Genomic DNA, 56,879 nt, shown 5'->3' with positions numbered 1-56,879 from the left:
ACACCGCCGCCCCGACGATGCTCGGCGCCGGATACAAGGTGAACGTCATCCCCGGCCAGGCCACCGCCCATGTCGACGGCCGGTTCCTGCCCGGCCACGAGGAGGAGTTCCTGGCCGACCTCGACCGGATCCTCGGCCCGCGCGTCAAGCGCGAGACGCTGCACTCGGACAAGGCCCTGGAGACGGACTTCGACGGGGCGCTGGTCGACGCGATGCAGGCGGCGCTCGTCGCCGAGGACCCGATCGCCCGCGCGGTGCCGTACATGCTCTCCGGCGGCACCGACGCGAAGTCCTTCGACGACCTGGGCATCCGCTGCTTCGGCTTCGCGCCGCTGAAGCTCCCGCCGGAGCTGGACTTCGCCGGGATGTTCCACGGTGTCGACGAGCGGGTGCCGGTGGACGGGCTGCGCTTCGGCGTGCGCGTTCTCGACCGCTTCATCGAGCACTCCTGAGCGGGAACGGCTGAGCGAGAAACGCGGGGCGGTCGGCCGTGCGTTCCCGTACGAGTGATCCCACTCACCGGGACGAGTGAAGGGCCCGGTGCGTTCGTAGCTCTATTCCTCCGGCGTCGTTACGACGGGTGTGGTCCGCGGCTGGGACCGCACTTGTCAATCAGGAGGAAGAAAATGATCAAGAAGGTCGTAGCCGCTGCGGCTGTCACCGGCGGACTCGTGCTCGCGGGTGCGGGCATCGCTGTCGCCGACGCGGGCGCCCAGGGCGCCGCGGTGCAGTCGCCGGGCGTGCTGTCGGGCAATCTGGTCCAGATCCCGGTGCACGTGCCGGTGAACGTGTGCGGCAACACGGTCTCCGTGATCGGTCTGCTCAACCCGGCGTTCGGCAACGCCTGCGTCAACCAGTAATCCCGGACCGGCCGTTCGCGGCCGGTAACGGGTCGGCCCCGGGCGCATCCCGCGCTCCGGGGCCGCTCGCCATTTCCGGGGTTGGGCACCTCCGTACAGGGGAGTGCGACGCGGCTCCGGTCGAATCGAAGGATGGGAGCGGAATGCGACAGGTCGCGAAGAAGAGCCTGCTCACTGCGGTGGCCACCGGCGGGGTGATTGCCGCGAGCGGCGGTCTGGCCTTCGCCGACGCGGGCGCCGCGGGGACGGCGGCCGGCTCGCCGGGCGTGCTGTCCGGCAACTCCGTGCAGGTGCCGGTGCACGTGCCGGTGAACCTCTGCGGAAACACCGTCGACGTCATCGGCGCGCTCAACCCCGCGTTCGGCAACACCTGCACGAACGCGTCGGGCCACGGCCACGGCCACGGCGGCGTCTCCGGCGCCTCGGCGCACGGCCATGCCTCGCACTCGCCGGGCGTCGGCTCCGGAAACCAGGTCCAGGCCCCCGTGCACGTGCCCGTGAACGCCTGCGGCAACAGCGTCGACGTCGTCGGCCTGCTCAACCCCGCGTTCGGCAACCAGTGCGCCAACGCGGAGGTCCCCCCGGGCACCCAGGGCAACCCGGGCACGCCGGGGAATCCGGGCACGCCGGGGAATCCGGGCACGCCGGGGAATCCGGGCACGCCGGGGAATCCGGGCACGCCGGGGAACCCCGGGACTCCCGGAAACCCGGGTACGCCTGGGAACCCCGGAACCCCCGGCAACCCGGGTACTCCGGGCAACCCCGGAACCCCGGGCAACCCCGGAACCCCGGGCAACCCCGGCACTCCTGGGAACCCGGGTACGCCGGGCACCCCGGGCACCCCCGGGACTCCGGGCACCCCCGGGACTCCGGGCACCCCGAGCACTCCGGGGACTCCGGGCACCCCCGGAACCCCCGGAACGGGAACCAGCACGCCGTCCGAGAACGGCGGCCGTGGGGCGACGCTGGCGCACACCGGCGCGGACGGCGTCGAGCTGGCGGCCCCGCTGGCCACCCTGATGCTGCTCGGCGGGACGGTGCTCTACCGTCGCGGCCGGTCCTCCGGCCGGAGCTGAGCGGCTGCTGAGCGGGACGCCGCGCCCCCGTGTCGTGGGCGTCTCGCGCGGTACCGGGCGGCCGACAGCCGCCCGGTCACCACCGGGGTCTGTCCGGCGGGCTCACCACGTGGCCCGTACCTGTCGGATGATCCGGCGGCGCAACCGCACCCTGCGGCTGCCGTCGGGGTAGAGACGGACGCGGTCGAGTTCCCAGTGACCGTACTCCGCCTGCTCGGTCAGCAGTCGGGTCGCTTCCTTGCGGGAGACCCCGCGTGCGACATACATCTCTCTGAATTCGTATTCCGGCATCGCATCTATTGTGCGGGCAACGCCCTGGTGCGGATAGCGTCTGCCTCATGTCTGATGACGTGCAGCCCACCGTTGCCGAGGTCCGTGCCGCCGTCGAGGCGGTCAAGGCCGCGCTCGACCGTCACCTCGACGCGATCGAGAACCGTACGGGCGAGGACGACCCCGCTGTCTATCGTGCGTTCGAGGCGCTGGCCTCGGCCGCCGAGACCTATGACGAGTTGCTGTACGACACCTACGACGAGGTGACTCCCTTCGAGGTGCCCGCGGGCGACTCGCTGCCGGAGTACGCCGGTCCCGAGAACCCGGAGGCGATCAGCGTGCTGATCCGGCGGGACTACACCATCGTCGAGCCCGAGCGGCTGTTCGCGCAGGCCAGGAGGGCGGGGGAGGGCGACGACGCGGCGTCGTCGACGGTCAACGCGGCGATCGGCGTGATCTTCGGGGAGTACGAGCCGGACGAGATCGCCCAGCGGCACAAGGAGTTCGGCCTGGAGGAGGGCGACTCCACGGTGTGGGTCTCCGCGGTGGTGGACGCCGCCGAGCCGGGGGAGTGGCTCGACGCCCCCTTCGACCAGGCCGATCCGCAGCTGGTGGTCTGCCGCTTCGACGTGAGCGCCGTCTTCGACGACGAGCTGAGCATGCTCGACCCGGACTAGGGCCTGTCCGGCGGATCACGAACGGCCCCTTCGGCGCCTGGCACGCCCGCCCGCTGCGTTGCCGAAATGCCCAAATAGCTCCGCTATGAGGACACTCCGGCGTCTTGCGCTCGCACGCACCAGGCGCCGCCTGGACCGCCCATGATCCGCCGGACAGGCCCTAGGCCCGTCCGGCGGGGCCGGGGCGGCGGTTCGCCCTCTCCCGGCCCCACCCGGTCACTGCTCGGCGGCCAGCTCCCGCAGTACCGAACGCAGCCGCGTCGTACGCTCCTTGGCCGGTGGGCCGGCCACCGCCTGGGACAGCGCCTGGTCGGCGCCCTGCACCACCGACAGATGGCGCTCGCCGCGGGCGAAGGCCGTGTAGACCCAGGAGCGGTCGAGCAGCGGTCCCGCGTCCCCGGGGACGACCACCACCACCGCGGGCCAGCGCCTCCCGGCCGCCTGGTGCCCGGTGATCGCCCAGCCGTGCCGGACCGTGGCAGCGACGTCGTCACGCGGCACCAGCACGGGGCCGTCCTCGCACTCCAGCCGCAGCCCGTCCGGCTCCGCGCCGACGACCGTGCCGGGCAGCGTGCGGCCGGGGACCGGCACATGGACGACGCGGTCGCCCGGGTCGAATCCGCCGAAGCGGCCGGGGCCCGGATTCAGCCGTTCTTTGAGCGCCGCGTTGAGCACCCGGGTGCCGACCGCGCCGCCGTGCCCCGGGGTGATCACCTGGGTCCGGTCGGACGGCACCCCGATCGCCCGCGGCACCGAGTCGGCGACGAGCTGGACCGTACGGTGCACGGCTTCGCGCGGGTCGCGCACCGGCACCACCACGACTTCCTTGTCCGGCGCCTCGACGGCGGCGAGCTCGCCGATGCCGATACCGGAGACGAGCTCGCCGATCGGGCCGGGGTCCGGCGTCCGCGAGGACACCCGCGGGCAGGTCTTCGCCGCCAGCAGGTCGGCGAAGGCCCGGCCGGGGCCGACGGACCACAGCGTGTGCTCGTCACCGCTCAGCACCAGCCGGGCGCCGTCCGGGACCGCCTCGACGAGCGTCGCCGCGTCCTCCACGCCCAACTGCGGCGCGTCCAGGACGGCGAGCAGGTCGAGGGCGAGGCTGCCGTCCGGGGCGTGGCCGGGCCCCTCGGCGCCGGACAGCAGTGCCTCGACCGTCACCGCCGCCTCCTCGCCCAGCTCGGCGGCCAGCCGCCGCCTGCCGTCCGCGGTGGCGGCGGCCGCGTACGCCCGCAGCCCGGCCGCGCGCGCCGCGGCCACCAGCGCGGCGGGTTCCGCGCGGGCCGCCTCGCCGCCGGTGTGCGCCACCAGGCCGCTGCGCGCGGCGGCACGGATCAGCTCCGCGGCGGACGGGGACGGCGCCGCGGCCGCCGCCTCCTCCCAGTCCGCGTCCTGGTCCTCGAAGGACTTCAGCAGCCGGATCAGCCCGTCGGCCAGGGACTCCTCGGCGAGGGCGTAGCGGTCCAGCCCGAGCAGCAGCGGTACGTCGGAGGCCGTCTCGTCGTCCTCGTCGGCGTCCCCGTCCGTGTCGTCGCCGTCGCGGAAGACGAGGACCTGGCCGTCGGTGACGGCCGTGGTCACGGCGGCGCCGGGGTCCGGCACGGCGTGCCGGGCCAGTGCCGCCTGCAGCGTCGCGGACGGCAGCGCGGTGTGCCCCTGCTCGGCGGCACGCTCCAGCAGCCACCCGATCAGCGCGGCGGCCCGCCGCGGGTCACCGGGCCCGCACTCCGGACCGAGCAGCGCCCGCGCGAACGCGTCCGCCGACTCCACCCGCGCCCCACTCAGCCCCAGCACCAGCCACGGATCCCCCCGCAACACCTCGGCGGCCCGCTCCCCGAGCAACCGCACCGCCGCCTCCCCCAACCCCCCGGGCGCCCCACCCTCCTCCAAAACCCCCCGCACAGCCGCGAGAGCCCCCGCATCCACCGGCTCCACCCTCTGCCGCCCCCGGCCTCCCCCCGCCTCCCCAGCGGCCGCGCGCCGCGCGGGCACGTGTCCGCCAGCGGCGCGCCCCGCAGCGGCGGTTCCCGGCCCGCCCGCGGCCGCCTCCTGCGAGGACTCGTCCCCGCCCGTGTGCCCCGCGTCCGCCGTCTCCCGGCCCGCGCCGGACACCCCGCGCCCCCCGGGGGCGTCGCTGCCCGCGGCGGCCTCCCCGGTCCCACCGTCTGCCGGCTCGTCCCCGGCCACCGGGTCGGTCGCCGTGGTCTGATCGGCCTCGTCCCCGGTCGTATCGCCCGCCGCGCGCCCCGCAGGGGCGTCGTCGATGGGTGCGGCTTCCCCCGCCGTCTCCGCAGGCGCGTCCCCGGCGTCCGCGCCCGTCTGGGGCGCTTCGCCCGCCGCCTCCGCGGCCTCCGCGGACTGGAGGGCCGCCGCCTCGGCCGCCATCGCCTCGCGGCGCTTGCGGCGCGCCTCGGCGGCGTCTCCCCGGGGCGCGGGCGCAGCCGGATTCTCGCCGCGCTCGATCGCGCGCATCGCGGCGGCCAGGGAGGCCACGTCCGGGGCCGGAGTGCCCCGCCGGGGCGGGGGAGTGGCGCTCGTGGGTTCCCCGGACCGCGTCCCGGGGTCGCCTTCGCCGGGTTCGCCGCCGGAGGCGGTGGCGGACGGGGAGCCCGGGGTCGGGTGGGGGTTGGTCACTGGGGCCTCCGGGGGGGCGGGGGACAGGGGGCCGGAGGCGCGCCTCAGAGCGTGCTCCAGTCGTGGTCCGGGTAGCGGTGCAGCGGCGCCGACACGTCGTCGAGCGCCTGGCAGATCTCCTCCGGAAGACTAAGGGCCTCCACTGACAACGCCGCCGTGAGCTGCTGGGCGTTGCGCGCGCCGAGCAGCGGCGCGGTGACGCCGGGCCGGTCGCGTACCCACGCGAGGGCCACGTGCAGAGGGGAGACCGCGAGCCCGTCGGCCGCTATGGCCAGCGCGTCCACGATGAGGCGCGCCGTCTCGTCGAGGTAGGGGGCGACGAAGGCCGCCATGTCCTCGGAGCCGCCGCGCGAGTCCGGCGGCGTGCCGTGCCGGTACTTGCCGGTGAGGACGCCGCGGCCGAGCGGCGAGGAGGGCAGCAGCCCCAGCCCGAGGTCGAGTGCGGCGGGCAGCACCTCCCGCTCCACCCCGCGCTGCAGCAGCGAGTACTCCATCTGCGTACTGGCCAGCGGCGTCCGCCCGGGCCCGGCGAGCTGCCAGGCCGCGGCCTTCGCGAGCTGCCAGCCGCAGAAGTTGGACACGCCGACATAGCGGGCCCGGCCGGAACTGACGGCGATGTCGAGCGCCTGGAGCGTCTCCTCCAGCGGCGTACCCGGATCGTAGGCGTGCACCTGCCACAGGTCGACGTAGTCGGTGCCGAGCCGCTGCAGCGACGCGTCGAGCGCGGACAGCAGATGGCCGCGCGAGGTGTCGAACCGCCGGTAGGGGTCGGGCACGCTGCCCGCCTTGGTGGCGATCACCAGATCGGCCCGCGGCACCAGGTCCTCGATCAGCCGCCCGAGCAGGTACTCGGCGCCGCCGTCGGAATAGACGTCCGCGGTGTCGACGAGCGTGCCCCCGGCGTCCCAGAACGCCTTGAGCTGGTCGGCGGCGTCGCGTTCGCCGGTGTTGCGCCCCCAGGTGAGCGTGCCGAGCCCGAGTCGGGACACGCGCAACCCGGTACGGCCGAGGTGCCTATGCTCCATGGGCGCTGAGATTACTGCCCGCACCGGTCGAATGGGCGGCAGTGACGTACCTGACAGACGCCCGCGCCGCGTCCGGGCGCTAAAGTCCGGAGGGACAACGACGTTACTCATCAGTATTAAGGGGAGCGGTATGCGGCTCGGGATCAACCTCGGCTACTGGGGTGCCGGGATGGACGCGGACAACCTCGCCGTCGCCCAGGAAGCGGACCGGCTGGGCTACTCGGTGTGCTGGGCGGCCGAGGCGTACGGCTCCGACGCACCCACCGTGCTCTCGTGGGTGGCCGCGCAGACCGAGCGGATCGACGTCGGCTCGGCGATCTTCCAGATCCCCGCGCGCACCCCGGCGATGACCGCGATGACCGCCGCGACGCTCGACTCGCTCTCCGGCGGCCGCTTCCGGCTCGGCCTCGGCGTGTCGGGGCCGCAGGTCTCCGAGGGCTGGTACGGGGTGAAGTTCGACAAGCCGCTGTCCAGGACGCGCGAGTACGTGGAGATCGTCCGCAAGGCGATGTCCCGCGAGCGGCTCAGCTACGAGGGCGAGCACTGGACGCTGCCGCTCCCCGGCGGCCCCGGCAAGCCGATCAAGCTGACCGTGCACCCGGAGCGCGAGTACATCCCGCTCTACATCGCCGCGATCGGCCCCAAGAACCTGGAGCAGACCGGCGAGATCGCCGACGGCGCGCTGCTGATCTTCCCGTCCGCCGCGCACCTGGAGGACACCGCGCTGCGGCACATCCGCGCGGGCCGTGAGAAGGCGGGCCTGACGCTGGACGGCTTCGACGTCAGCCCGACCCTGCCGCTCGCCCTCGGCGACGACGTCTCGGCGCTCGCCGACATCTTCCGCCCGTACACCGCGCTGTACGTCGGCGGCATGGGCAGCCGCAAGCAGAACTTCTACAACCAGCTCGCGCAGCGCATGGGGTACGAGAAGGAGGCCGCCGAGATCCAGGACAAGTACCTGGCGGGCGACAAGAACGGCGCCGCGGCCGCCGTGCCGCAGGCCCTGATCGACTCCACCTGCCTGCTCGGCTCCACGGCCCGGATCGCCGACCGGATGCGCGAGTACGCCGAGGCGGGCGTGAACACCCTCAACGTCACCCCCGCGGGCTTCACCCTGGACGAGCGGATCGCCGGGCTGCGGGCCGGAGTCGAGGCCCTGGAGCAGGCCGGCCTCGCCTGACGCCCCTCGCCCCTCCGGGACGTCCGCGAAGTCCCCGGACACGACGGATGTCCCCGGACATGCCGGATGTCCCCGCCGGGCGGTGTGCCGCCGCCCGGCGGGGACAGGGGAGAGGACCGGCCCGCGCGGACCGGTCCCGTGGTCCGGTTCAGCGCCCGCGGGCCGCCGCCAGTCCGGTGAGCTGCTCGACCACCGCGTGCGGCGCGGGCATGGCCGCCATCTCGTCGGCGACCTCCTCGCTCACCAGCCGGTACGACGGCGACTCCAGCACCTCCCGCAGCGCCTTGCCCACCTGCTCGGCGGTGATCCCCGCCTGGCTCACCGCGACACCGCCGCCGCGCCGGCTCAGCACCATGGCGTTGATCGGCGAGTCCGCGGTGGCGGACGGCAGCGCGACCTGCGGGATACGGGCGTTGAACGCGCTGAACATCGAGTTCATACCGGCGTGGTGGACCAGCGCGTCACAGCGCGGCAGCAGGCTGCTCAGCGGCACGAAGTCCACCACCTTCACCCGCTCGGGCAGCGGCCCGGTGATCGCGGTCAGGTCGACGCCGCCCGCGGCCAGCACCACCTCGGCGTCGACGTCGGCGGTGCCCTCCAGCACCGCCCTGAGCACCCCGGGCCAGCCCTGGGCGTTGGTCGCGGTGCCCATGGTGACGGCGATCCGCGGCCGGTCGGACTTCCGCAGCGCCCAGTCGGGCACCTCGCCCGAGCCGTTGTACGTGATCGGCCGCACCGGCAGCACCGGGAAGGGCACGTCGCCCGGCGCCGTCGGGCTGTACTGCTCCAGCGAGGCCGGGCCCAGGCTCACCTCGGCGTCGGCGTGCGCCGGGAACTCGGTGACGCCCAGCCGCTGCACGAACGCCGGCGGCTCGTCGGCCATGTACGGCACCGCCGGGTACCGCAGCCCGATGCCGTGCAGCACCGCCAGCGCCCCCGAGGCGCGGGCGGCGAGCATCCCCCAGGGCAGCCAGGCCGGGGTGACGACGATGTCGGCCTCCCAGCCGCGTGCGGTGTCGACCAGACCGGGCAGCAGCAGCTGGCCGATCTCCGACATCACCCCGATGAAGGCTTTGACGCCCTCCTCCTGCGGCAGGTGGTGGTTGGCCGGGTCGGACAGGAAGCGGCGGTGCGGCGCGCCGAGGTCGTTGCCGCTCGTGGCGTCGATCACCGGTATCCCGGCGCCGGCCGCGGTCTTGAGGGTCACCCCGCCGCCCGCGAAGAGCACCTGGTGACCGGCCAGCCGGGCCGCCTGGGCCAGCGGGATCATCGGCGTGGTGTGCGAGAAGGTCGGCGTGGTGGTGAACAGGATGCGCATGGCTTCTCCTTGTCAGGGTTGCGGGTGCCGCAGCAGCGGCTGCCACCAGGAGCGGTTCTCCCGGTACCAGCGCACCGTGGCGGCCAGGCCGTCCGTGAGAGCCACGCGCGGCGCGAAGCCCAGCTCGGCCCGGATCTTCGAGGCGTCGACCGAGTACCTGAGGTCGTGGCCCTTGCGGTCGGCGACGCTCTCGACCGCCGACCAGTCGCGCCCCAGCAGCGCCAGCAGCCGTTCGGTGAGCCCGGTGTTGGACAGTTCGCTGCCGCCGCCGATGTGGTAGACGCCGGGTGTGCCCTTGGCCGCCACCAGGGACACCGCCCGGCAGTGGTCGTCCACATGGATCCAGTCCCGGACGTTGCGGCCGTCGCCGTACAACGGCACCCGGCCGCCGTCCAGCAGCCGGGTCACGAAGAGCGGGATGACCTTCTCCGGGTACTGGTACGGCCCGTAGTTGTTGGAGCAGCGGGTGACGCAGACCTCCAGGCCGTGGGTGCGGTGGAAGGCCAGCGCCATCAGGTCGGAGGCGGCCTTGGACGCCGCGTAGGGGGAGTTGGGGGCCAGCGGGGCGTCCTCGGTCCACGAGCCGTCGGCCACCGAGCCGTACACCTCGTCGGTGGAGATGTGCACCACCCGCACGCCGCCCGCGTCGGCCGCGGCCCGCAGCAGGGTGTGGGTGCCCAGCACATTGGTGCGGACGAACGCGTCGGCGTCCTCGATCGACCGGTCCACATGGGTCTCGGCCGCGAAGTTCACCACCAGGTCCGTACCGCGCAGCAGCGCCGCCATCAGCTCGCCGTCGCAGATGTCGCCCTCCACGAACCGGTACCGCGGATGGCCGGCGACGGTCGCGAGGTTGGCGGGGTTCCCGGCGTACGTGAGCTTGTCGAGCACCACCGTCTCGGCGTCCGCCAGCTCCGGGTAGGCGCCGGAGAGCAGTTGCCGGACGAAGTGCGAACCGATGAAACCGGCACCGCCGGTCACGAGTACCCGCATGGGACGGCTCCTTCGGTGTCAGGCGGAGGTCATGGCCCCGCTGCGGTGGGCGATCTCCTGCACATACGTGCCGTACGCGGTGCCCGCCATCTCCTGGCCGAGCCGGTAGCACTGCTCCGCGGTGATGAACCCCCGGTGCAGCGCGACCTCCTCGACACAGGCGATCCACTCGCCCTGGCGCTGCTCGACGAGCTGCACGTACTGGCCCGCGTGCAGCAGCGAGTCGTGGGTGCCCATGTCGAGCCAGGCGAAGCCGCGGCCCAACTCGGTGAGATGCGCCCGGCCCTGGGCCAGATAGGCCCGGTTGACGTCGGTGATCTCCAGCTCGCCGCGTGCGGAGGGCGTGACGTTCTTGGCCACGCCGATCACGTCGTTGTCGTAGAGGTAGAGGCCGGTGACCGCGAGGTTGGACTTCGGGCGTAGCGGCTTCTCCTCCAGCGACAGCAGCCGTCCGTCGGCGTCGATCTCGCCGACGGCGTAGCGCTGCGGGTCGGAGACCCGGTAGCCGAACAGCGCCACACCGTCCAGCGCCGCGGTGGCCTCGCCGAGCATCAGCGAGAAGCGCGGCCCGTGGAAGATGTTGTCGCCGAGCACCAGCGCGACCTGGTCGTCGCCGACGAAGTCCGCCCCGATGATGAGGGCTTCGGCGATGCCGTTGGGCTGGTCCTGCTCGGCGTACTCGACCCGCAGGCCCAGCCGCGAGCCGTCGCCCAGCAGGTCGCGGAACATCTCGGAGTGGTCGCGCGACGAGATCACCAGGATCTCCCGCACACCCGCCAGCATCAGCACCGACAGCGGGTAGTAGATCATCGGCTTGTCGTAGACCGGCAGGATCTGCTTGGACAGCGTCGCGGTCAGCGGCCGCAGCCGGGTCCCGCTGCCGCCCGCGAGGATGATGCCCTTCATGCCGTCGTCCCCGACTGCCGCCGCCCGATCTCCAGGCTGCGCCGGTAGTCGGGGAGCATCCCCCGCTCCCTGGCCTGGGCGAGGGTGGGCGCGGCGATGTCGCGCTCGGAGAAGATCGGCGCGATGTCCCGCGGGATCGGCAGGTTCAGCGCGGGGTCGGTGACCGAGATCGCCAGCTCGTACTCCGGCACGTAGCTGCTGGTGATCATGTACGACATCACCGTGTCGTCCTCCAGGGCGACGAAGGCGTGCCCGAGGCCGACCGGGAAGTACAGCGCGCGGAAGTCGTTCTGGTCCATCAGCACGGTGTCCCACTGGCCGAAGGTGGGCGAGCCGACGCGGATGTCGACCACGATGTCCAGGGCCGCGCCGCGCGGGCAGTACACGTACTTGGCGCAGCCGGGCGGTGTGGTGGTGAAGTGCACGCCGCGGACCACACCGCGGCGGGATCTGCTGTGGTTGCTCTGGGCGAGCGGGAAGGTCCCGCCGGTCGCCTCGGTGAAGGCCGGCCCCTGGAAGGGCGAGAGGAACAGCCCGCGCTCGTCGGGAAAGACGTCGGGTGTGAATTCCAGGGCCCCCGACACCGACAGTTCACGTACTTTCATGTCAGCTCCGTCGCTGATGGCTGAGACGAGTGAGTGGTGGCGGCGCTTGGCACTACAGGGACGCGAGGACTTCGCGGAGCGCCGCGATGACCTTGTCCTGGAGTCCGGCGGACAGTGACGGGTACATCGGCAGCGAGAAGATCTCGCCCGCCAGCTTCTCCGTCACCGGCAGCGACCCCCGCGCGTATCCGAGGTGGGCGAACCCGGTCATGGTGTGGACCGGCCACGGATAGCTGATGTTGAGGTGGATGTCGTACGCCTTGAGGCGCTCGATGATGTCGTCGCGGCGCGGGTGCCTGACCACGTAGACGTAGTAGACGTGGTCGTTGCCCGCCGCGACCCGCGGCAGCCGCAGCGCGGTGTCGGACAGGCCCTCCTCGTACCGCCGCGCGACCTCGCGGCGCCCGGCCACATAGGCGTCGAGGCGGGGGAGCTTGCGGCGCAGGATCTCGGCCTGCACCTCGTCCAGACGGCTGTTGTGGGCCGGGGTCTGCACGGTGTAGTAGGTCTTCTCCATGCCGTAGTAGCGCAGTTTGCGCAGCTCCGCGTCGATCTCGGGCCGCGAGGTGAGCACCGCGCCGCCGTCGCCGTACGCGCCGAGGACCTTGGTCGGGTAGAAGGAGAAGGCCGCCGCGTCGCCGGTGGTCCCGGCGAGCACCCCGTGGTGCCGGGCGCCGTGGGCCTGGGCGCAGTCCTCCAGCAGCGCCAGCCCGTGCCGCTCGGCCAGCGCCCGCAGCGGCGCGAGGTCCACGCACTGCCCGTAGAGGTGCACCGGCAGCAGGCACTTGGTGCGCGGGGTGATGGCCGCCTCGACGCGGTCCACGTCCATCAGGAAGTCGTCCTCGCGGACGTCGACGAAGACCGGGGTGGCGCCCGCGCCGTCGATGGCGACCACGGTCGGCGCCGCGGTGTTGGAGACGGTGACCACCTCGTCGCCGGGGCCGATCCCCAGTGCCTCCAGGGCCAGTTTGATCGCGTTGGTGCCGTTGTCGACACCCGTGCAGTGCGCCACCCCGTGGTAGGCGGCGAACTCCTCCTCGAACCCCCGCACGCTCTCGGCCAGCACCAGCCGGCCGGAGCTGAAGACCTTCTCGACGGCGCCGAGGATGTCCTCGCGCTCGTTCTCGTACTCGGGCAGGTAGTCCCATACGTAGGTGGACACGCTTTCCCCTTCTCGCGGTCGCCGGATGCTGGTCGACGGATGATGGTTCGCCGGACGCCGTACGCCGATGGGAGCGCTACGGCCGCTCCGGCAGGTCGCCTGCCAGGGCCGCCAGGGTGCGGTCCAGGCCCTCCGCCAGCGCGACGGCCGGGTACCAGCCGGTCGCCTCGCGGAACGCGGCGGAATCGATGGTCACGCTGCGGAAGTCCGTCTCCGGCGCGTGGGCGGGCGGCTCCACCGCGACCACCGGCACCGGGGCGCCCCCGGTACGGGCCGCGGCGCCCGCCGCCAGGGCGCGGAACACGTCGCCGAGCGCGTCGCCGCGGCCCGCGCCCAGCAGCCAGGACCGGCCCGCGAGCCGGTCGCCGTGGTCGAGGGCGGCCGTGAACGCCGCCGCGATGTCCGCGATGTGCACCAAGTCCCTGCGGACCGTGCCGTCGTGCCACATCGTGATCGGCTCACCGGCCAGTGCCCGCCGCGCCATCGCCGCGACCACCCCGCGGTCGGCGGTACCGGGCACCGTGCCCTCACCGAAGACCGTCGGCAGCCGCAGCCCGACACCGCGCACCCGCCCGGCGGCCGAGGCCGCCAGCAGCAACCGCTCGGCCCGCAGCTTCTGTTCGTCGTAGACGGTCGCCGGGCGGTCCGGCTCGGTGCCGTCGAGCGGCTCCCGCGGCGGCACCCCGACCTGCGAGGCGGCGCCCGCGTACACCACCAGCGGCGGTCGGCCGCCGTCCGCGGGGTCCGGCGGGAGCAGGTCGAGCAGGTCGGCCATCACACCGACGTTCACCCGCTCCCCGCCCGGCCGCTCCGCCGCCCGCCAGCCGCCCTCGCACAGCAGCGTGTGGACGACCGCGTCCGCCCCCTTCACCGCGCGGGCCAGCGTCTCGCGCTCGGTCAGGTCGGCGGTCACCACCTCGATGTCGGCGCGGGCGCCCGGCGGTACGGGGGCGGCCCGGCGGGCCACCGCCCGTATCCGGATGTCCCGCCGGGCCAGCCGGGCCAGCACCGCGGAGCCGACGAACCCGGTGGCACCGAGTACCACCACCAGCGGCCCCGCGCCGCCCCCGTCGGAAGGCGGGGCGCCGGGGTCCGTCGCTCCGCGGTGCGTCTGTGGGGTCATGCCGTGCTGCCTTCCTCGACGGTCGCGGCGCCCTCGGCGGGAGCGGCGAGCAGGCTGTAGAGGCAGGCCACGAGACTGCGGGCCTGCACGTTCAGGTAGTGGCAGTGCCGCAGCAGCCCGGCGAGCTGGTGCACCGGCATCCAGCGGTAGTCGGGGTGCCGGTGCACCGTGTCGGTCTCGACGATCAGATGCCGGTTGCTCACCTGGAAGAAGCGGCCGCCCTCGTCGGACAGCGCGGTGTCGAAGCGGACCGCCTCCGGCGGAGCGCCCAGCACCTCGTCGAGGAACGCCGGGCGCCCCGCGGCGGGCAGATGGGCGTAGTTGCCCGGGGTGCACTGCACGGTCGGCGCCAACTCCGCGACATCCACCAGGCCCGGCTCGACCCGCAGGTGCATCAGGGCGTGCAGCACCCCGTCGATGCGGGTCACCAGCAGCCCGTGCAGCCCGTCCTCACCGGTGGTCAGCATCGGCTGGGTCCACCGGCCCACCTCGCGGCCCGCAGACTCCACGCGGACCCCGATCACCTCGAAGAAGCCGCCCGACTCGTGGCGCACACTGCCGTCGCTGCGCCGCCAGCCCGCCAGTTCCCCCAGCGGCGCGGGCGCCACGGACATCTCGGTGCGGCTGCGCACCTCGGTGATCCACGAGCGGATCTCGCGGTCGGGGTGGTGGCTGCCCGCGGCCGGATCGCAGGACCGCAGCAGCGCCGCGGTGAACTCCCCGAAGCGCGCGGCGCCGTCGGCTCCGCGGCCGTCGGCGGCGCCGGCCGCCCCCGCGGCGAACGGCAGGCAGGACAGCACGGTGCGGGTGTCCATGTTGATCAGGTCGTCGCGGCGCAGCAGTTGGAGCACCTGGCCGAGCGGCAGCCAGTCGAAGCCGTCCAGCACCTCGACGTCCTCGGTGGTCGTGACGATCATGTTGCGGTTCCGCTTGCGCAGGAACCACGCGCCCTGCTCGGACTGCCGTACGTCGGCCAGCACCCGGTCGGGCGGGGTGTCGCGGAAGTGGTCGAGATAGGGGACGGCCTTCCCGCCGTGCACCCCGGTGAAGTTGCTGCGGGTGGCCTGGACGGTGGGGGAGATCTGCAGACCGCCGCGGTTGCCGGGTTCGGCCTTGAGCTGCATCAGCAGATGCGGCACCCCGTCGAACTCCCGCACCAGGATGCCCAGGATGCCGGTCTCCGGCTGGTTGATGATCGGCTGGAACCACCCCGGGACCGGGGCGTCGGTGACACTCGCCCGCAGCCCCTCGATCGAGAAGAACTTCCCCGTGCGATGCCGTATCCAACCGTTTTCCGGATCGCTGTACCAGTTATCGAGAGAATCTAATGCTATGCGTTCCGTATGAGTATAGATTCGCTCGCCGGCCGCTCTCACTCGCGCGTGGAACTCGGCGAGACCGACCGGGTCGGGTTCCTGTGACAGTAGGGGTATCTCCAGCGCATCGACTGACGACATCACATCTCTCCAGGTGGGAGCCGCTCAGAGCACGGTCATCCGCCCTCGCGGGCATGCGGGATCGCGGAATCAGGCCTACCGGTCCGGTCTCTTCTCTCTGGGCTGGGGCGGATACCGCGTGGCGGCCGAGAGATCTTGCTCTCGGGTCGATGACCTCGGGCTGGAATTAGGCACAGCTCGTCCGCCCAAAAAACCGTGACACGGGCCGGATGTCGATGTCAACCCTGAAGTGGATAACCGGTAAGGTGACAGAACATATCCCATCCGTAACACTCTGTGGGAATGGAGGCCACCCCTTACGGGGAACTCCCGGGCGCGTTTCACCAGGTCGGACCGGGTCCGGGTGTCACGGAACCAGGGTCAACCGGAATCCATTACGGATCATGTCCGGTCATGAATTCAGTGGCTTCGAGCCGGGAATTCACTGTTCCGTTACGTATGGACTCCGTAGTAACTTGGGTATGCCCGGGAGGGCGCTAGCTGGGAACCAGCCGTCCGAGCAGCCGCCCGAAGTCGATCAGCCGGGCTATCTGGCCGGGGCCGCCATCGTCCAGCGACTTGCTGAAACGGAAGGCTTCGGGGCGGAATCTGGCGGAGGCCACCGGCAGCGGCGAGTCCGGGTCGGTCTGCACGGCGCTCAGCTCGTGCGGCATCGCGGTGGCCAGCACCAGATAGACCCCCCGGTCGATCCGGCGCCCCGACTCGTCCCGCCCCACCAGGGTGCGCATCCCGACATGGCCGATCGAGTCCAGCGGCAGCACCTGGACCGAGGAGTCGAGTACGGTGCCGCCCGGTGCCTTCTCGTCGGCCAACTCCTCGCTGTGCCACAGGATCAGCCGCCGCCCGTCGCACACCGCGGCCTCCTGCCAGACCGAGGCACCGGCCTCCGTCAGGTCGACCACCCGCTCCAGGGTGAAGCCGCGCACCCGGCGGCGGCCGAGCACCCCCTCGATGGCGTCCAGCGCGACATCCGCGTGCAGGAAGTAGACCCCCGCGGCATCCTCGAGACCCGTGTACGGAGACCAGTCCGCCCCCGCGGGACCCGCCCGGTGCGCGGTCGGACGGCTCCTCGTCGCCTTGCTGAACATCTCCACCCGCTTCGCGATCCCGACGCTGTCCCACCACCGGGCCCCGCCCTCGGGCCCAACTGCCGTGGGCCCCTCGACCCTTGCTAGACCTTACCCAGGGGCTAGGACAGCGAGGGGTACACGGGAGACAGCGGATCGCGGAATTCCGCGGCCGTGGTGGGGGCTCGGGGGGATCTTCCCCGCCACGGCCGTCACCCAGCACAACGGCCCGGCCCGCGAAGGGTTACGGTGGCGGGCATGCCCACCGTGATCCTCGTCCGGCACGGCCGGTCGACCGCCAACGCCGACGGAGTGCTGGCCGGCTGGAGTCCGGGCGTCGCCCTGGACGACACCGGCCGGGAGCAGGCCACCGCGCTGGCCGCCCGGCTCGGCCCGCTGCCGCTGGCCGCCGTCGTCAGCAGCCCGCTGCAGCGCTGCCAGGAGACCGTGCGCCCGCTGCTCGACACCCGCCCCGAGCTGCCGCTGCACACCGACGACCGGATCGGCGAGTGCCACTACGGCGACTGGACCGGCCGCAAGCTGTCGGAGCTGGCCGACGAACCGCTGTGGGCCACCGTCCAGCGCCACCCCTCGGCCGCGGTCTTCCCCGGCGTCGAGGGCGAGTCGCTGCGGGCCATGCAGGCCCGCGCGGTCGACGCCGTACGCGACTGGAACGCGCGGATCGAGCAGGAGCACGGACCCGACGCGCTGTACGTGGTCTGCTCGCACGGCGACATCATCAAGTCGCTGGCCGCCGACGCCCTCGGCATGCACCTCGACCTCTTCCAGCGGATCAGCACCGACCCGTGTTCCGTGACGGTGATCCGCTACACCCCGCACCGCCCGTTCCTGCTGCGGCTCGGTGACACCGGCGACCTCACCCCGCTCACCCCGCCCCCGCCGTCCGGGACCGGAGCGACCGCCGCGGGCACCGGCGGAGACGCGGCCCGCAGCGACGACGCCGTGGTCGGGGGCTCCACAGGCGCCTCGTGATCAGCTTCCGCAGTAGGGTGGTGGACCGGCAGCGCAACGCTTGAGTCCCCCCGCCGCTGACCCACCAGCCGAACAGTCGAGCAAACGGAGCAGGACGTGCCCCGTCAGGTCTTCTTCTACGAGCAACCGGACCGATTCGTGGCCGGAACCGTCGGCCAGCCGGGCCAGCGGACGTTCTTTCTGCAGGCCACCGCCTCGGGCCGGACCACCAGCGTCGCGCTGGAGAAGACCCAGGTGGCCGCGCTCGCCGAGCGGATCGACGAGCTGCTCGACGAGGTGGTGCGCAGGACCGGCGGCAGCGCCCCGGTGCCCGCGGTCGCCCCGACGGAACTCGCCGACTCCGCCCCTTTGGACGCGCCCGTCGAGGAGGAGTTCCGGGTCGGCACCATGGCACTTGCCTGGGACGGCGCCCACGAGCGGATGGTGATCGAGGCGCAGGCGCTGGTCGAGCTGACCGGCGACTCCGAGGACGACCTGGAGGCGGCCGAGGAAGAGCTGCTCCAGGACGACGAGAACGGCCCCCCGCTGCTGCGCGTCATGCTGACCGGCGCCCAGGCCCGCTCGTTCGCCAAGCGCGCCCTCGACGTGGTCTCCGCCGGCCGCCCGCCCTGCCCCCTGTGCAGCCTCCCCCTGGATCCGGAAGGACACGTATGCCCGCGTCAGAACGGGTACCGGAGGTCGGCCTGACCCCGGTCACGGAGGCGCTCACCCATGGTGAGCTGACCGTACGAGGCCGGATCCGCGAGGCCTCCAACGCCGTGCTGTACTGCGAGACCGTCCACGAGGGCCGCACCCTGGCCTGCGTGTACAAACCGGTGGCCGGGGAGCGGCCGCTGTGGGACTTCCCCGATGGCACCCTGGCCCAGCGCGAGGTCGCCGCCTACCTGGTCTCCGAGGCCACCGGCTGGGGCCTGGTGCCGCCGACCGTGCTGCGCGAGGGACCGTACGGCGAGGGCATGGTCCAGCTGTGGATCGAGGCCGCGCAGGACGGCGAGGGCGACGGTGACGGCGGGGCGGACGGCGAGGGCGCGCCGCAACTGCTGGCGCTCACCGACGTCGGCGAGCCCGCGCCCGGCTGGAAGGCGGTCGTCGAGGCGCAGCTGGAGGAGGGCCGCAGCGCGCTTCTGGTGCACGCCGACGACATACGCCTGCGGCGCCTGGCCGTACTTGACGCCGTCATCAACAACGCCGACCGCAAGGGCGGCCATCTGCTCCCCGCCGCCGACGGACGCCTCTACGGCATCGACCACGGCGTGACCTTCCACACCGACGACAAGCTGCGCACCCTGCTGTGGGGCTGGGCGGGCGAACCGCTGCCCGCCGAGTCCGTCACCGTACTGGAGGCGCTGTACGCGGAGCTGTCCGGGGCCCTGGGGGAGCGGCTGCGCGAGCTGATCACCGAGGACGAGACCGAGGCCGTACGGGCCAGGACCGGCCGGCTGCTGCGGACCGGCATCCATCCCGTGCCCAGCGGCGAGTGGCCGTCGATCCCCTGGCCACCGGTCTGATCGTCCCAGGGCCGACTGGACGGCTCCGGGTCGTTTGCCGGTGGGACACCCGGTTAATCTCATGACATGCATGCCTGGCCCGCTTCCGACGTCCCCGCCCTTCCCGGCACCGGACGCGCTCTCCGTCTCCACGACACCGCCACCGGTGGCCCGCTGACCATCGACCCGGGCCCCGTCGCCCGGATCTACGTCTGCGGGATCACCCCCTACGACGCCACCCACCTGGGGCACGCGGCCACCTACAACGCGTTCGACCTGGTGCAGCGCGTGTGGCTCGACACGAAGCGGCAGGTCGAGTACGTCCAGAACGTCACCGACATCGACGACCCGCTGCTGGAGCGGGCCGACGCCACCGGCGACGACTGGACGGCGCTCGCCGAGCGGGAGACCGCGCTCTTCCGCGAGGACATGACGGCCCTGCGGATGCTGCCGCCCGCCCACTACGTCGGCGCGGTCGAGGCCATACCCGGCATCGTGCCGCTGATCGAGCGGCTGCGCGCCGCGGGCGCGGCGTACGAACTCGGCGGCGACATCTACTTCTCCGTCGAGTCCGACCCGGACTTCGGCAAGGTCTCCGGGCTCGACGCCACCGCGATGCGCATCCTGTCCGCGGAGCGCGGCGGCGACCCGGACCGGCCGGGCAAGAAGAACCCGCTGGACCCGATGCTGTGGCTGGCCGCCCGCGAGGGCGAGCCGAGCTGGGACGGCGCCTCGCTGGGCCCCGGCAGGCCCGGCTGGCACATCGAGTGCGTGGCCATCGCCCTCGACCACCTCGGCATGGGATTCGACGTCCAGGGCGGCGGATCCGACCTGGCCTTCCCGCACCACGAGATGGGCGCCTCGCACGCGCAGGTGCTGACCGGCGAGTACCCGTACGCGAAGGCGTACGTGCACGCCGGGATGGTCGGGCTCAACGGCGAGAAGATGTCCAAGTCCAAGGGCAACCTGGTCTTCGTCTCCACCCTGCGCCGTGACGGCGTGGACCCGGCGGCGATCCGGCTGGCGCTGCTGGCACACCACTACCGGGCGGACTGGGAGTGGACCGACGCGGTGCTCGACGAGGCCCAGCGGCGGCTGGCCCGCTGGCGCGCCGCCGTCTCGCGGCCCGACGGGCCGTCCGCCGACGCGCTCCTGGAGCAGATCCGCGAGGCGCTCGCCGACGACCTCGACGCGCCCGGCGCGCTGGCCGCCGTCGACGCCTGGGCCGCCGTCCAGGAGACGGAGGGCGGCACCGACACCGGCGCCCCCGGCCTCGTCTCCCGCGCGGTGGACGCGCTGCTCGGCGTGGCCCTGTAGCACCACCCGCGGCCGAGAGGGCGCCCGCCGGCCGGCGGGCGCCCTCTCGCGCTGTGCGGACCGCGGGGACCGCTAGTCGTCGTCCGAGGTGTCCGCGTCGTCGGCGTCGGCGTCGTCCTTCTCGTCGGTGTCCGTGCCGGTCTCGGCGCGCGGCGGCTGCGGGCGGTCGCGGAACTGCGGCACCCCGCCGTCGCCCTCGCTGGCGTACTCCCCGGCCTGCGGGTCGCGGCGGCGCAGATAGCGCTCGAACTCCTTGGCGATGGCCTCGCCCGACGCCTCGGGCAGCTCGGCGGTGTCCCGCGCCTCCTCCAGGGTCTGTACGTACTCCGCGACCTCGCTGTCCTCGGCCGCGAGCTGGTCCACGCCGACCTGCCAGGCGCGGGCGTCCTCGGGGAGTTCGCCCTGCGGGATCCGCAGGTCCAGCAGGTCCTCCAGCCGGTTGAGGAGGGCGAGGGTGGCCTTGGGGTTGGGCGGCTGCGACACATAGTGCGGGACCGCGGCCCACAGGCTCACCGCCGGGATGCCCGCGTGCGTGCAGGCTTCCTGGAGGATGCCGACGATGCCGGTGGGCCCTTCGTAGCGGGACTCCTCCAGGCTGAGCGCGGTGGCCAGGTCCGGGTCGGAGGTCACCCCGGTGACCGGGACCGGGCGCGTGTGCGGGGTGTCGCCGAGCAGCGCGCCCAGCACCACGACCATCTCGACGCCCAACTCGTGGGCGAAGCCGAGGATCTCGTTGCAGAACGAGCGCCACCGCATGCTCGGTTCGATACCGCGTACCAGGACCAGGTCGCGGGGCTTGGGCGACTGGATCCTGACCACGGACAGCCGGGTGGTGGGCCAGACGACGCGGCGTACCCCGGCGTCCATCCAGACGGTGGGCCGGTTGACCTGGAAGTCGTAGTAGTCCTCGGCGTCGAGCGCGGCGAAGACCTCGCCCTTGAACTCCCGGTCCATGTGGCCGACCGCGGTGGAGGCTGCGTCCCCGGCGTCGTTCCAGCCCTCGAACGCGGCCACCATGACCGGGTCGATGAGCTCGGGTACCCCCTCCAGCTCGATCACCCAGCGCCTCCTTCCGGCCGGAGGGGGCGGTGCCGTCCCCGTACCGGCTGCTGTTCTCTTACGTGCGGCACCAGCCTACGGCGTACCACGGCGGCTGCCGCAGTCCTCGTAGGAGGATGATCCCCAGGGTGCGGGCGTGTACGCCCCGGGCCCGGCGGCCGTCGCGGGCGCGTCCCGGGCGGAGCGGCCGGTTCCGCCCCCGGCGCGGCCCGAGAGCGCGCGTTCTGCCATGGCGGCCGGTCAGACATCCGATCTGTTATCCACGAGATTTGCGTATCCCCTGGACATGCGGGTGAGCATCCGGCTATACATCGGATCACAGAGAAAAGATCCGATGTCTAGTGATGGGGGTGTACATGAGTCCGACCATTACCGAGGTCGATGTGTACGACATCCGCTTTCCGACCTCGGAGCAGCTCGACGGCTCGGACGCCATGAACCCCGACCCCGACTACTCCGCCGCCTACGTGATGCTCCGTACGGACTCGCCCGGCGGTCTGGCGGGGTACGGACTGTGCTTCACGATCGGGCGCGGCAACGATGTCGTGGCCGCCGCGGTCAAGGCACTCCGACCCTATGTGGTCGGACGCTCCGTGGACAGTGTCACGGGCGATCTCGGCGGGTTCTACCGGTTGCTCACCCACGACTCCCAACTGCGCTGGCTCGGCCCGGAGAAGGGCGTGATGCACATGGCGGCCGGCGCGGTGGTCAACGCCGCCTGGGACCTGGCCGCCCGGCAGGCGGGCAAGCCCGTCTGGGAGCTGCTCGCGGGGATGAGCCCCGAGCAGCTCGTCGACCTGGTCGACTTCCGCTACCTCAGCGACGCCCTGACCCGCGAGGAGGCGCTGGACATCCTGCGCCGCGCCGAGCCCGGTCGGGCGGCACGCGCCGCGGAGATGCGCCGCGACGGCTACCCGGCCTACACCACGGAACCGGGCTGGCTCGGCTACTCCGACGAGAAGCTGACCCGGCTGGCCAAGGAGGCCGTGGCCGAGGGCTTCACCCAGATCAAGCTCAAGGTCGGCGGCAGCGTCGAGGACGACGTGCGCCGGATGCGGCTGGCCCGCGAGGCGGTCGGCCCCGACATCCGGATCGCCGTCGACGCCAACCAGCGCTGGGACGTGGCCCAGGCGGTGGACTGGATGCGCGAGCTGGCACCCTTCGACCCGTACTGGATCGAGGAGCCCACCAGCCCCGACGACATCCTCGCGCACGCGGCGATCCGCGCCGGGCAGCCCGTCAGGGTCGCCACCGGCGAGCACGTCGCCAACCGGGTGGTCTTCAAGCAGCTCCTCCAGGCCGGCGCGGTGGACTTCGTCCAGATCGACGCCGCACGGGTCGCCGGGGTCAACGAGAACCTCGCCATCCTGCTGCTCGCCGCCAAGTTCGGCGTGCCCGTCTGCCCGCACGCCGGCGGCGTGGGCCTGTGCGAGCTGGTCCAGCACCTGTCGATCTTCGACTACGTGGCGGTCTCCGGCAGCCTCACCGGCCGCGTCATCGAGTACGTCCCGCACCTCCACGAGCACTTCACCGACCCGGTGGTGATGGACCGCGGGCGCTACCGGGCCCCTGCCGCTCCCGGCTTCTCCGCCCGTATGGTCCCGGAGTCGCTCGCCGACTACCGCTACCCGGACGGACCGGTGTGGCTGGCCCGACAGGAGCTCACCCGATGACCACCGCGCCCACCCCCGGCCCCGCCTCCGGGCAGGACCTCGCCGGACTCACCGCACTCGTCACCGGTGGCGCCTCCGGGATCGGCGCCGCGACCGCCGCGCTGCTCACCGCCCGCGGCGCCCGGGTCGCCGTACTCGACCGCGAGCCCTCGGGCGCCCCGGCGGGCACCTTCCCGGTCACCGCCGACGTGACCTCCGACGACGCGGTGCGTACCGCGGTCGACACTGCCGTACGCGAACTGGGCTCGCTGCACATCCTGGTGAGCAACGCCGGGATCGGCGCCATCGGCACCGTCGAGGACAACGCCGACGACGAGTGGGCGCGGGTGCTCGACATCAATGTGCTCGGCATGGTGCGGGCCGCCCGCGCCGCGCTGCCGCATCTGCGGAAGGCCGCCGCCGCCCGGCCGGGCACCGCCTCCATCACCCACACCTGCTCCATCGCCGCGACCGCGGGACTGCCCCAGCGCGCGCTGTACAGCGCCAGCAAGGGAGCGGTGCTCGCGCTCACCCTGGCGATGGCCGCCGACCACGTACGCGAGGGCGTCCGCGTCAACTGCGTCAATCCGGGGACCGCCGACACCCCCTGGATAGGCCGGCTGCTCGACCAGGCCGAGGACCCGGCCGCCGAGCGCGCGGCCCTCAACGCCCGTCAGCCGCTGGGCCGGCTGGTCACCGCCGACGAGGTCGCCGCGGCCATCGTCTACCTGGCGAGCCCCGCGGCCGCCAGCGTCACCGGCACCGCGCTCGCCGTCGACGGCGGAATGCAGGGACTGCGCCTGCGCCCCGCCCCCTGAGACCCGGCGGGCGCCCGAACCGCCCGCCGTCGTACGTCCGCACCACCCAGCAGTGCCCGACCCGCAGAGCCGACAGAGCCGACAGAACCCAGAACACAGAACACGGGACAAGAAAGAGGAATCGACGATGAGAGTGCGCAGAACGACAGTGGCCGCCTGTGCCGCGCTCCTCGCCCTCACCGCGCTGGCCGCGTGCAACCGGGGCAGTGACAGCAAGGCGGGGACGTCGGGCAAGGTGGGTATCGACCTGCCCCGCTCCGACAGCGACTTCTGGAACTCGTACAACAACTACATCGAGAAGGGCGTCAAGGACGGCGTCGTCTCCGCGCTGCCCCGCAGCAACTCGCAGAACGACATCGGCAAGCTGGTCGCCAACGTCCAGACGTTCACCAACGAGGGCGCCAAGGCCATCGTGATGGCCCCGCAGGACACCGGCGCGATCGCCTCCACGCTGGACACCCTCGCCAAGAAGAACATCCCCGTCATCAGCGTCGACACCCGCCCGGACAAGGGCAAGGTCTACATGGTGGTGCGCGCCGACAACAAGGCGTACGGCACCAAGGCGTGCGAGTACCTGGGCCAGCAGCTCAAGGGCAAGGGCAAGGTCGTCGAGTTCGAGGGCGCGCTGGACTCCATCAACGGCCGTGACCGCTCCGAGGCGTTCGCCGCCTGCATGCAGACCGAGTTCCCGCACATCCAGCTGTTCCCGCTGGCCACGGACTGGAAGGGCGACGTCGCGTCGGCCAAGCTGCAGACCACGCTGGCCGCCAACCCGGACATCAACGGCATCTACATGCAGGCCGGCGGTGTCTTCCTGCAGCCGACCCTGGCGCTCCTGGAGCAGAAGCACCTGCTGAAGCCGCCGGGGACACCGGGCCACATCACGATCATCTCCAACGACGGCATCCCGGAGGAGTTCAAGGCGATCAAGGCCGGTCAGATCGACGCCACCATCTCCCAGCCCGCCGACCTCTACGCCAAGTACGCGCTGGCCTACGCCAAGGCCGCGCTCGCCGGGACGGTCCAGCACCCCGGCCCGACGGACCACAACTCGACCATCGTGGCGATACCCAACGGCCTGGAGGACCAGCTGCCCGCCCCGCTGGTGACCAAGGCCAACGTGGACGACCCCAGCCTGTGGGCCAACCAGCTCGGGAAGAGCTGAACCTGCCATGACCAAAGCCGTCGGATCAAGCAGCCTCGCCTCGCCGCCGCCCGCGGTCCACGCGGAAGGCGTCGTCAAACGCTTCGGGCCCACCGTCGCGCTGGACGGAGTGCGGATCACCGTCGCCGCGGGCGACTCGCACGCACTGGTCGGCCGCAACGGCGCGGGCAAGTCCACCCTCGTATCGGTACTGACCGGGCTGCAGAGCCCGGACGCGGGCCGGGTCGCCTTCCAGGGCGCACCCGCGCCCGCCCCGGGGGACACCGCCGCCTGGCAGTCCAAGGTGGCCTGCGTCTACCAGAAGTCGATGGTCGTACCGGACCTGACGGTCGCGGAGAACCTGTTCCTCAACCGGTTCGACAGCGGCCGCATCCGGTGGCCCAGGCTGCGCGAGAAGGCGCGCGACCTGCTGGCCGAGTACGGCGTGGACGTCGACCCGGCCGCCCGCGCCGGTGACCTGACCGTCGAGCAGGGGCAGTTCGTCGAGATCGCGCGCGCCCTGTCCTTCGGCGCCCGCTTCATCATCCTCGACGAGCCCACCGCCCAGCTCGACGCGGGCGGCATCGAGCGGCTCTTCACCAAGCTGCGCGAACTCCAGCGGCAGGGCGTGGCGTTCCTGTTCATCTCGCACCACCTGCAGGAGGTCTACGACCTGTGCAGCACGGTGACGGTCTACCGGGACGCCCGCCATGTGCTCACCGCGCCCGTCGCGGAACTGGGCAAGGCGGAACTCGTGGAGGCCATGACGGGGGAGGCGGGCCAGGCGGCGTCGGCCTGGCACGCGCCCGCCGCGAAGGGCGGGCGGCCCCTCGAAGCGGCGCAGGGCGCCGGCGTCGAGCCGGTGCTCAGCGCCGAGGCGCTCGCGCTCGACGGCGTCTTCCGGCCGATCGACTTCGCGGTGCGGCCCGGCGAGGTGCTGGGCCTGGCCGGGGCGACGGCCAGCGGCAACACCGCGCTGGGCGAGACCCTGGTGGGCCTGCGCAAGCCCACCGCGGGCCGCACCACGGTCAACGGCAGGGCGGTGCGCCCGGGCAGCGTGCCGCACGCGCTCGGCGCGGGCATCGGGTACGTCCCCGAGGACCGGCACCGCCAGGGCCTGGTGCCCGGCCGCAGCGTCGCGGAGAACGCCACGCTCACCGTGGCCGACCAGCTCGGCCCGTACGGCACCGTACTGCCGTCGCGGACCCGGGCGTTCGCCCAGCGCATGATCGACTCGCTGGACATCAAGACCTCGGGGCCCGCCCAGTCGGTCTCCGACCTGTCGGGCGGCAACCAGCAGAAGGTCGTCATCGCGCGGGCGCTGGCCCGCGACCCGCGGGTGCTGATCGCGATCCGCCCCACCGCGGGAGTGGACGTGAAATCGAAGGACGCGCTGCTCGGCGTCGTCCGGTCAGTCGCCGACCGCGGCGACGCGGCCGTGGTCGTCTCCGACGAACTGGACGACCTGCGGGTGTGCGACCGGGTGATCGCGCTGTTCCACGGCACGGTGATCGCCGAGTTCGGCAGCGGATGGACCGACCGGGACCTGGTCTCGGCGATGGAGGGACTGCCCGCGGGCGCGGGCGGCGAAAAGGGAGCCGAGTCATGAGCGACACCACCCAGCTGAGCGCCGAACTGGCCGCGCCCGACCGGGCACGCAGCCCCTCGCCGCGGTTCCAGCTCGCCCGCTACCGGGACCTCTCGCTGATCCCGGTGATCTTCGTCCTCGGCGTGATCGGCTTCATCGTCTCGCCGGTCTTCCTCACCTCCGACAACCTCATCGGCGTCCTCCAGCAGACCACCGAACTGAGCCTGCTGGTGCTCGCCGAGGCGATGATCCTGATCTGCGGCCGGATGGACCTGTCGCTGGAGTCGACGATCGGCGTCGCGCCGGTCATCGCGATGTGGCTGGTGATGCCCAGCAGCGGACCCGCCACCTTCCACGGCATCGGCCTGTTCCCCGGCTGGACCTCGATCCCGCTCTGCCTGCTGGTGGGCCTGGCCATCGGCGCCTTCAACGGCTTCCTCATCCTCAAGCTGCGGGTCAACGGCTTCATCGCCACCCTGGGCATGCTCACCATGCTGCGCGGCCTCCAGGACGGCGTCGCCCAGGGCAAGTCCATCGTCGAGGTGCCGGACTCCTTCTCCTACCTCGGAAAGGCGTCCTGGATCGGCGCCCCGGCCGCCGTCTGGATCTGCCTGGTGCTCTTCGCGATCGGCGGCGCCGCGCTCGGGTACCTGCGGCACGGCCGCGCGCTGTACGCGATCGGCGGCAACAAGGAGGCCGCTCGCGCGGCCGGTATCCGGGTCGACCGCATCACCTGGATCGTGCTGGCGCTCGGCGGGCTGCTCGCGGCCTTCGCCGGTGTGCTGTACGTCGGCCACTACGGCGCGATCTCCGCCACCCAGGGCGACGGCTGGATCTTCCAGGTCTTCGCCGCCACCGTCATCGGCGGCGTCAGCCTCAACGGCGGCCGCGGCACCCTGTTCGGCGCCCTGACCGGTGTCATCGCGCTGCAACTCGTGGTGAACGTGACCACTCTCGGCGGAGTGCCGCCGCTGTGGGACAAGTTCCTCTACGGTGCCATCATCATCGTCGCGCTGATCATCTCCCGCTTCGCCAGCGGCGAGAAGCAGGACTGAGCGGGACCGCCCAGGAGGAGAGGGACACCGCACCATGCCCGTACCGGCTCTGCCCCGGCTCGGCCTCGGCTGTGCGCCGCTGGCCAATCTGTACCGCGTGATCACCGACGAGGAGGCCGACGCGACGGTGGACGCCGCGTTCGCGACCGGCTGCCACTACCTGGACACCGCACCGCACTACGGCCTCGGCCGGTCCGAGGAGCGGCTGGGCCGGGCGCTGGCCGGGCGGGACCGGTCGTCGTACGTGCTGTCCACCAAGGTCGGACGGCGGCTGCGCGACCTGCGCCCGGGGGAGGCGCCCGACCCGCAGGGCTTCGCCGACGTCCCGGCCCGCGCCCGGGAGTGGGACTTCACCGCCGACGGCATCCGCGCCACGCTGGAGGGCTCCCTGGAGCGGCTCGGCCTGGACTTCGTCGACATCGTCTACCTGCACGACGTGGAGAACCACCTCCCGCAGGTCTACGACAGCGGCTTCCCGGCGCTGGCCGCGCTGCGCGACCAGGGCGTGGTCAAGGCCATCGGCTTCGGCATGAACCACAGCGACGTGCTCGCCCGGCTGGTGGCCGACCTGGACGTCGACGTGGTGCTCTGCGCGGGCCGCTGGACCCTGCTGGAGCGCACCGCGCTGGACGACCTGCTCCCCGTCTGCGAGAAGCGCGGCACCCAGGTCGTCGTCGGCGGCGTCTACAACTCCGGGCTGCTCGCCGACCCGCGGCCCGGGGCGCACTACGACTACGCGCAGGCGCCGCCGGAGATCCTCGCCCGCGCGCAGGCGATGCAGGCGGTGTGCGCCGGGTACGGCGTCCCGCTGCGGGCCGCCGCGCTGCGCTACCCCTTCGCGCACCCCTCGGTGGTCTCCGCCGTGGTGGGCGCCGCCGGCCCCGAGGAGGTGCGGGACAACGCGGCGCTCTTCTCGTACGACATCCCCGACGCGATGTGGCACGCGCTGGTGGCCGAGGGGCTGCTGGACGCGGATGTGCCGCTGCCGCTGACCGCGGCCCAGGAGGGCTGAGCCGATGCGGATCGACGCGCACCACCACCTGTGGGACCTCGACCGGCGGCCGCAGCCGTGGATGACGGGTCCTGAACTCGACCCGATAGCCCGTACCTTCCGGTTCGCGGACCTCGTGCCGCACCTGGACGCGCACGGGATCGACGCCACCGTGCTCGTCCAGTCCAGCTCCTCGCTGGACGAGACCAGGGAACTGCTGGACATCGCCGGGAAGTCGGGCGGCCGGATCGCCGGCGTCGTCGGCTGGGCCGACCTCACCGACCCGGCGCTGCCCGAGGTGCTGGCCTCGCTGGACGGGCCGTTGGCCGGGATCCGGCACCAGGTGCAGGACGAGGCGGACCCGCGGTGGCTGGCCCGCCCCGACGTCCGCGCCGGGCTGTCCGCCGTCGCCGAGGCCGGCCTGGTCTACGACCTCCTGGTGACCCCGCTCCACCTCCCCGTGGCCGTCGAGACCGCACGCGCCCTGCCGGGGCTGCGCTTCGTCCTCGACCACGGCGGCAAGCCCCCGGTCGCCGCGGGCGGCTGGGAGCCGTGGGCGGCCCACATCACGGAGCTGGCCGCCCTCCCGCATGTCAGCTGCAAGCTGTCCGGCCTCGTCACCGAGGCCGACTGGCAGGAGTGGCGGCCCCGCGACGTCCTCCCCTACGCCCGGCACCTCCTCGACGCCTTCGGCCCCGACCGCCTTCTCTTCGGCTCTGACTGGCCCGTCTGTACCCTCGCCGCCCAGTACACGGACGTCTTCGCCCTCGCCGAGCAGGCGGCCTCCGGCCTCGGTTCCGAGGAACGGGACGCCGTCTTCGGCGGCAACGCCGCCGCCGTCTACGGCCTGGGGTAGCCGCCCGCCCAGCCGCCTGAAGTCGTCGCCGGACCTTCCGCCGGTGGGTGGTTGCTCGCGCAGTTCCCCGCGCCCCTGGTGGGTGGTGGCTGATCACCGCGGAAGAGGTGCACCACTCAGGGGCGCGGGGAACTGCGCGCCCAGCCCGTCACCGGGCGGAAGGTCCGGCGACTACCGCAAGCCGCCGCCCGGGCGGCTACAGGGTCGAGCGGAGCCATTGCTCGACGCTCGCCACGTGGACGGTGGCCCAGGCGCGAGCCGCCTCGGCGTCGCGGTCGCGGAGGGCGGTGAGGATGGCGCGGTGCTCGTGGAGGGTGCGGGAGACCGCGTCCTCCTGGGTGATGCCGCGCCAGACGCGGGCGCGGGTGGTGGGGCCGGAGAGGCCGTCGAGGAGGGAGCAGAGGACGGAGTTGCCGGAGCCCTGGACGATGCCGCGGTGGAACTCCAGGTCGGAGGCGACCAGTTCCTCCACCGAGGGCTGCGGGCCGAGCGCGTCCAGCTTGCCCTCCAGGACGTCCAGCTCCTCCACGGGGATGCGGACGGCGGCCATCGCGGTGGCGGCGGGCTCCAGGATGCGGCGGACCGCGAGGAACTCCAGGACGGTGTCGTCGCGGTGGAAGTCCACCACGAAGCTCAGCGCCTCCAGCAGCAACTGCGGGTCGAGGCTGGTGACGTAGGTCCCGTCGCCCTGGCGTACGTCTAGGATGCGGATCAGCGACAGGGCGCGGACCGCCTCGCGCAGGGAGTTGCGCGACAGCCCCAGCTCGGAGGCGAGTTCGCTCTCCTTGGGCAGCCGGTCGCCCGGCCGCAGCGCCCCGGAGACGATCATCTCCTTGATCTTCTCGATGGCCTCGTCGGTGACCGCCATCTGCGCCCTCCCCTGGTTCAGGTCGGCAGCGCCAGACCTCCGATGAATTGCCTCCATTATGGCCCCGAGAGGCCGGATCACCTAACAAACCGGGAGGTCGGGCTCATCGGCCCGCGTAACGGCTGGGCGGCGCGCCCACCGCGGCGGTGAAGTCGCGGGTCAGATGGGCCTGGTCCGCGTACCCCAGATCGGCGGCCAGCGCGGCCCAGTCGATGCCCGCCCCGTCGTCCGCGCGGGCCGCCGCCTCGTGCAGCCGGGCCCGCCGCAGCACCCACTTGGGGCTGGCCCCCACGTACTCGGCGAAGAGCCGCTGCAGCCGCCGTACCGGCATGTCCAGCTCGCGGGCCAGCGCGTCGACCCGGAAGAGCTGCGGGCTCGCGGTGATCTCCTCCACCAGCGCCGCCACCTCGGCGACCACCGGATCGGGGCCGGGCAGCCGCTCCAGCCGGTCCAGCAGGAACGCGTCGGCGAGCGCGGCCATCTCCGCGGGGTCGTCCAGCGCCAGGATCTCCGGCTGCAGGCAGGCCACCTCGGGCCCGAAGAGCGTGGCGGCGGGCACCGTGGTGTCGGCCAGCTCCGCGACCGGGCCGGTGGCGAACGGCCGGAAGGCACCGGGCCGGAACTTCACCCCGAACACCTGGCCCGCGCCGCTCAGCACCCGGCTGAACACCCCGCGCTGCACCCCGTAGACCGTCGGCTCCGGCGGCTCGAAGACCAGGTGCACATTGGGGTGGGCCAGCACCTTCTGCTCGTGGTCCGGCTGCCCGCGCAGGTCCCAGCGCGGGTTCCAGTAGAACTCGACATACGCCGCCAGCGCGGCCGCCGGGGCGTGGCTGCGCAGCTCGAACCGGCCTGCGGCCACCTCGGGACGCAGTACCCCGCGCCCGATCGCGTGCCTCGTCATACCGCCCAGCCTAGGGTCTGCCACTGACAGGGCCTCCGGGCCGCCGTCCGGCCACCGAACCCCGCTGTCGCGTTTGTTCAAGACGGGGCGGCCCCGGCCTCGTAGCGTCGGGGGCATGAACTTCCACGCACAGATCGCCGACGCCGCCCGGGAGGCCGCCCGGGTCACGGCCGGGGTCACTCCCGACCAGCTCTCCGGCCCCACCCCCTGCCCCGACTACGACACCCACGCGCTCGCCAACCACCTCGTCGCCTACACCGGCCTCGGCATGGAGCTGCGCGCCCGCCGCGAACCGCACCCCGCGGACCTCGCAGAGCGCGACTTCGCCGCCGACCCGGACTGGGCGGCCGGCTACGCCCAGGCGCTGGACCGCGCGGTGGCCGCCTGGGCCGAGCCCGCCGCCTGGGAGGGCGAGGTCGACATGGGCGGCATGGGGATGCCCGCCGACGCCGTCGCCGGGATGCTCTTCCTCGAACTCGCCCTGCACACCTGGGACCTCGCCAGGGCGACCGGCCAGGAGTACCGCGCCGACGACGCCACCGCCGCGCTGCTGCTGACCGTCGTCAGGGACCAGGCGGAGATGTACCGCCAGTACAAGGGCTTCGGCGAGCCGGTGCAACCGCCCGCCGGGGCGGGCGATCTGGAACTCGCTGTCGCGCTGTCCGGGCGCGACCCATACTGGGCGGCGTGATCCAGCACGAACTCATCGCCCGGGTACGGGAGAAGTGCCGCGCCGACGAGGGGATCGGCGCGGCGCTGATGTACGGATCGTTCGCGGCGGGGGAGGGTGACGCCCACAGCGACGTCGAGTTCTGGCTCTTCTTCGACCCGCCGCGGCGCGCCGCCCTCGACCCCGAGCGGTGGTGCCGGGACATCGCCCCGGTCAACCTGCTGCTGCGCAACGAGTTCGGCACCCATGTGGCGCTCTTCCCCGGGCCGGTGCGCGGCGAGTTCCACTTCGCCACCACCGGCGACATCGCGTCCGTCGCCGACTGGCCGGCGCGCGGCGCCGCCGTGGAGCGGATGGTCGTGGTCGACCGCGACGGACTGCTCACGCCCGTGCTGCGGTCGCTGCCCGAGCGGCCCCGACTCCCGGCCGCGCCGGACGAGATCGCCGACCTGTGCGGCCGGTTCGCCAACTGGCTGGTGCTCGCGCTGCACGTCACCGCCCGCGGCGAGCGGCTGCGCGCCCAGGACGCGCTCTCCCACGCGGCCCGCCATCTGCTGTGGATGGCCCGGCTCGCCGAGCACAGTACCGACCACTGGCTCACCCCGTCGCGCGCCGCCGAGGCCGAACTCCCCGCCCGTACGGTCGAGGCAGTGGACCGGCGGTCCCCGACCGACGACTCCCCGGGCGCGTACGCCCGCGCCCTGTGGACCGAGGGCCGCCGCCACTGGCGCACCCTGCTGGCCCGCATCGAACGCCCGGAGCCCGCCGCCCTGTTCGCCGAACTCGACGCGCTGACGGCGCGTCATGAGTCCAACGGGGCGGCGGGCTCCGGACGGTGACTCAGGCTCCGGCTCCCAGGACCCGGGCCACCTCGGCGCGGATCTCCGGGGTGTCCAGGCCGCGGATGGTGAGGGTGGTGCGGCGGCGCAGGACGTCGTCGACCTCGTACGCCCACTCGTGGTCGCGGGCGTAGACGACCTGCGCCCAGATCTCCGGCGCGTCCGGGTGGATGCGCCGCGCCAGCGCCGGGTCCTCGTTGGCGAGGCGGGCGATGTCGAAGGAGAGCGAGCCGTAGTGCCGCGCGAGGTGCTGCGCGGTGTCGGCCGCCATCCGCGGACCGGGCGCGATGCCGTCGACGAGCAGCCGGTGGGCCACCGCGCCGGGGCTGGCGAAGCCCGGCAGTGGCGCCCGCCTGGGCAGCCGCGACATGGGTTCCATGTCGTCGGCGAGCGGGTGCCCCGGCAGCTTCGCCAGATGGTCCATCACGGTCCTGCCGATGTGCCGGAAGGTGGTCCACTTGCCGCCCGCCACCGACAGCATCCCGCCCCTGCCCTCGGTGACGACCGTCTCCCGCTTGGCCTTCGCGGTGTCGCCGGGACCGCCAGGCAGCACCCGCAGCCCCGCGAAGGAGTAGGTGATCAGGTCGCGGGAGAGCTGCTGGTCGCGGACGGAGAACGCCGCCTCGTCCAGGATCTGCGCGGTGTCCTGCTCGGTGACCCGCACATCGGCCGGGTCGCCCTCGTACGCCTCGTCGGTGGTGCCGAGGAGCAGCATGTCCTCCCACGGAAGCGCGAAGGTGATGCGGTACTTGTCTATCGGGGTGGCCAGCGCGGCCCGCCACGGCGCGGTCTTCCTGAGCACCAGGTGCGCGCCCTTGGACAGCCGGATGGACGGGTCGGCGCCCGCGTCCTCCATCCGCCGCAGGTGGTCCACCCACGGCCCGGTGGCGTTGAGCACCAGCCGGGCGTCGACGCCGAACTCGGCCCCGTCGGTACGGTCGCGCAGCTCGGCACCGGTGACCCGGCCGCCGGTGAAGCGCAGCCCGGTCACCTCGGCGTGGTTGAGCACGGTGGCACCGGCGTCGGCCGCGGCCCGTACCGTCATCAGCGCCATCCGGGCGTCGTTCATCTGCCCGTCCTCGTAGACCGCCACCGCGCGCAGGTCGTCGGTGCGCAGTTCGGGGACGTCCCGGGCGGCCTTCGCCGGGCTGATCACATGGCCGACGCCGTCACGGAACGCGGACAGCGCGGAGTAGGCGAAGACGCCCGCGCCGAGCTTGGCCGCGCCGTGCGGGCCGCCCTTGTAGACCGGCAGGTAGAAGGTGAGCGGATTGGCCAGGTGCGGCGCGATGTCCCGGGAGACCGCGCGCCGCTCCAGGTGGTTCTCGGCGACCAGCTTGACCGCGCCGGTCTGCAGGTAGCGCAGACCGCCGTGGAGCAGCTTGGAGGAGGCCGAGCTGGTGGCGCCGGCGAAGTCGCCGGCGTCCACCATGGCCACCCGCAGCCCCGACTGCGCGGCGTGCCAGGCGGTGGTGATGCCGAGGATGCCGCCGCCGATCACGAGCAGGTCGTACGTGGCGTGCCCGAGCAGTTCACGCGTCTCGGCCCGGCCCGGGTTGGCGCCGGCGGTCGGATGCGTTCCCAGGGCGGGAACGCGCTGCAGGGTGGTCATCGGTTGCTCAGTGCTCCTCTGTGCTGTCTTCGAGCCAGCCCATGGTCCGCTGTACGGCCTTGAGCCAGCTCTTGTACTCGCGGTCGCGCTGGGCCGCGTCCATACGAGGGGTCCATTCGGCGGCCCGGCGCCAGTTGGCGCGCAGCGCGTCGGTGTCGGGCCAGAAGCCGACCGCCAGACCGGCGGCGTAGGCGGCGCCCAGGCAGGTGGTCTCGGCGACCATCGGGCGCACCACGGGCGCGTCCAGGAAGTCGGCGAGGGTCTGCATGAGCAGGTTGTTGGAGGTCATGCCGCCGTCGACCTTGAGCGCGGTCAGGTCGACGCCGGAGTCCTTGGTCATCGCGTCGGCGATCTCCCGGGTCTGCCAGGCGGTCGCCTCCAGTACGGCCCTGGCGATGTGCGCCTTGGTGACGTAGCGGGTGAGTCCGGCGATCACCCCGCGGGCGTCGTCGCGCCAGTAGGGGGCGAACAGCCCGGAGAAGGCCGGGACGAAGTAGGCGCCGCCGTTGTCCTCCACCGACGAGGCCAGCGTCTCGATCTCGGCGGCGGTGCTGATCAGGCCCATCTGGTCGCGCATCCACTGCACCAGCGAACCGGTGACGGCGATGGAGCCCTCGAGGGCGTAGACGGGGTCGGCGTCGCCGATCCGGTAACCGACGGTGGTGATCAGGCCGTTGTAGGAGTTGACGGGCGTGCCGCCGGTGTTCATCAGCATGAAGGTGCCGGTGCCGTAAGTGGACTTGGCCTCGCCCTCGGAGAAACAGGTCTGGCCGAAGAGGGCGGCCTGCTGGTCGCCGAGCGCGGAGGCGACGGGCACGCCCTGCAGCACACCGGCGCTGCTGGTGCCGTAGACCTCGGCGGAGGAGCGGATCTCCGGCAGGACGGCCGCGGGGACGTCCATCGACTCCAGGATCTTCTCGTCCCAGTTGAGGGTGCGCAGGTTCATCAGCATGGTGCGCGAGGCGTTGGTGACGTCGGTGACGTGCACACCGCCGTTCACACCGCCGGTGAGGTTCCAGATGACCCAGGAGTCCATGGTGCCGAAGAGGATGTCGCCGCGCTCGGCGCGCTCCCGCAGCCCCTCGACGTTGTCGAGCAGCCAGCGGACCTTCGGTCCCGCGAAGTACGACGCGAGCGGCAGGCCGGTCTCGCGGCGGAAGCGGTCCTGGCCGACGTTGCGGCCCAGTTCCCGGCAGAGCTCCGCGGTGCGGGTGTCCTGCCAGACCAGGGCGTTGTGCACCGGCTCGCCGGTGTTCTTGTCCCACAGCACGGTGGTCTCGCGCTGGTTGGTGATGCCGATCGCCTTGACGTCGGCGGCGCTGAAGCCGGGGATGTCCTGGGCGGCCTTGGCGATGGCGCCCTCGACCACCTCCTGGACGTTGGTCCAGATCTCGGCGGCGTTGTGCTCCACCCAGCCCGGCTTCGGGAAGATCTGCTCGTGCTCCTTCTGGTCGACGGCGACGATCCGGCCGTCGCGGTCGAAGACGATGCAGCGGCTGGAGGTGGTGCCCTGGTCGATGGCGGCGATGAACGGGCCGCTGCCGTGGGTGCCGGTGGCGGGTGCGTCGGTCACTGTGTGCTCCTCGGAGTCTGCGCTCTGGGGTCTGGGGAGGGGGAGTGGGGCTGCGGGGAGACCTACGTGAAGGCGAGCTTGTACAGACCGCCGGCGAGGGCGGCTCCGGCCAGCGGGCCCAGCACGGGAATCCACGCGTACGTCCAGTCCGAACCGCCCTTGTTGGGCAGCGGCAGGAGGCTGTGCACGATACGCGGGCCGAGGTCGCGGAACGGGTTGATCGCGTAGCCGGTGGGCCCTCCGAGTGACAGGCCGATGCCGACCACGAGCAGCGCGGTGAGCAGGATGCCCAGCCCGTTGAGCGCGAGGCCCGAGGTCATGCCCTGGGTGAGGATGAAGAGGACCAGGACCATGGTGCCGATGATCTCGGTGAGCAGGTTCTGCACCGGGTTGCGGATCTCCGGGCCGGTGGAGAAGACGCCGAGGACCGGACCGCCGTGCGGTCCCTTCCTGTCGTCGGCCGGGCCCTCCACGGAGGTCTCGTGGAAGCGGACGACCTCGGGGTCGGTCAGGTGGGCCTGGAATTGGCCCATGTAGGCGACCCAGACCAGGAAGGCGCCGATCATCGCGCCGAGGAGCTGGCCCATCAGGTAGTACGGCATCGTGTGCCACACGCCGGTCTTGATGGCGATCGCGAGGGTGACCGCGGGGTTCAGGTGGCCGCCGGAGTATCCGTTGGCGATGTAGGCGCCGCCGAGGACACCGAAGCCCCAGCCGAAGGTGATCGCCAGCCATCCGGCGTCCTTGGCCTTCGACTTCTTGAGGGTGACGGCGGCGCAGACACCGCCGCCGAGCAGGATGAGAACGGCGGTCCCGATGACTTCGCCGATGAAGATGTGGCCGTTGGACACGAAGCGACTCCTTTGTCTTCAGTGCAGGTGCGGCGAGCCGGGTCCCGTCCGGTGTTCGACAATGTCGACCGCAGGACGAGAGTGTTCTCCCCAGAAGTGGGCTGGTCAAGAGGGATGTGCCGGGCAAACGCGACCGTTGGCGATTCGTAATCGGGTCGCATGTGACGAGTGTGACGCTAGAAGCGTCCTGCGCCCAGATCCCGGGACACGGCGCGCGCGCAGTCCCGTACCGCGGCGACCAGCCGGGCCTGGATCCCCTCGGGGTCGCAGACCCGTTCGACGGCCCCCGTGATGCCCACCGCGCCCACCGGCATCCGCCGCCGGTCGTAGACGGGCGCGGCCACCGACGCCACGCCGTCCCAGGTCTCCTCCACGTCGGCTCCCCAGCCCCTGGCCCGGGTCAGCTCCAGCACCGTCTCGAAGTCGTCGGCGCCGGTGACGGTCCGCGAGGTGAGCGCCACCCGCTCCCCGTCGGCCACCTCGTTGTGCGCCACCGGGTCGAAGGCGGACAGCACCTTGCCCAGCGCGGTGCTGTGCAACGGCTGCATGGCGCCCACCTCCAGCACCTGGCGGCTGTCGTCGGGCCGGAAGACGTGGTGCACGATCAGCACGCCCTGCTGGTGCAGCACGCCGAGATACGCCGCCTCGCCGCTGGAACGGGCCAGGTCGTCGGTCCACACCAGGGCCCGGGCGCGCAGCTCGTGCACGTCCAGATAGCTGTTGCCCAGCCGCAGCAGCTCCGCGCCCAGCTGGTACTTGCCCGAGACGGGTTCCTGCTCCACGAAGCCCTCCTGCTGGAGGGTGCGCAGGATGCCGTGGGTGGTGCCCTTGGCCAGGCCGAGCGACGACGACACGTCGGAGAGGCCGAGTCGGCGTTCGCCGCCGGCCAGCAGCCGGAGGATCGCCGCTGCGCGTTCCAGCGACTGGATAGGACCTGGCATCGGTGCACTCCAAGCAGGGTTACGTCGTGCGGTGGTCGACAATGTCGACCATCATCATCTCAGAGACGATTCTGACACCGGGGTCCGCCCTTCGGAATGCCTTCGAGCCCAGCGGCTGCCGCCCGCTACGCTGGCCACGTGCGCGCTCCGCCGCCCGTCCGCTCCGGACACGGAGGATCCCGCATAGCCGACAGCCGTCGCATCCCAGGGAGCAGTTCCATGGCCTCGCCTTCCCCGTCGTCCGTTTCGCCCGCTTCGTCCGCATCGCCGGCCGGCAGTGCCCAGGCGGCCCGCGCCGCCGCCCTCCGCGAGGCGCTCGCCTCCCGGGTCGTCGTCGCCGACGGCGCGATGGGCACCATGCTGCAGGCGCAGGACCCGACGCTCGACGACTTCGAACAGCTCGAAGGCTGCAACGAGATCCTCAACATCACCCGCCCCGACATCGTGCGCTCGGTCCACGAGGCGTACTTCGCGGTCGGCGTGGACTGCGTGGAGACCAACACCTTCGGCGCCAACCACGCGGCCCTCGGCGAGTACGACATCCCCGAACGGGTGCACGAGCTGGCCGAGGCCGGCGCCCGGCTGGCCCGCGAGGTCGCCGACGGCTTCGCCGCCGACGGCCGCCCGCGCTGGGTCCTCGGCTCGATGGGCCCCGGCACCAAGCTGCCGACCCTCGGCCATGCCCCGTACGGCCTACTGCGCGACGGCTACGAGGCGAACGCCGCCGGGCTGATCGCCGGCGGCGCCGACGCGCTGCTGGTGGAGACCACCCAGGACCTGCTGCAGACCAAGGCGGCGCTGATCGCGGCCCGCCGCGCGATGACCTCGGCCGGGGTGAACCTGCCGCTGATCTGCTCGGTGACCGTCGAGACCACCGGCACCATGCTGCTCGGCTCCGAGATCGGCGCCGCGCTCACCGCGCTGGAACCGCTCGGCATCGACATGATCGGCCTCAACTGCGCCACCGGCCCCGCCGAGATGAGCGAACACCTGCGCTATCTCGCCCGCCACTCCCGTATCCCGCTGTCCTGCATGCCCAACGCCGGCCTCCCGGTGCTCGGCAAGGACGGCGCGCACTACCCGCTGTCCCCCGAGGACCTGGCCGAGGCGCACGAGGTCTTCGCCCGCGAGTACGGCCTGTCCCTGGTCGGCGGCTGCTGCGGCACCACCCCCGAGCACCTGCGGCAGCTCGTGGAGCGGGTCGGCGGCCAGGAGCTCACCCCGCGCAGCCCCCGCCCGGAGGCCGGTGCCGCGTCCCTCTACCAGACCGTGCCGTTCCGGCAGGACACCTCGTACCTGGCCATCGGCGAGCGCACCAACGCCAACGGCTCCAAGAAGTTCCGCGAGGCGATGCTGGAGGGCCGCTGGGAGGACTGCGTGGAGATGGCCCGCGAGCAGATCCGCGAGGGCGCCCACCTGCTGGACCTGTGCGTGGACTACGTCGGCCGGGACGGCGCGGCCGACATGGCCGAGATCGCCGGCCGCTTCGCCACCGCCTCCACCCTGCCCATCGTGCTCGACTCCACCGAGGTGCCGGTGCTGCGCGCCGGTCTGGAGAAGCTCGGCGGCCGGGCGGTGCTCAACTCGGTCAACTACGAGGACGGCGACGGACCGGAGTCCCGGTTCGCCAAGGTCACCCAACTGGCCCAGGAGCACGGCGCCGCGCTGATCGCGCTCACCATCGACGAGGAGGGCCAGGCCCGTACCGCCGAGAAGAAGGTCGAGATCGCCGAGCGGCTGATCGCGGACCTCACCGGCAACTGGGGCATCCACGAGTCCGACATCCTCATCGACTGCCTGACCTTCACCATCTGCACCGGCCAGGAGGAGTCCCGGGGCGACGGCGCCGCCACCATCGACGCCATCCGCCGGCTGAAGAGCCGCCACCCCGACGTGCAGACCACCCTCGGCCTGTCGAACATCTCCTTCGGCCTCAACCCGGCCGCCCGGGTCGTGCTGAACTCCGTCTTCCTCGACGAGTGCGTCAAGGCGGGACTGGACTCGGCCATCGTGCACGCCTCCAAGATCGTGCCGATCGCCCGGATCCCCGAGGAGCAGCGCCAGGTCGCCCACGACCTGGTCTACGACAACCGCCGCGAGGGCTACGACCCGCTGCAGCGGCTGATGGAGCTGTTCGAGGGCGTCGACACCAAGTCGGTGAAGGCGGGCAAGGCCGAGGAGCTGCTCGCGCTGCCGCTGGACGAGCGGCTGCAGCGGCGCATCATCGACGGCGAGAAGAACGGCCTGACCGCCGACCTCGACGAGGCGCTGGCCGACCGCCCGGCCCTCGACATCGTCAACGACACCCTGCTCGCGGGCATGAAGGTGGTCGGCGAGCTGTTCGGCTCCGGCCAGATGCAGCTGCCCTTCGTGCTGCAGTCCGCCGAGGTCATGAAGAACGCGGTGGCGTACCTGGAGCCGCACATGGAGAAGTCGGACGCCTCCGGCAAGGGCACCATCGTGCTCGCCACCGTCCGCGGCGACGTCCACGACATCGGCAAGAACCTCGTCGACATCATCTTGTCCAACAACGGCTACAACGTCGTCAACCTCGGCATCAAGCAGCCGGTGTCGGCGATCCTGGACGCCGCGCAGGAGCACCGGGCCGATGTGATCGGCATGTCCGGGCTGCTGGTGAAGTCCACCGTGATCATGAAGGAGAACCTGGAGGAGCTGAACCAGCGCGGGCTGTCGGCCGACTACCCGGTGATCCTCGGCGGCGCCGCCCTGACCCGGGCCTATGTCGAGCAGGACCTGCACGAGATCTACCAGGGCGAGGTCCGCTACGCCCGCGACGCCTTCGAGGGCCTGCGGCTGATGGACGCCCTGATCGGCGTCAAGCGCGGGGTCCCGGGCGCCACGCTCCCCGAGCTCAAGCAGCGCCGGGTGCCGCAGCGCGCCGCCGAGCCGGAGGAGACCGAGGTCAACCTCGGGCAGATCCGCTCCGACGTCGCCGTGGACAACCCCGTCCCCACCCCGCCGTTCTGGGGCAGCCGGGTCGTCAAGGGCATCCAGCTCGCCGACTACGCCTCCTGGCTGGACGAGGGCGCCCTGTTCAAGGGCCAGTGGGGCCTCAAGCAGGCCCGCAGCACCGGACCGACCTACGAGGAGCTGGTGGAGTCCGAGGGCCGTCCGCGGCTGCGCGGGCTGCTCACCCGGATGCAGTCCGAGGGCCTGCTGGAGGCCGCCGTCACCTACGGCTACTTCCCGTGCGTGTCCAAGGGCGACGACCTGATCGTCCTGCACGAGGACGGCACCGAGCGCACCCGGTTCAGCTTCCCCCGGCAGCGCCGGGGCCGGCGGCTCTGCCTGGCCGACTTCTTCCGCCCCGAGGACTCGGGCGAGACCGATGTGGTCGGCTTCCAGGTGGTCACCGTCGGCAACCGGGTCTCCGAGGCCGCGAACGAACTGTTCGCGACCGACTCCTACCGCGACTACCTGGAGCTGCACGGCCTGTCCGTCCAGCTCGCCGAGGCGCTCGCCGAGTACTGGCACGCCCGGGTCAGGTCCGAGCTGGGCTTCGCCGGTGAGGACCCCGACGAGGTCGAGGACATGTTCGCGCTGAAGTACCGCGGCGCCCGCTTCTCGCTGGGCTACGGGGCCTGCCCCGACCTGGAGGACCGGGCCAAGATCGCCGATCTGCTGGAGCCCGAGCGGATCGGGGTGAAGCTCTCGGAGGAGTTCCAGCTGCACCCCGAGCAGTCCACCGACGCGATCGTCATTCACCACCCGGAGGCCAAGTACTTCAACGCGCGTTGAGCGCCGCTCACCAGCCCGTCGTACAATAGACGGTCCGGCACAGGCCGGTCGCCACCCCCGCCACGGGGGTGCGGCGACCGGCCTTTGTGTCCCTCGGAACAGGGCGCTCCAGCAGCATCGGAGCCGGGTTTCGTACCGCAGCGAGGAGTGGGGCGTATGACAAGCAGCATCCCCGTCGTCGACACCCGGATGACGCAGGGCCCCGGCCTGAAGGCGGTCCTCCTCGACATGGACGGCACCCTCGTGGACACCGAGGGCATCTGGTGGGCGGCGGAGTCCGAGGTCTTCGCGGATCTCGGGCACGTGCTGGACGAGACGCACCGCTCGGTGGTGATCGGCGGGCCGATGTCACGCAGCGTGGGCCATCTGATCACCGCGACCGGGACGACCGCCACGCTCGCCGAGCTGATGCTCGCCATCAACGTCCGCTTCGAGAAGCTCATCGCCCGCGGTGTGCCGCTGATGCCGGGCGCGCGGCGGCTGCTGACCGAGCTGGCCGCCCACGACATCCCCACCGCGCTGGTCTCCGCCTCGCACCGGCGCACCATCGACGTGATGCTGCGCACCCTGGGCGCGGAGAACTTCGCGTTCACCGTGGCAGGGGACGAGGTGACGCGCACCAAGCCCGACCCCGAGCCCTATCTGACGGCCGCCGGGCGGCTGGGCGCGGACCCGGCCTCCTGCGTGGTGGTGGAGGACACACTGACCGGGGTGGCGTCCGCCGAGGCGGCCGGCTGCCGGGTGGTCGCGGTGCCCTCGCTGGTGCCGATCCCGGCCGCGCCCGGCCGGACGGTCGTCGGTTCACTGGAGGAGCTGAGCGTGCCGTTCCTGCGCGCTCTGAGTTCCCGCGTGCACTGAGCGTGTTCCTGGAGGCGAAACGGTTCCCTGAAACGGAATCCGTACTCCAGTGATCTGCGTCACGTTACCGGGTGGTGAGCAACGCGGTGTTGTGTCCCGGTTGCGCCCCCGGCGGGGGGATCGTGCCACGCCGGCGGGTCGGCGGCCGCCCCAGCCGCACCCGCGGCGAGGCCGATCGCCACGATTCACAGCCACCGCGACAAGAACGTCGCCCCATCGTTAGTGCTGATCACGCGCATTCTCGGTATCGTCGCCGGAGCGTGCGACCGGGTGGTGGTGGGGCCCCTCGAAAGGTCGGACGTCCCGGCGCCCTCTTCGGCGTGGGCGGCAGCGTTCCGAACAACCCGGAAGCGGTCGCACAGTCCGAGATGTGCTGGAATACGTGCGGCATCCACGCGAAAGCGACCGGGGCCCGGTGGAGTTCACGCCATCCGGGGGGTTCCGTGCCAAGCCCTGACTCCAGAACACCGGCGTACACATGACCAGCGATCCTGGCCCGTACGGCGTAGCACCACAGCAAGATCAGCAGGAATAAGAGGAGAACGTCGCCGATGAACCGCAAGCTACTGATGCTGCCCGCCCTTGTGGGCGTTATGGCACCCCTCGTGACGGGGTGCGGCACGTCCAGCGGGGGGAGCGGTGGGAGCAGCAAGGCGATCGTCGTCGGCACCACGGACAGCATCGAACTCACCAAGGACAACCCGGCACCGCTCGACCCGGCCACCTCGTACGACAGCGCCACCTGGAACATCTTCTACAACACCTTCCAGATGCTGCTGACCTACCCGCGCGGCAGCACCACGCCCACCCCGGACGCGGCCAAGGAGTGCCACTACCTGGACGTCACCGGGCTGACGTACCAGTGCACGCTCCAGGACGGCCTGCAGTTCTCCAACGGGCACCCGTTGACCTCGGAGGACGTCAAGTTCTCCGTCGACCGGATGAAGAAGATCAACTTCTCGGCCGGTCCCGCCTCGCTGATATCCGGCGTGAAGTCGGTCGCCACCCCCGACCCGAAGACCGTCACGTTCCACCTCAAGGCCGCCGACGCGACCTTCCCGGCGAAGCTGGCCACCCCCGCCGCCGCCATCGTCGACCACCAGGTCTACGACGCCGACAAGCCGTACGAGGGCTGGAAGCTGGTCGGCTCGGGCCCGTACACCCTCGACTCCTTCGACGAGGGCAAGAAGGGCGTCTTCTCCAAGAACGACCACTACAAGGGCCAGCTGAAGCTCAACAACAGCAGGGTCGAGCTGCGGATGTTCGACGACTCCACGAAGATGCAGGCCGCCCTGAAGGCCGGCTCGATCGACGTCATGTCGCGGACCCTCAGTCCGGACCAGATCAACAGCCTGCAGGAGAGCACCGACCCGGACATCAAGCTCACCGAGTCGCCCGGCGGCGAGGCGCGCTACCTGTTCCTGAACACCGACGCGCCGGGGCTGAAGAGCCAGGCCGTACGGCAGGCGATGGCCCGGGTCATCGACCGCCAGGCGATCACCCGCGATGTCTACAAGCGCACCGCCGAACCGCTCTACTCGGTCGTCCCGCAGGGCATCACCGGCCACGTCAACTCGTTCTTCAACGCCTACGGCGACCCCAGCGTCAGCGCCGCCAGGAGCGTGCTGCGCGCGGCGGGCTTCACCGGCAAGGTGCCGCTGACCATCAACTTCCGCCGCGACACCGGCGGCACGATGAACCAGGCCGAGGCCGAGGAGATCAAGCGGCAGCTCGACGCCAGTGGGCTCTTCGACGTCCAGGTGCAGAGCGAGCAGTGGAACGCCTTCCTGAAGGCCGCCTCGCAGCGCAAGTACCAGATCTTCGCGATCAGCTGGCTGCCGGACTTCCCGGACCCCGACAACTACATCGCGCCGTTCTTCGACAAGGACAACTTCCTCAATCTGCCGTACCAGAGCGCGCAGATCGAGAACCAGATCCTGCCCCAGACTCGCAAGCAGGCCCAGCGCAGTACGGCCAGCGCCGGCTTCGGGAACGCTCAGAAGATCATCGCCCATGACGTACCGTTGCTGCCGCTGTGGCAGGGCAAGCAGTACATCGCCGCGCGCAGCGACATCACCGGTGTCGAATGGGCGCTCAACTCCTCCACCACCACCCAGTTCTGGGAGCTCGGCCGTGGTGTGGCGGGTTGATCCGCACAGATAAGGGAGATCGTCGAGGATGAACCGCAAGCTGCTCGTTCTGCCGGCCATCATAGGTCTGGCGACACCGCTGCTCGCCGGATGCGGATCCGGCAGCGGCAGCGGCAACGACGGCAAACCGATCGTGGTCGGAACGACGGACACGTTCCAGATGTCGAAGGACAACCCGGCGCCGCTCGACCCTGCCACCGGGTACGACATCGGCAGCTGGAACATCTTCTACAACACGTACCAGACGCTGCTGCGCTTCCCGCGCAGCGGCACCGACCCCGAGCCCGAGGCGGCGAAGGAATGCCACTTCACGGACAGCCTGGGCGAGCAGTACCGGTGCACCCTGCGTGACGGTCTCACCTTCTCCAACGGTCACAAGCTGACGTCCGAGGACGTCAAGTTCTCCATCGACCGTATGACGGGGATCAACGACCCGAACGGGCCCGCGAGCCTCCTGACCAACATCGACAAGGTGGAGACGCCCGACGCCTCCACCGTCGTCTTCCACCTGAAGGACCCGGACTCCACCTTCCCGTTCAAGCTGGCGACGCCGGCCGCGGACATCGTGGACCCCGAGACGTACCAGGCCAAGAAGATCCACGAGGGGTACAGCGTGGTGGGCTCCGGGCCCTACACGCTGTCCTCCTTCAACGCGGGCAAGGACGCGGTCTTCGAGAAGAACCCCAGCTACAAGGGGTCGATCAAGCTCAACAACAGCAAGATCGAGCTGAAGTTCTTCACCTCCTCCGCGGCGATGGAGGCGGCGCTCAAGTCCGGCGAGATCGACGTCATGAACCGCACGATGACCCCGGACCAGATCAACCGGCTCACCGTCGGCACCGACCAGAACATCAAGCTCACCGAGGCACCCGGCACCGAGATCCGCTACCTGGTCTTCAACACCGCCGACCCCACGGTGAAGCAGAAGGCGGTACGGCAGGCGTTCGCGGCGCTGATCGACCGCGAGGCGATCACCCGTGACGTCTACCAGCGCACCACCGAGCCGCTGTACTCGCTGGTGCCGCAGGGCATCACCAGCCACACCAACTCGTTCTTCAGCAAGTACGGCGAGCAGCCGAGCGTGGCCAAGGCGCGCGCGTACCTGCACGACGCGCACATCACCACCCCGGTGCCGCTGACGCTGTCGTACACGACGAACCACTACGGCGAGACGACCGCGGCGGAGTTCAAGAAACTGAAGTCGCAGCTCGAGGCGAGCGGTCTGTTCTCCATCACGCTGCAGGGCGTGTCGGACTGGAACGGCTACAAGGCGTCGTACCGCGCGCACAAGTACCAGGTGTTCGGCATGGGATGGTTCCCCGACTTCCCGGACCCGGACAACTACATCGCCCCGTTCTTCGGCGCGGACGACTTCCTCAACCTCGCCTACACCAACACCACGATCCGGGACCAGATCATCAAGTCCACCCGGACCAAGACGCAGCGCAGCGGGACGGTCACGGACTTCACCACGGCGCAGGACATCATCGCCGCGGACGTGCCGATCCTGCCGGTGTGGCAGGGCAAGCAGTACCTGGCCGCGCGCAGCGACATCACGGGCACCGAGTGGGCGCTGAACTCGTCCTCGACGACCCAGTTCTGGGAGCTGGGCCGGGGCGCCTCCGGCTGACGGCCGGCCGACGGCGTGGGGCGGGGTGGACCGGCGAACGGCCGGACCACCCCGCCCCCGGGCTTTCCGCCCCGGCGGACAGCGTCACGTCACCCCGCGCCGGGGAGCGTCACCCCGCGCCGGGGCGGACCAGACCGCTCTCGTACGCGTAGACCGCGGCCTGCACCCGGTCTCGCAGCGCGAGCTTGGTGAGCACATGGCCGACATGGGTCTTGACAGTGGTCTCGCTGACGAACAGCTCGGCGGCGATCTCCGCGTTGGACAGGCCGCGGGCCACCAGCTTCAGCACCTCGACCTCGCGCTCGGTGAGCGCGTGCAGCGGCTGCGGCACCGCGTCCTCACCGGACGGCAGCCGGCCCGCGTACTTGTCGAGCAGCCGCCGGGTGATGCTGGGGGCGAGCATCGCCTCGCCGGCCGCCACCACCCTGATCGCCTGCACCAGCTCGGCCGCCGGGGCGTCCTTGAGCAGGAAGCCGCTGGCGCCCGCCCGCAGCGCCTCCACCACGTACTCGTCGAGGTCGAAGGTGGTCAGCACCAGCACCTTGGCGGGACCCGAGCGGTCGGGCCCGGTGATCTGCCGGGTCGCCTCCACCCCGTCCATCCGCGGCATCCGGATGTCCATCAACACCACGTCGGGCTGCAGCGCCCGGACCTGGTCGAGCGCCTGCTGGCCGTCCCCGGCCTCGCCGACCACGACAAGGTCGGACTCGGCCTCCAGGATCATCCGGAAACCGGTACGCAGCAGGGGCTGATCGTCCACCAGCAGGACGCGGATAGCCACGGGAACTCCTTCGCCTTCGCTAGACGGGATCATTCTCGCCCACCAAGGGCGGCGCTCCCGCTATTTCCGCCAGCGGATACGGCGGGGGAGTCCCACCGAACTCGGGACAAAACGCCTGGTGGTCGCACCAGCCGCAGAGCGGGGTGCGGCGCGGGCGCCAGTCCCCGCTCACCGTCGCCTCCCTGATCGCCTCCCACAGCGCCAGCAGCCTGCGCTCTGTGGTGCGCAGATCGGCCTCCGTCGGGTCGTACGTCAGCACGTCGCCGCTGCCGAGGTAGACCAGCTGCAGCCGGCGCGGCACCACGCCCCGCAGCCGCCACAGCACCAGGGCGTAGAACTTCATCTGGAAGAGCGGCTCGTCGGCATACTCCGGCCGCGGCGCCTTGCCCGTCTTGTAGTCGACCACCCGCAGGTCGCCGCTGGCCGGGGCCACGTCCAGCCGGTCCACGTACCCGCGCAGGGTCAGCCCGGACTCCAGCACGGTCTCCACGTACAGCTCGCGCTCGGCGGGCTCCAGCCGCGTCGGGTCCTCCAGGGTGAACCAGCGGTCCACCAGCCGCTCGGCGCTCTCCAGCCAGGCGGTGAGCGCCGCCGCGTCCGCCGCCCCGTCCGCCGCGTCGAACAGCGACGCCAGCTCAGGGCGGGCGGCCCGCAGCCGCTCCCACTCGCCCGGCACCATCGCCCGCGCCCGCTCGGCGGTCCGCTCCGCGGCCGGCGCGTCGAAGAGCCGCTCCAGCACCGCGTGCACCACGGTGCCGCGGGTGGCGGCCTCGCTGGGCTTCTCGGGCAGCCGGTCGATCACCCGCAGCCGGTACAGCAGCGGGCAGCGCATGAAGTCCGCCGCGCGCGACGGGGACAGCGACGACGGGGGTCGCGGGGGGATGCTCTCAATGCTGGTGCCCATGGCAGACGACCCTATGGCCTCCCACTGACAGTGCTGGTGTCCTCCCGGAACGCGCAGGGCAATAGCATGGTTATGGAACCCTGCGTCCCGCATGATCGGTACGAGGGTCCGTTCGAACGAGGGGAACCAGTGAGCGAGAGCGGCCGGCCGCCGTCCAAGAACACCCGAGTCCCAGGCGAGGACGGCGGCACCGACAAGCCCCCGCGCGAGCCTGGTGGCGGCATCCTCATGGGCCGCTTCTTCGGCGTCCCGATCTACGTCGCCCCGAGCTGGTTCCTGGTCGCCGCCCTCATCACCTGGGTGTTCGGCGGCCAGCTCGACACCGTGCTGCCCGAGCTGGGCAAGGTGCGCTACCTGGTGTCGCTCTTCTTCGCGGTGGCCTTCTACGCCTCCGTGCTCGTCCACGAGCTGGCGCACACCGTGGCCGCGCTCCGCTTCGACCTGCCCGTGCGCCGGATCCAGCTGCAGTTCTTCGGCGGCGTCTCGGAGATCGAGAAGGAGTCCGACACCCCGGGCCGGGAGTTCGTGCTCGCCTTCGTCGGGCCGCTGCTCTCGCTGATACTGGCCGGGATCTTCTTCGGCGGCATGCAATTCGTGGAGTCCGGCACGGTCCCGGGGGTGCTGCTCGCCGGGCTCATGGTCAGCAACCTGATCGTTGCCATCTTCAACTTCCTGCCCGGTCTGCCGCTCGACGGCGGCCGGATGCTGCGGGCCGTGGTCTGGAAGATCAGCGGCAAGCCGATGACGGGCACCGTCGCCGCCGCCTGGGTCGGCCGCGCGCTGGCCCTCGCGGTGCTGATCGGACTGCCGCTGCTGTCCTACGCGGGCGGGCTCAACGGGAACAACAGCAGCAGCGGTGTCGACTCGCTCACCGACGCGCTGCTCGCCGCGATCCTGGCGGCCATCATCTGGACCGGCGCGGGCAACAGCCTGCGGATGGCCCGGCTGCGCGAGCGGCTGCCGGCGCTGCGGGCCCGTACGCTGACCCGCCGGGCCGTCCCCGTGGCCTCCGACACCCCACTGTCCGAGGCGCTGCGCCGCGCCAACGAGGCAGGCGCCCGCGCCCTGGTGGTGGTCGACGGCCGGGGCGACCCCACGGCGGTCGTCCGGGAGTCCGCGATCGTCGGCATCCCGGAGCACCGCCGCCCCTGGGTGGCCGTCAGCGGCCTCGCCCAGGACCTCACCCCGGGCATGCGGGTCTCCGCCGAACTCGCGGGCGAGGACCTGCTCGACACCCTGCGGGCCACCCCCTCCACCGAGTATCTGGTGGTCGAGCCGACCGGCGAGATCTACGGGGTGCTGTCCACCGCGGACGTCGAGCGCGCCTTCCTCGCCGCGATGTCCCGGCCCTCGGCCTGACGCACCGGCCCGCCCGCCAAGGGGCCGCCGACCGGCGGCGGGAGGGGGCCATGTCAGCCGGTAGGGTGGTCTTATGTCCGAACCGACCGGTGCCGCCCGCCGTCGCGGGCCCTTCAGAGTCGGGGACCAGGTCCAGCTCACCGACCCCAAGGGACGCCACTACACCTTCACGCTCGAAGCAGGAAAGCAGTTCCACACCCACAAGGGCGCTTTCCCGCACGACGAGCTGATCGGTGCTCCCGAGGGCAGTGTTGTCCGAACCACGGGAAACGTCGCCTACCTCGCGCTGCGCCCCCTGCTCCCCGACTACGTCCTGTCCATGCCCCGCGGCGCCGCCGTGGTCTACCCCAAGGACGCGGGGCAGATCCTGGCGATGGCCGACATCTTCGCGGGCGCCCGCGTGGTGGAGGCGGGCGTCGGCTCCGGCTCGCTCAGCAGCTTCCTGCTGCGGGCGATCGGCGACCACGGCATGCTGCACAGCTACGAGCGCAGGGCCGACTTCGCCGAGATCGCCACCCAGAACGTCGAGCGCTACTTCGGCGGCCCGCACCCCGCCTGGCAGCTCACCGTCGGCGACCTGCAGGACCACCTGTCGGACACCGACGTGGACCGGGTCATCCTCGACATGCTGGCGCCCTGGGAGTGCCTGGAGGCGGTCGCCAAGGCCCTGGTGCCCGGCGGCATCCTGTGCGCCTACGTGGCCACCACCACGCAGCTCGCCCGTACCGTCGAGGCGATCCGCGAGCACGGCACCTTCAACGAGCCCGCCGCCTGGGAGACCATGGTGCGCACCTGGCACGTGGAGGGCCTCGCGGTCAGGCCCGACCACCGGATGATCGGGCACACCGGCTTCCTGCTCACCGCGCGCCGCCTCGCGGACGGCGTCGAGCCGCCGCTGCGCCGCCGCCGGCCCGCCAAGGGCGCCTACGGCGAGGACTACACCGGACCGGGAAGCGGAAGCGGCGGGTCCGCCGCCTCCGACGGATAATTCCGGCCAACTTCACCGCGCCGCCGCCGGTTTGCCCCCTCCAGGGCACCGGCGGCGGCCTTTTTTGCGGCTCCCGGGTCCCCGCCCGCGCGTCGGCGGCCCCCGGCGTTCCGCCCGGGTGTGACGTATGGCACCATGCTGGCCACCCCCGCCGTTCGACCCCCCAGGAGACAGGCGAGTGCAGCCCTCCGCAGGCCCGGCCCTCCCGCACACCCGCACCCGTACCGTGCACTGGATCAGCACCGCCGCGGCGCTCGGCGCCATCGTGGCCGCCGGAGCCCTCGTACAGCCCGCTGACGCCTCTCCCACCGCCGCCAGAGCCCCCAAGGCCCCGGTCGCGGCCCCCGACCCCAGAGCGGCCCACTACCCCTTGGACTGCGCCGGGAGCCCGGTGGACGTCGTCTCCAGCGTCTCCGGCGACCTGGACGCGGACGGGCGGCCCGAGACCGTCGCCGTGGTGCGCTGCCAGGCCGACACCGGCACTCCGCCCAGCGGCGTCTACGTGCTCTCGGTGCCCACCACGCCGGGCGGCGCGCCGGTGATCGCCGAGACCCTGGTGAACCCCAAGGACCAGCGGAGCATCACCGGGTTCCGGCTCGACGGCCGCACGGTCCGGGCCACGGTGCTCGGCTACTCCAGCCCCGACACCCCGCGCTGCTGCCCCGACCTCAAGCGCAGCTACGCCTGGGAGTGGCGGCAGGGGCGGTACGTGGCCCTGCCGGGACCGCTGCCCAACAGCATCTGACCGGCCCCCGCGGGGGTCCGTTACTCGGCGTCGGGCCCGTACACCTCGACGCGGTCGGCGGCCCGCCGCACATGGATGCAGTCGCCGGGGCACTCCTTCGCCGAGTCCACGACATCCCGCAGCAGCTCCGGCGGTACGGGTACGGTGGCACCAGGAGCCTGGAGCAGCTCGGCCTCCTCGCCCTCCGGAGCCGGTCCCTTCACGTAGGCCAGCCCGTCGATGTCGAGTTCGAAGACCTCCGGCGCGTACTGCACGCAGATCCCGTCGCCCGTGCAGAGGTCCTGGTCGATCCAGACCTCGAGCGCTTCGGCCGTCTCGTTGCCCACGGAAACCCTCGCCTGCCCATCGTCGTTCAGGAAGTAACAGCGCTTGGCGGCTGTTGACGCAATCGACGATACAACCGGCTGCTTTCCGAGTGTGATCGGTGGGTATCTCACTGGCGGAGGGACGTACGCAAGGGTGAAGATCGGACACACCGCGATCGTCTTTTTGATCTAGGGGTTTACACCCCTACTGGCCCAGGTAGGGTCTGGAAACGTCCAGCTCCCCTTGGAGGAGGTGAGGACCGTGGCGGCCCACGACGACGACATCAACCGTGGCGGCCGACCCGCTCGTGGATCGGAAGATCCCATGAGCCAGGTCGCCTTTCTTGAGCAGGAGATCGCCGTCCTGCGACGCAAGCTCGCCGATTCTCCGCGGCACACGAGGATTCTCGAGGAGCGGATCGTCGAGCTGCAGACCAACCTGGCAGGTGTGTCCGCGCAGAACGAACGGCTGGCGAACACTCTCCGCGAGGCCCGCGACCAGATCGTGGCCCTCAAGGAAGAGGTCGACCGGCTCGCGCAGCCACCCGCGGGTTTCGGCGTGTTCCTGCAGGCCAACGAGGACGGTACGGCCGACATCTTCACCGGCGGGCGCAAGCTCCGGGTGAACGTCAGCCCGTCCGTCGAGCTCGATGACCTCAGGCGCGGCCAGGAACTGATGCTCAACGAGGCGCTCAACGTGGTCGAGGCCATGGAGTTCGAGCTCATCGGCGACATCGTCACCCTCAAGGAGGTCCTGGAGGACGGCGAGCGTGCCCTGGTCATCGGGCACACCGACGAGGAGCGGGTGGTCCGGCTCGCCGAGCCCCTGCTCGACGGCGCCCTGCGCGCCGGCGACGCGCTGCTCCTCGAACCGCGCTCCGGCTACGTCTACGAACGGGTGCCGAAGAGCGAGGTCGAAGAGCTCGTCCTGGAAGAAGTCCCCGATATCGACTACCGCCAGATCGGCGGCCTCGGCAACCAGATCGAGCAGATCCGCGACGCGGTCGAACTGCCCTATCTGCACGCCGATCTCTTCAAGGAGTACGAACTGCGCCCGCCCAAGGGCGTGCTGCTCTACGGCCCTCCGGGCTGCGGCAAGACCCTCATCGCCAAGGCGGTCGCCAACTCGCTGGCGAAGAAGGTCGCCGAGGTCACGGGTCAGCCGCAGGGCAAGAGCTACTTCCTGAACATCAAGGGCCCGGAGCTGCTGAACAAGTACGTCGGCGAGACCGAGCGGCAGATCCGCCTGGTCTTCCAGCGGGCCCGGGAGAAGGCCAGCGAGGGCACCCCCGTCATCGTCTTCTTCGACGAGATGGAGTCGCTCTTCCGCACCCGTGGATCCGGTGTCAGCTCGGACGTGGAGAACACCATCGTCCCGCAGCTGCTCGCCGAGATCGACGGCGTGGAGGGCCTGGAGAACGTGATCGTGATCGGCGCCTCCAACCGGGAGGACATGATCGATCCCGCGATCCTGCGGCCCGGCCGGCTGGACGTCAAGATCAAGATCGAGCGTCCGGACGCCGAGGCGGCCAAGGACATCTTCTCCAAGTACCTGGTCGACACCCTCCCGCTGCACGGAGAGGACCTGTCGGAGCACGGCGGGTCGCCGGCGGGCACCGTGGACGCCATGATCCAGTCCGTGGTGGAGCGGATGTACTCCGAGACCGAGGAGAACCGCTTCCTGGAGGTCACCTACGCCAACGGCGACAAGGAGGTCCTGTACTTCAAGGACTTCAACTCCGGCGCCATGATCCAGAACATCGTGGACCGGGCGAAGAAGATGGCGATCAAGGACTTCCTCGATCACCAGCAGCGGGGCCTGCGCGTCTCCCACCTGCTCGCGGCATGTGTCGACGAGTTCAAGGAGAACGAGGACCTGCCCAATACCACCAACCCCGACGACTGGGCCCGAATCTCCGGCAAGAAGGGCGAGCGGATCGTGTTCATCCGCACCCTGGTGACCGGAAAGCAGGGCGCGGACACCGGACGCTCCATCGACACCGTGGCGAACACGGGACAGTATCTGTAGGCACTACCCTCCGGCTGCGGGTCCCCACAGCGGGTACCCGCAGCCGGTGTGTTCCCGGCTCAGCACGGGCCGGAGCCGGGCAAGGAGGGCCGCATGACCGTACGGCGAGTAATGGGCATCGAGACGGAGTACGGCATCTCCGTCCCCGGCCACCCGAACGCCAATGCCATGCTCACCTCGTCCCAGATCGTCAACGCCTACGCGGCGGCGATGCACCGGGCGCGGCGGGCCCGCTGGGACTTCGAGGAGGAGAACCCGCTCCGGGACGCCCGGGGGTTCGACCTCGCACGTGACTCGGCGGACTCCACCCAGCTCACGGACGAGGACATCGGCCTGGCCAATGTGATCCTCACCAACGGTGCTCGGCTCTATGTCGACCACGCCCACCCCGAGTACTCCTCGCCCGAGGTCACCAACCCGCGGGACGCGGTGCTGTGGGACAAGGCGGGCGAGCGGATCATGGCCGAGGCGGCGCTGCGCGCGGCGCAGCTCCCCGGGGCGCAGCCGATCCACCTCTACAAGAACAACACCGACAACAAGGGCGCCTCCTACGGCACCCACGAGAACTACCTGATGAAGCGGGAGACCCCGTTCTCGGAGATCGTGCGGCACCTGACGCCGTTCTTCGTCTCCCGCCAGGTGGTCACCGGCGCGGGCCGGGTCGGGATCGGCCAGGACGGCCGCGAGGACGGCTTCCAGATCAGCCAGCGCGCTGACTACTTCGAGGTCGAGGTCGGCCTCGAGACCACCCTCAAGCGCCCCATCATCAACACCCGCGACGAACCGCACTCCGACGCCGAGAAGTACCGCAGGCTCCATGTGATCATCGGCGACGCCAACCTGTCCGAGATCTCCACCTACCTCAAGCTCGGCACCACCTCCCTGGTGCTGTCGATGATCGAGGACGGCTTCATCAAGGTGGACCTCGCCGTCGACCAGCCGGTGCGCACCCTGCACGAGGTCAGCCACGACCCCACGCTGCAACGACTGATCACCCTCCGTAACGGCCGGACGCTGACCGCGGTCCAGTTGCAGATGGAGTACTTCGAGCTGGCCCGCAAGTACACCGAGGAGCGGTACGGCAACGACGCGGACCCGCAGACCAAGGATGTGCTGGCCCGCTGGGAGGACGTGCTCAACCGGCTGGAGAACGACCCGATGAGCCTGTCGGGCGAGCTGGACTGGGTGGCCAAGCGCGAGGTCCTGGAGGGCTACCGGCGCCGTGACGGCCTCGGCTGGGACGCGGCCCGGCTGCACCTGGTGGACCTGCAGTACGCCGACGTACGGCCCGACAAGGGCCTCTACAACCGGCTGGCCGCCCGCGGCCGCATGAAGCGGCTGCTCGACGAGCCCGACGTCGTCCGGGCCGCCACCAAGCCGCCGGAGGACACCAGGGCGTACTTCCGCGGCCGCTGTCTGGAACAGTACGCGGACGATGTCGCCGCCGCCTCCTGGGACTCGGTGATCTTCGATCTGCCCGGCAGGGACTCGCTCCAGCGGGTCCCCACCCTGGAGCCGCTGCGCGGTACCCGCAACCACGTCAAGGAGCTGCTGGACCGCTGCCGCACGGCCGAGGACCTGGTACGGATCCTTTCCGGAGGCTGATCCACGGCTGAAACGGTCCAGAACCGGGAAACAACCCAGTGACCCTCGTACGTTGACCTATTCGAGGGCCGATGTCGGGCCCTGCTTGTAGGGTCTGATCTTGTAGGCAGTCAACCGAGCGCACGGAAGACAAGCGGGGTGAGGGACATGGCTACCAAGGACACCGACGGCGGACAGCAGAAGGCGACGCGTTCCACGGAGGAGGCCGAGGAGGTCCAGCAGGACGCCCAGGCGGCCGACGACCTCAAGGAACGCCACGAGAAGCTCTCGGACGACGTGGACTCGGTCCTGGACGAGATCGACGACGTGCTGGAGGAGAACGCCGAGGACTTCGTGCGTTCCTTCGTCCAGAAGGGCGGCGAGTAGGTGGCAGCCAGCACGCATGGCACCGGGCGGCTTCCGGCCGCCTTCCTGACGCCCGGCTCGTCCTCGTTCCTCGACTTCCTCGGCGACCACTCGCCGGAGCTGCTGCCGGGGAACCGGACGCTGCCGCCGCTGAAGGGGGCGATCGAACTCCCGCACGGCACCACGATCGTGGCCGCCACCTTCGACGGGGGCGTGATCCTCGCCGGTGACCGGCGCGCCACGATGGGGAACATGATCGCGCAGCGGGACATCGAGAAGGTGTTCCCGGCCGACGAGTTCTCCGCCGTCGGCATCGCGGGCACCGCCGGCCTCGCCGTGGAGATGGTCAAGCTCTTCCAGCTGGAACTCGAGCACTACGAGAAGATCGAAGGGGCCACCCTGTCCCTGGAGGGCAAGGCCAACCGGCTCTCCACCATGATCCGCGGCAACCTGGGCATGGCGCTCCAGGGCCTGGCCGTGGTGCCGCTCTTCGCCGGGTACGACACCGACCGCGAGAAGGGCCGGATCTTCTCCTACGACGTCACCGGCGGCCGCAGCGAGGAACTGGGCTTCGCGTCCACCGGTTCCGGCTCGGTCTTCGCCCGCGGCGCCCTGAAGAAGCTCTACCGCAAGGACCTCAGTGAGCGTCAGGCGATGACCGCCGTCATCCAGGCGCTCTACGACGCGGCGGACGAGGACTCGGCCACCGGCGGTCCCGACCTGACCCGGCAGATCTTCCCGATCATCTCGGTGATCACCGAGGAGGGATTCCGCAGGGCAGGCGTGGACGAGGTGTCCGAGATCGCCCGGTCGGTGCTGGACGGACGGATGACGCACCCCGACGGGCCGCAGGCCCAGGTGCTGTGAAGCCGGTCAAGTGAAGCACGCGCCCTCCCTCACGGCCCCCGGGCCGTGGGGGCGCCCCCAAGCGCCGACAGCAGAAAGGCACGGTTAGCCGGTGTCCACGCCCTTTTACGTTTCACCCCAGCAGGCCATGGCCGACCGCGCCGAGTACGCCCGCAAGGGCATCGCGCGCGGCCGCAGCGTCGTCGTGCTGCAGTACACCGACGGCATCGTCTTCGTCGCCGAGAACCCGTCCCGCGCCCTGCACAAGGTCAGCGAGATCTACGACCGGATCGCCTTCGCGGCGGTCGGCAAGTACAACGAGTTCGAGAACCTGCGGATCGGCGGCGTGCGCTACGCCGATCTGCGCGGATACACCTACGACCGCGACGATGTGACGGCCCGTGGGCTGGCCAACGTCTACGCGCAGACGCTGGGCACCATCTTCTCCAGCGTGGGGGAGAAGCCCTACGAGGTGGAGCTGATCGTCGCCGAGGTCGGCGCCGCCCCCGAGGACGACCAGATCTACCGGCTTCCGCACGACGGCTCGATCGTCGACGAGCACGGCGCCGTCGCCGTCGGCGGCAACTCCGACCAGATCGGCAGCTATCTCGACCAGCGGCACCGGGACGGGATGACGCTCGCCGAGGCGCTCGGCCTCGCCGTCGAGTCGCTCGGCCGCGACAGCAACGGCAGCGACCGGCAGCTCACCGCCGAGCAGTTGGAGGTCGCGGTGCTGGACCGTACCCGGCCGCAGCAGCGCAAGTTCAAGCGGATCCTGGGCCGCCAGCTCTCCCGTCTCCTGGAGACGGAGAGCGCGTCGACGGCGAAGACGGACGAGCCGTCCGACGAGGAGGAGTAGCCCTCCTCGTCGGGTCACCCGGGCTCCCCGCCCAGCCACCTCGGACCGTCCCGAGACCTTCCGCCGGTTGTCGGTCGCTCGCGCAGTTCCCCGCGCCCCTGACGGGGGCGCGTTCTCCCCCCCCCTGGGTTGTGGCCCCGGCGGG

The 56,879-nt window shown here is 71.6% G+C and carries 51 protein-coding genes (1 of these 51 running past the window's edge); 30 read left to right on the top strand and 21 right to left on the bottom strand.

The window, feature by feature from the left end:
* The 3 genes from AB0M29_RS16185 to AB0M29_RS16175 all read left to right on the top strand — a co-directional run.
* On the top strand, positions 1–452 hold the 3' portion of the coding sequence (locus AB0M29_RS16185; RefSeq protein ID WP_365382956.1) for a M20/M25/M40 family metallo-hydrolase. It extends 886 nt beyond the left edge of the window; 452 of the gene's 1,338 nt are visible here — the last part of the coding sequence; its start codon lies off the left edge, out of view; the stop codon is at positions 450–452.
* A gap of 174 nt (positions 453–626) precedes the next feature.
* On the top strand, positions 627–860 hold the full coding sequence (chpH, locus tag AB0M29_RS16180; RefSeq protein WP_365382954.1) for a chaplin ChpH: 234 nt from the start codon (positions 627–629) through the stop codon (positions 858–860).
* Between the two features lie 143 nt (positions 861–1,003).
* On the top strand, positions 1,004–1,936 hold the full coding sequence (locus AB0M29_RS16175; RefSeq protein ID WP_365382953.1) for a chaplin: 933 nt from the start codon (positions 1,004–1,006) through the stop codon (positions 1,934–1,936).
* 102 nt (positions 1,937–2,038) lie between these two features.
* Here the strand turns inward: AB0M29_RS16175 and AB0M29_RS16170 are convergent, their stop codons facing one another.
* Positions 2,039–2,227, bottom strand: coding sequence for a DUF5703 family protein (locus tag AB0M29_RS16170; protein ID WP_365382951.1), 189 nt, complete (start codon positions 2,225–2,227; stop codon positions 2,039–2,041).
* Positions 2,228–2,274: 47 nt separating this feature from the next.
* Here AB0M29_RS16170 and AB0M29_RS16165 point away from each other — a divergent pair, with 47 nt between their 5' ends.
* Positions 2,275–2,883, top strand: a complete 609-nt coding sequence (locus AB0M29_RS16165; RefSeq protein WP_365382950.1) for a hypothetical protein — start codon at positions 2,275–2,277, stop codon at positions 2,881–2,883.
* Positions 2,884–3,099: 216 nt separating this feature from the next.
* Here AB0M29_RS16165 and AB0M29_RS16160 read toward each other — a convergent pair whose 3' ends face one another.
* Both AB0M29_RS16160 and AB0M29_RS16155 read right to left on the bottom strand, forming a co-directional pair.
* A complete protein-coding gene (locus tag AB0M29_RS16160) occupies positions 3,100–5,355 on the bottom strand; it encodes an AAA family ATPase (RefSeq protein WP_365383108.1) in 2,256 nt (751 codons plus the stop codon).
* A gap of 206 nt (positions 5,356–5,561) precedes the next feature.
* Complete coding sequence (locus AB0M29_RS16155; protein ID WP_365382948.1) at positions 5,562–6,542, bottom strand: aldo/keto reductase; 981 nt, start codon at positions 6,540–6,542, stop codon at positions 5,562–5,564.
* A 130-nt stretch (positions 6,543–6,672) separates the two neighbouring features.
* Between AB0M29_RS16155 and AB0M29_RS16150 the strand changes: the two genes are divergently transcribed.
* On the top strand, positions 6,673–7,722 hold the full coding sequence (locus tag AB0M29_RS16150; protein ID WP_365382946.1) for an LLM class F420-dependent oxidoreductase: 1,050 nt from the start codon (positions 6,673–6,675) through the stop codon (positions 7,720–7,722).
* Positions 7,723–7,870: 148 nt separating this feature from the next.
* Here the strand turns inward: AB0M29_RS16150 and AB0M29_RS16145 are convergent, their stop codons facing one another.
* From AB0M29_RS16145 to AB0M29_RS16110, 8 genes are all read right to left on the bottom strand, one after another.
* Positions 7,871–9,040: a nucleotide disphospho-sugar-binding domain-containing protein gene (locus AB0M29_RS16145; RefSeq protein ID WP_365382944.1), complete on the bottom strand. Its 1,170-nt coding sequence runs from the start codon at positions 9,038–9,040 to the stop codon at positions 7,871–7,873.
* 12 nt (positions 9,041–9,052) lie between these two features.
* Complete coding sequence (gene rfbB / locus AB0M29_RS16140) at positions 9,053–10,033, bottom strand: dTDP-glucose 4,6-dehydratase (RefSeq protein ID WP_365382942.1); 981 nt, start codon at positions 10,031–10,033, stop codon at positions 9,053–9,055.
* A gap of 18 nt (positions 10,034–10,051) precedes the next feature.
* Positions 10,052–10,939 carry a glucose-1-phosphate thymidylyltransferase RfbA gene (gene rfbA / locus AB0M29_RS16135; RefSeq protein WP_365382940.1) on the bottom strand — a complete coding sequence of 296 codons (888 nt, stop codon included), beginning with the start codon at positions 10,937–10,939 and terminating at the stop codon, positions 10,052–10,054.
* Positions 10,936–11,544 (bottom strand): dTDP-4-dehydrorhamnose 3,5-epimerase, encoded by a 609-nt coding sequence (gene rfbC / locus AB0M29_RS16130; protein ID WP_365382938.1) that lies wholly within the window; start codon positions 11,542–11,544, stop codon positions 10,936–10,938. The genes rfbA and rfbC overlap by 4 nt, the downstream gene beginning before the upstream one ends.
* Before the next feature lie 52 nt (positions 11,545–11,596).
* The gene (locus AB0M29_RS16125; protein ID WP_365382936.1) at positions 11,597–12,706 is read right to left on the bottom strand and encodes a DegT/DnrJ/EryC1/StrS family aminotransferase; all 1,110 of its coding nucleotides are present in this window, start codon (positions 12,704–12,706) and stop codon (positions 11,597–11,599) included.
* Positions 12,707–12,782: 76 nt separating this feature from the next.
* Positions 12,783–13,829, bottom strand: a complete 1,047-nt coding sequence (locus AB0M29_RS16120) for an NAD-dependent epimerase/dehydratase (protein ID WP_365382934.1) — start codon at positions 13,827–13,829, stop codon at positions 12,783–12,785.
* Positions 13,826–15,286 (bottom strand): NDP-hexose 2,3-dehydratase family protein, encoded by a 1,461-nt coding sequence (locus AB0M29_RS16115; protein WP_365382933.1) that lies wholly within the window; start codon positions 15,284–15,286, stop codon positions 13,826–13,828. Before AB0M29_RS16115 ends, AB0M29_RS16120 begins: the two co-directional genes overlap by 4 nt.
* 476 nt (positions 15,287–15,762) lie before the next feature.
* Positions 15,763–16,374: a hypothetical protein gene (locus AB0M29_RS16110; protein WP_365383106.1), complete on the bottom strand. Its 612-nt coding sequence runs from the start codon at positions 16,372–16,374 to the stop codon at positions 15,763–15,765.
* 237 nt (positions 16,375–16,611) lie between these two features.
* On the opposite strand from AB0M29_RS16110, the gene AB0M29_RS16105 reads away from it, so the two are divergent.
* The 4 genes from AB0M29_RS16105 (at position 16,612) to mshC (ending at position 20,150) form a co-directional block, all read left to right on the top strand.
* On the top strand, positions 16,612–17,346 hold the full coding sequence (locus tag AB0M29_RS16105; protein WP_365382931.1) for a histidine phosphatase family protein: 735 nt from the start codon (positions 16,612–16,614) through the stop codon (positions 17,344–17,346).
* A gap of 96 nt (positions 17,347–17,442) precedes the next feature.
* A complete protein-coding gene (locus tag AB0M29_RS16100) occupies positions 17,443–18,033 on the top strand; it encodes a DUF3090 domain-containing protein (protein WP_365382929.1) in 591 nt (196 codons plus the stop codon).
* Positions 17,997–18,854, top strand: a complete 858-nt coding sequence (locus AB0M29_RS16095; RefSeq protein WP_365382927.1) for an SCO1664 family protein — start codon at positions 17,997–17,999, stop codon at positions 18,852–18,854. The genes AB0M29_RS16100 and AB0M29_RS16095 overlap by 37 nt, the downstream gene beginning before the upstream one ends.
* Before the next feature lie 66 nt (positions 18,855–18,920).
* Complete coding sequence (gene mshC, locus AB0M29_RS16090; protein ID WP_365382925.1) at positions 18,921–20,150, top strand: cysteine--1-D-myo-inosityl 2-amino-2-deoxy-alpha-D-glucopyranoside ligase; 1,230 nt, start codon at positions 18,921–18,923, stop codon at positions 20,148–20,150.
* 72 nt (positions 20,151–20,222) lie between these two features.
* On the opposite strand, the gene AB0M29_RS16085 is transcribed toward mshC, so the two are convergent.
* Positions 20,223–21,209, bottom strand: a complete 987-nt coding sequence (locus AB0M29_RS16085; RefSeq protein ID WP_365382923.1) for a PAC2 family protein — start codon at positions 21,207–21,209, stop codon at positions 20,223–20,225.
* 356 nt (positions 21,210–21,565) lie between these two features.
* Here AB0M29_RS16085 and AB0M29_RS16080 point away from each other — a divergent pair, with 356 nt between their 5' ends.
* The 7 genes from AB0M29_RS16080 (at position 21,566) to AB0M29_RS16050 (ending at position 29,313) form a co-directional block, all read left to right on the top strand.
* Entirely contained in the window at positions 21,566–22,882 is a 1,317-nt protein-coding gene (locus AB0M29_RS16080; protein ID WP_365382921.1) for an L-fuconate dehydratase, read from the top strand.
* A complete protein-coding gene (locus AB0M29_RS16075) occupies positions 22,879–23,679 on the top strand; it encodes an SDR family oxidoreductase (RefSeq protein WP_365382919.1) in 801 nt (266 codons plus the stop codon). Before AB0M29_RS16080 ends, AB0M29_RS16075 begins: the two co-directional genes overlap by 4 nt.
* A gap of 127 nt (positions 23,680–23,806) precedes the next feature.
* The gene (locus AB0M29_RS16070) at positions 23,807–24,844 is read left to right on the top strand and encodes a sugar ABC transporter substrate-binding protein (RefSeq protein WP_365382917.1); all 1,038 of its coding nucleotides are present in this window, start codon (positions 23,807–23,809) and stop codon (positions 24,842–24,844) included.
* Between the two features lie 7 nt (positions 24,845–24,851).
* A complete protein-coding gene (locus AB0M29_RS16065; RefSeq protein WP_365382915.1) occupies positions 24,852–26,432 on the top strand; it encodes a sugar ABC transporter ATP-binding protein in 1,581 nt (526 codons plus the stop codon).
* The gene (locus AB0M29_RS16060; protein WP_365382914.1) at positions 26,429–27,466 is read left to right on the top strand and encodes an ABC transporter permease; all 1,038 of its coding nucleotides are present in this window, start codon (positions 26,429–26,431) and stop codon (positions 27,464–27,466) included. Before AB0M29_RS16065 ends, AB0M29_RS16060 begins: the two co-directional genes overlap by 4 nt.
* Before the next feature lie 34 nt (positions 27,467–27,500).
* Positions 27,501–28,478 carry an aldo/keto reductase gene (locus AB0M29_RS16055; RefSeq protein ID WP_365382912.1) on the top strand — a complete coding sequence of 326 codons (978 nt, stop codon included), beginning with the start codon at positions 27,501–27,503 and terminating at the stop codon, positions 28,476–28,478.
* Positions 28,479–28,482: 4 nt separating this feature from the next.
* A complete protein-coding gene (locus AB0M29_RS16050; protein ID WP_365382910.1) occupies positions 28,483–29,313 on the top strand; it encodes an amidohydrolase family protein in 831 nt (276 codons plus the stop codon).
* Positions 29,314–29,509: 196 nt separating this feature from the next.
* Here AB0M29_RS16050 and AB0M29_RS16045 read toward each other — a convergent pair whose 3' ends face one another.
* Together AB0M29_RS16045 and AB0M29_RS16040 are read right to left on the bottom strand one after the other, a co-directional pair.
* Positions 29,510–30,181 (bottom strand): FadR/GntR family transcriptional regulator, encoded by a 672-nt coding sequence (locus tag AB0M29_RS16045; RefSeq protein WP_365382908.1) that lies wholly within the window; start codon positions 30,179–30,181, stop codon positions 29,510–29,512.
* Positions 30,182–30,284: 103 nt separating this feature from the next.
* Positions 30,285–31,085 (bottom strand): helix-turn-helix domain-containing protein, encoded by an 801-nt coding sequence (locus AB0M29_RS16040; RefSeq protein ID WP_365382906.1) that lies wholly within the window; start codon positions 31,083–31,085, stop codon positions 30,285–30,287.
* Between the two features lie 115 nt (positions 31,086–31,200).
* Between AB0M29_RS16040 and AB0M29_RS16035 the strand changes: the two genes are divergently transcribed.
* Both AB0M29_RS16035 and AB0M29_RS16030 read left to right on the top strand, forming a co-directional pair.
* Positions 31,201–31,776 carry a TIGR03086 family metal-binding protein gene (locus tag AB0M29_RS16035; protein ID WP_365382904.1) on the top strand — a complete coding sequence of 192 codons (576 nt, stop codon included), beginning with the start codon at positions 31,201–31,203 and terminating at the stop codon, positions 31,774–31,776.
* Positions 31,773–32,594, top strand: a complete 822-nt coding sequence (locus AB0M29_RS16030) for a nucleotidyltransferase domain-containing protein (RefSeq protein ID WP_365382903.1) — start codon at positions 31,773–31,775, stop codon at positions 32,592–32,594. The genes AB0M29_RS16035 and AB0M29_RS16030 overlap by 4 nt, the downstream gene beginning before the upstream one ends.
* A gap of 1 nt (position 32,595) precedes the next feature.
* Here AB0M29_RS16030 and AB0M29_RS16025 read toward each other — a convergent pair whose 3' ends face one another.
* From AB0M29_RS16025 to AB0M29_RS16010, 4 genes are all read right to left on the bottom strand, one after another.
* On the bottom strand, positions 32,596–34,206 hold the full coding sequence (locus tag AB0M29_RS16025) for a glycerol-3-phosphate dehydrogenase/oxidase (RefSeq protein WP_365382901.1): 1,611 nt from the start codon (positions 34,204–34,206) through the stop codon (positions 32,596–32,598).
* A 7-nt stretch (positions 34,207–34,213) separates the two neighbouring features.
* The gene (gene glpK, locus AB0M29_RS16020; protein ID WP_365382899.1) at positions 34,214–35,779 is read right to left on the bottom strand and encodes a glycerol kinase GlpK; all 1,566 of its coding nucleotides are present in this window, start codon (positions 35,777–35,779) and stop codon (positions 34,214–34,216) included.
* Between the two features lie 62 nt (positions 35,780–35,841).
* Complete coding sequence (locus AB0M29_RS16015) at positions 35,842–36,630, bottom strand: MIP/aquaporin family protein (RefSeq protein WP_365382897.1); 789 nt, start codon at positions 36,628–36,630, stop codon at positions 35,842–35,844.
* Between the two features lie 176 nt (positions 36,631–36,806).
* Positions 36,807–37,571: an IclR family transcriptional regulator gene (locus tag AB0M29_RS16010; protein ID WP_365382895.1), complete on the bottom strand. Its 765-nt coding sequence runs from the start codon at positions 37,569–37,571 to the stop codon at positions 36,807–36,809.
* Positions 37,572–37,790: 219 nt separating this feature from the next.
* Here AB0M29_RS16010 and metH point away from each other — a divergent pair, with 219 nt between their 5' ends.
* From metH to AB0M29_RS15990, 4 genes are all read left to right on the top strand, one after another.
* Positions 37,791–41,330 (top strand): methionine synthase, encoded by a 3,540-nt coding sequence (gene metH / locus AB0M29_RS16005; protein ID WP_365382894.1) that lies wholly within the window; start codon positions 37,791–37,793, stop codon positions 41,328–41,330.
* Positions 41,331–41,486: 156 nt separating this feature from the next.
* Positions 41,487–42,188 (top strand): HAD family phosphatase, encoded by a 702-nt coding sequence (locus AB0M29_RS16000; RefSeq protein ID WP_365382893.1) that lies wholly within the window; start codon positions 41,487–41,489, stop codon positions 42,186–42,188.
* 551 nt (positions 42,189–42,739) lie between these two features.
* The gene (locus AB0M29_RS15995) at positions 42,740–44,338 is read left to right on the top strand and encodes an ABC transporter substrate-binding protein (RefSeq protein ID WP_365382891.1); all 1,599 of its coding nucleotides are present in this window, start codon (positions 42,740–42,742) and stop codon (positions 44,336–44,338) included.
* A 28-nt stretch (positions 44,339–44,366) separates the two neighbouring features.
* Entirely contained in the window at positions 44,367–45,968 is a 1,602-nt protein-coding gene (locus AB0M29_RS15990) for an ABC transporter substrate-binding protein (protein WP_365382889.1), read from the top strand.
* A 109-nt stretch (positions 45,969–46,077) separates the two neighbouring features.
* On the opposite strand, the gene AB0M29_RS15985 is transcribed toward AB0M29_RS15990, so the two are convergent.
* Positions 46,078–46,749 (bottom strand): response regulator transcription factor, encoded by a 672-nt coding sequence (locus AB0M29_RS15985; protein ID WP_365382887.1) that lies wholly within the window; start codon positions 46,747–46,749, stop codon positions 46,078–46,080.
* 19 nt (positions 46,750–46,768) lie between these two features.
* On the bottom strand, positions 46,769–47,653 hold the full coding sequence (locus AB0M29_RS15980; RefSeq protein WP_365382885.1) for a PD-(D/E)XK nuclease family protein: 885 nt from the start codon (positions 47,651–47,653) through the stop codon (positions 46,769–46,771).
* Positions 47,654–47,782: 129 nt separating this feature from the next.
* On the opposite strand from AB0M29_RS15980, the gene AB0M29_RS15975 reads away from it, so the two are divergent.
* From AB0M29_RS15975 to AB0M29_RS15965, 3 genes are all read left to right on the top strand, one after another.
* Positions 47,783–49,012, top strand: a complete 1,230-nt coding sequence (locus AB0M29_RS15975; protein ID WP_365382883.1) for a site-2 protease family protein — start codon at positions 47,783–47,785, stop codon at positions 49,010–49,012.
* A gap of 73 nt (positions 49,013–49,085) precedes the next feature.
* Complete coding sequence (locus tag AB0M29_RS15970) at positions 49,086–50,000, top strand: tRNA (adenine-N1)-methyltransferase (protein WP_365382881.1); 915 nt, start codon at positions 49,086–49,088, stop codon at positions 49,998–50,000.
* Between the two features lie 178 nt (positions 50,001–50,178).
* The gene (locus AB0M29_RS15965) at positions 50,179–50,745 is read left to right on the top strand and encodes a hypothetical protein (RefSeq protein WP_365382879.1); all 567 of its coding nucleotides are present in this window, start codon (positions 50,179–50,181) and stop codon (positions 50,743–50,745) included.
* Between the two features lie 20 nt (positions 50,746–50,765).
* On the opposite strand, the gene AB0M29_RS15960 is transcribed toward AB0M29_RS15965, so the two are convergent.
* Positions 50,766–51,071, bottom strand: a complete 306-nt coding sequence (locus tag AB0M29_RS15960; RefSeq protein WP_365382877.1) for a ferredoxin — start codon at positions 51,069–51,071, stop codon at positions 50,766–50,768.
* A gap of 241 nt (positions 51,072–51,312) precedes the next feature.
* Between AB0M29_RS15960 and arc the strand changes: the two genes are divergently transcribed.
* The 5 genes from arc to prcA all read left to right on the top strand — a co-directional run bounded on the left by arc (position 51,313) and on the right by prcA (position 56,734).
* Entirely contained in the window at positions 51,313–53,079 is a 1,767-nt protein-coding gene (gene arc / locus AB0M29_RS15955; RefSeq protein ID WP_365382875.1) for a proteasome ATPase, read from the top strand.
* Positions 53,080–53,172: 93 nt separating this feature from the next.
* Complete coding sequence (dop, locus tag AB0M29_RS15950; protein WP_365382873.1) at positions 53,173–54,684, top strand: depupylase/deamidase Dop; 1,512 nt, start codon at positions 53,173–53,175, stop codon at positions 54,682–54,684.
* 147 nt (positions 54,685–54,831) lie between these two features.
* Positions 54,832–55,050 (top strand): ubiquitin-like protein Pup, encoded by a 219-nt coding sequence (locus AB0M29_RS15945; protein WP_365382872.1) that lies wholly within the window; start codon positions 54,832–54,834, stop codon positions 55,048–55,050.
* The gene (prcB, locus tag AB0M29_RS15940; protein ID WP_365382870.1) at positions 55,051–55,896 is read left to right on the top strand and encodes a proteasome subunit beta; all 846 of its coding nucleotides are present in this window, start codon (positions 55,051–55,053) and stop codon (positions 55,894–55,896) included.
* A 91-nt stretch (positions 55,897–55,987) separates the two neighbouring features.
* Positions 55,988–56,734, top strand: coding sequence for a proteasome subunit alpha (gene prcA, locus AB0M29_RS15935; protein ID WP_365382868.1), 747 nt, complete (start codon positions 55,988–55,990; stop codon positions 56,732–56,734).
* The last annotated feature ends 145 nt before the right edge of the window (positions 56,735–56,879 follow it).

The sequence above is a fragment of the Streptomyces sp. NPDC051976 genome (assembly GCF_040680795.1).
Taxonomy (GTDB): domain Bacteria; phylum Actinomycetota; class Actinomycetes; order Streptomycetales; family Streptomycetaceae; genus Actinacidiphila.
Note: the sequence above shows the minus strand (reverse complement) of the source record. Positions and strands in the feature narration are given on the sequence as shown.

Bases quoted from the DNA above. Each gene is read 5' to 3' on its own strand.
- AB0M29_RS16075 (WP_365382919.1), top strand. From the start codon at position 22,879: ATGACCACCGCGCCCACCCCCGGCCCCGCCTCCGGGCAGGACCTCGCC.
- AB0M29_RS16115 (WP_365382933.1), bottom strand. From the start codon at position 15,286: ATGTCGTCAGTCGATGCGCTGGAGATACCCCTACTGTCACAGGAACCC.
- AB0M29_RS16105 (WP_365382931.1), top strand. From the start codon at position 16,612: ATGCCCACCGTGATCCTCGTCCGGCACGGCCGGTCGACCGCCAACGCC.
- AB0M29_RS16080 (WP_365382921.1), top strand. From the start codon at position 21,566: ATGAGTCCGACCATTACCGAGGTCGATGTGTACGACATCCGCTTTCCG.
- AB0M29_RS16095 (WP_365382927.1), top strand. From the start codon at position 17,997: ATGCCCGCGTCAGAACGGGTACCGGAGGTCGGCCTGACCCCGGTCACG.
- chpH (WP_365382954.1), top strand. From the start codon at position 627: ATGATCAAGAAGGTCGTAGCCGCTGCGGCTGTCACCGGCGGACTCGTG.
- AB0M29_RS16175 (WP_365382953.1), top strand. From the start codon at position 1,004: ATGCGACAGGTCGCGAAGAAGAGCCTGCTCACTGCGGTGGCCACCGGC.
- AB0M29_RS15990 (WP_365382889.1), top strand. From the start codon at position 44,367: ATGAACCGCAAGCTGCTCGTTCTGCCGGCCATCATAGGTCTGGCGACA.
- metH (WP_365382894.1), top strand. From the start codon at position 37,791: ATGGCCTCGCCTTCCCCGTCGTCCGTTTCGCCCGCTTCGTCCGCATCG.
- AB0M29_RS15980 (WP_365382885.1), bottom strand. From the start codon at position 47,653: ATGGGCACCAGCATTGAGAGCATCCCCCCGCGACCCCCGTCGTCGCTG.
- AB0M29_RS16045 (WP_365382908.1), bottom strand. From the start codon at position 30,181: ATGGCGGTCACCGACGAGGCCATCGAGAAGATCAAGGAGATGATCGTC.
- AB0M29_RS16025 (WP_365382901.1), bottom strand. From the start codon at position 34,206: ATGACCACCCTGCAGCGCGTTCCCGCCCTGGGAACGCATCCGACCGCC.
- AB0M29_RS16150 (WP_365382946.1), top strand. From the start codon at position 6,673: ATGCGGCTCGGGATCAACCTCGGCTACTGGGGTGCCGGGATGGACGCG.
- dop (WP_365382873.1), top strand. From the start codon at position 53,173: ATGACCGTACGGCGAGTAATGGGCATCGAGACGGAGTACGGCATCTCC.
- AB0M29_RS16160 (WP_365383108.1), bottom strand. From the start codon at position 5,355: ATGCGCGCGATCGAGCGCGGCGAGAATCCGGCTGCGCCCGCGCCCCGG.
- AB0M29_RS16035 (WP_365382904.1), top strand. From the start codon at position 31,201: ATGAACTTCCACGCACAGATCGCCGACGCCGCCCGGGAGGCCGCCCGG.
- AB0M29_RS15945 (WP_365382872.1), top strand. From the start codon at position 54,832: ATGGCTACCAAGGACACCGACGGCGGACAGCAGAAGGCGACGCGTTCC.
- AB0M29_RS16010 (WP_365382895.1), bottom strand. From the start codon at position 37,571: ATGCCAGGTCCTATCCAGTCGCTGGAACGCGCAGCGGCGATCCTCCGG.
- mshC (WP_365382925.1), top strand. From the start codon at position 18,921: ATGCATGCCTGGCCCGCTTCCGACGTCCCCGCCCTTCCCGGCACCGGA.
- rfbB (WP_365382942.1), bottom strand. From the start codon at position 10,033: ATGCGGGTACTCGTGACCGGCGGTGCCGGTTTCATCGGTTCGCACTTC.
- AB0M29_RS16110 (WP_365383106.1), bottom strand. From the start codon at position 16,374: ATGTTCAGCAAGGCGACGAGGAGCCGTCCGACCGCGCACCGGGCGGGT.
- rfbC (WP_365382938.1), bottom strand. From the start codon at position 11,544: ATGAAAGTACGTGAACTGTCGGTGTCGGGGGCCCTGGAATTCACACCC.
- AB0M29_RS16000 (WP_365382893.1), top strand. From the start codon at position 41,487: ATGACAAGCAGCATCCCCGTCGTCGACACCCGGATGACGCAGGGCCCC.
- AB0M29_RS16120 (WP_365382934.1), bottom strand. From the start codon at position 13,829: ATGACCCCACAGACGCACCGCGGAGCGACGGACCCCGGCGCCCCGCCT.
- AB0M29_RS16145 (WP_365382944.1), bottom strand. From the start codon at position 9,040: ATGCGCATCCTGTTCACCACCACGCCGACCTTCTCGCACACCACGCCG.
- AB0M29_RS16065 (WP_365382915.1), top strand. From the start codon at position 24,852: ATGACCAAAGCCGTCGGATCAAGCAGCCTCGCCTCGCCGCCGCCCGCG.
- AB0M29_RS16040 (WP_365382906.1), bottom strand. From the start codon at position 31,085: ATGACGAGGCACGCGATCGGGCGCGGGGTACTGCGTCCCGAGGTGGCC.
- AB0M29_RS15970 (WP_365382881.1), top strand. From the start codon at position 49,086: ATGTCCGAACCGACCGGTGCCGCCCGCCGTCGCGGGCCCTTCAGAGTC.
- AB0M29_RS16170 (WP_365382951.1), bottom strand. From the start codon at position 2,227: ATGCCGGAATACGAATTCAGAGAGATGTATGTCGCACGCGGGGTCTCC.
- AB0M29_RS16165 (WP_365382950.1), top strand. From the start codon at position 2,275: ATGTCTGATGACGTGCAGCCCACCGTTGCCGAGGTCCGTGCCGCCGTC.
- AB0M29_RS16070 (WP_365382917.1), top strand. From the start codon at position 23,807: ATGAGAGTGCGCAGAACGACAGTGGCCGCCTGTGCCGCGCTCCTCGCC.
- AB0M29_RS16050 (WP_365382910.1), top strand. From the start codon at position 28,483: ATGCGGATCGACGCGCACCACCACCTGTGGGACCTCGACCGGCGGCCG.
- AB0M29_RS16055 (WP_365382912.1), top strand. From the start codon at position 27,501: ATGCCCGTACCGGCTCTGCCCCGGCTCGGCCTCGGCTGTGCGCCGCTG.
- AB0M29_RS16060 (WP_365382914.1), top strand. From the start codon at position 26,429: ATGAGCGACACCACCCAGCTGAGCGCCGAACTGGCCGCGCCCGACCGG.
- rfbA (WP_365382940.1), bottom strand. From the start codon at position 10,939: ATGAAGGGCATCATCCTCGCGGGCGGCAGCGGGACCCGGCTGCGGCCG.
- AB0M29_RS15995 (WP_365382891.1), top strand. From the start codon at position 42,740: ATGAACCGCAAGCTACTGATGCTGCCCGCCCTTGTGGGCGTTATGGCA.
- AB0M29_RS16155 (WP_365382948.1), bottom strand. From the start codon at position 6,542: ATGGAGCATAGGCACCTCGGCCGTACCGGGTTGCGCGTGTCCCGACTC.